54 protein-coding genes (1 of these 54 only partly in view) are annotated in these 57,033 nt (G+C 61.7%); 21 read left to right on the forward strand and 33 right to left on the reverse strand.

Annotated features, from left to right (window positions below; all coding sequences use genetic code 11):
- Positions 1–261: 261 nt before the first annotated feature.
- Entirely contained in the window at positions 262–801 is a 540-nt protein-coding gene (locus tag K419_RS0111110) for a hypothetical protein (RefSeq protein WP_026841650.1), read from the reverse strand.
- A gap of 44 nt (positions 802–845) precedes the next feature.
- Complete coding sequence (locus K419_RS0111115) at positions 846–1,193, reverse strand: hypothetical protein (RefSeq protein WP_026841651.1); 348 nt, start codon at positions 1,191–1,193, stop codon at positions 846–848.
- 371 nt (positions 1,194–1,564) lie between these two features.
- Between K419_RS0111115 and K419_RS0111120 the strand changes: the two genes are divergently transcribed.
- From K419_RS0111120 to K419_RS0111175, 11 genes are all read left to right on the forward strand, one after another.
- Complete coding sequence (locus K419_RS0111120; RefSeq protein ID WP_026841652.1) at positions 1,565–2,725, forward strand: class I SAM-dependent methyltransferase; 1,161 nt, start codon at positions 1,565–1,567, stop codon at positions 2,723–2,725.
- Positions 2,707–3,354 (forward strand): HAD family hydrolase, encoded by a 648-nt coding sequence (locus K419_RS0111125; RefSeq protein ID WP_051292991.1) that lies wholly within the window; start codon positions 2,707–2,709, stop codon positions 3,352–3,354. The genes K419_RS0111120 and K419_RS0111125 overlap by 19 nt, the downstream gene beginning before the upstream one ends.
- Positions 3,355–3,548: 194 nt before the next feature.
- Entirely contained in the window at positions 3,549–4,949 is a 1,401-nt protein-coding gene (locus K419_RS0111130) for an aspartate ammonia-lyase (protein ID WP_026841654.1), read from the forward strand.
- Positions 4,950–5,044: 95 nt separating this feature from the next.
- Positions 5,045–5,266, forward strand: a complete 222-nt coding sequence (locus K419_RS0111135; RefSeq protein WP_026841655.1) for a NifU family protein — start codon at positions 5,045–5,047, stop codon at positions 5,264–5,266.
- A 100-nt stretch (positions 5,267–5,366) separates the two neighbouring features.
- On the forward strand, positions 5,367–6,554 hold the full coding sequence (locus K419_RS0111140) for a phospholipase D-like domain-containing protein (RefSeq protein WP_026841656.1): 1,188 nt from the start codon (positions 5,367–5,369) through the stop codon (positions 6,552–6,554).
- Between the two features lie 30 nt (positions 6,555–6,584).
- A complete protein-coding gene (locus tag K419_RS0111145) occupies positions 6,585–8,936 on the forward strand; it encodes an endonuclease MutS2 (RefSeq protein ID WP_026841657.1) in 2,352 nt (783 codons plus the stop codon).
- Between the two features lie 47 nt (positions 8,937–8,983).
- On the forward strand, positions 8,984–9,904 hold the full coding sequence (locus K419_RS0111150) for a dihydrofolate reductase (protein WP_026841658.1): 921 nt from the start codon (positions 8,984–8,986) through the stop codon (positions 9,902–9,904).
- 61 nt (positions 9,905–9,965) lie between these two features.
- Positions 9,966–10,604: a DNA repair protein RecO gene (recO, locus tag K419_RS0111155; protein ID WP_026841659.1), complete on the forward strand. Its 639-nt coding sequence runs from the start codon at positions 9,966–9,968 to the stop codon at positions 10,602–10,604.
- 125 nt (positions 10,605–10,729) lie between these two features.
- Positions 10,730–12,079, forward strand: coding sequence for a replicative DNA helicase (gene dnaB, locus K419_RS0111160; RefSeq protein WP_026841660.1), 1,350 nt, complete (start codon positions 10,730–10,732; stop codon positions 12,077–12,079).
- Between the two features lie 153 nt (positions 12,080–12,232).
- Positions 12,233–13,516 (forward strand): enoyl ACP reductase FabMG family protein, encoded by a 1,284-nt coding sequence (locus K419_RS0111165; RefSeq protein WP_026841661.1) that lies wholly within the window; start codon positions 12,233–12,235, stop codon positions 13,514–13,516.
- 207 nt (positions 13,517–13,723) lie between these two features.
- Complete coding sequence (locus tag K419_RS0111175; RefSeq protein WP_026841662.1) at positions 13,724–14,437, forward strand: response regulator; 714 nt, start codon at positions 13,724–13,726, stop codon at positions 14,435–14,437.
- Here the strand turns inward: K419_RS0111175 and K419_RS0111180 are convergent.
- The 6 genes from K419_RS0111180 to ybaK all read right to left on the reverse strand — a co-directional run bounded on the left by K419_RS0111180 (position 14,421) and on the right by ybaK (position 20,128).
- Positions 14,421–14,984: a hydrolase gene (locus K419_RS0111180; RefSeq protein ID WP_026841663.1), complete on the reverse strand. Its 564-nt coding sequence runs from the start codon at positions 14,982–14,984 to the stop codon at positions 14,421–14,423. The genes K419_RS0111175 and K419_RS0111180 overlap by 17 nt on opposite strands.
- Before the next feature lie 33 nt (positions 14,985–15,017).
- The gene (locus K419_RS0111185; RefSeq protein WP_026841664.1) at positions 15,018–16,454 is read right to left on the reverse strand and encodes a sigma-54-dependent transcriptional regulator; all 1,437 of its coding nucleotides are present in this window, start codon (positions 16,452–16,454) and stop codon (positions 15,018–15,020) included.
- Between the two features lie 187 nt (positions 16,455–16,641).
- Positions 16,642–17,727, reverse strand: coding sequence for a two-component system sensor histidine kinase NtrB (locus K419_RS0111190; protein WP_026841665.1), 1,086 nt, complete (start codon positions 17,725–17,727; stop codon positions 16,642–16,644).
- Positions 17,720–18,685 carry a tRNA dihydrouridine synthase DusB gene (dusB, locus tag K419_RS0111195; protein ID WP_026841666.1) on the reverse strand — a complete coding sequence of 322 codons (966 nt, stop codon included), beginning with the start codon at positions 18,683–18,685 and terminating at the stop codon, positions 17,720–17,722. The genes K419_RS0111190 and dusB overlap by 8 nt, the downstream gene beginning before the upstream one ends.
- Positions 18,686–18,794: 109 nt before the next feature.
- Complete coding sequence (locus tag K419_RS0111200; RefSeq protein WP_026841667.1) at positions 18,795–19,637, reverse strand: SIR2 family NAD-dependent protein deacylase; 843 nt, start codon at positions 19,635–19,637, stop codon at positions 18,795–18,797.
- An 8-nt stretch (positions 19,638–19,645) separates the two neighbouring features.
- On the reverse strand, positions 19,646–20,128 hold the full coding sequence (gene ybaK / locus K419_RS0111205) for a Cys-tRNA(Pro) deacylase (protein WP_026841668.1): 483 nt from the start codon (positions 20,126–20,128) through the stop codon (positions 19,646–19,648).
- A gap of 169 nt (positions 20,129–20,297) precedes the next feature.
- Between ybaK and K419_RS0111210 the strand changes: the two genes are divergently transcribed.
- The 9 genes from K419_RS0111210 (at position 20,298) to K419_RS0111250 (ending at position 28,166) form a co-directional block, all read left to right on the forward strand.
- Positions 20,298–20,669 (forward strand): response regulator, encoded by a 372-nt coding sequence (locus tag K419_RS0111210; RefSeq protein WP_226377685.1) that lies wholly within the window; start codon positions 20,298–20,300, stop codon positions 20,667–20,669.
- Between the two features lies 1 nt (position 20,670).
- The gene (locus K419_RS0111215) at positions 20,671–21,180 is read left to right on the forward strand and encodes a YkgJ family cysteine cluster protein (RefSeq protein ID WP_026841670.1); all 510 of its coding nucleotides are present in this window, start codon (positions 20,671–20,673) and stop codon (positions 21,178–21,180) included.
- Positions 21,181–21,380: 200 nt separating this feature from the next.
- Positions 21,381–21,638 carry a TIGR03905 family TSCPD domain-containing protein gene (locus K419_RS0111220; protein ID WP_026841671.1) on the forward strand — a complete coding sequence of 86 codons (258 nt, stop codon included), beginning with the start codon at positions 21,381–21,383 and terminating at the stop codon, positions 21,636–21,638.
- An 11-nt stretch (positions 21,639–21,649) separates the two neighbouring features.
- Positions 21,650–21,892: a hypothetical protein gene (locus tag K419_RS0111225; RefSeq protein WP_026841672.1), complete on the forward strand. Its 243-nt coding sequence runs from the start codon at positions 21,650–21,652 to the stop codon at positions 21,890–21,892.
- Between the two features lie 123 nt (positions 21,893–22,015).
- Positions 22,016–22,786, forward strand: a complete 771-nt coding sequence (locus tag K419_RS0111230) for an enoyl-ACP reductase FabI (protein ID WP_026841673.1) — start codon at positions 22,016–22,018, stop codon at positions 22,784–22,786.
- Positions 22,787–22,831: 45 nt separating this feature from the next.
- On the forward strand, positions 22,832–24,505 hold the full coding sequence (hflX, locus tag K419_RS0111235) for a GTPase HflX (RefSeq protein ID WP_026841674.1): 1,674 nt from the start codon (positions 22,832–22,834) through the stop codon (positions 24,503–24,505).
- 125 nt (positions 24,506–24,630) lie between these two features.
- Complete coding sequence (locus K419_RS0111240; RefSeq protein WP_026841675.1) at positions 24,631–25,248, forward strand: trimeric intracellular cation channel family protein; 618 nt, start codon at positions 24,631–24,633, stop codon at positions 25,246–25,248.
- A 1-nt stretch (position 25,249) separates the two neighbouring features.
- Positions 25,250–25,708, forward strand: coding sequence for an NUDIX domain-containing protein (locus K419_RS0111245; RefSeq protein ID WP_026841676.1), 459 nt, complete (start codon positions 25,250–25,252; stop codon positions 25,706–25,708).
- A gap of 268 nt (positions 25,709–25,976) precedes the next feature.
- Positions 25,977–28,166 (forward strand): HAMP domain-containing methyl-accepting chemotaxis protein, encoded by a 2,190-nt coding sequence (locus K419_RS0111250; protein ID WP_026841677.1) that lies wholly within the window; start codon positions 25,977–25,979, stop codon positions 28,164–28,166.
- A 135-nt stretch (positions 28,167–28,301) separates the two neighbouring features.
- Here K419_RS0111250 and rtcA read toward each other — a convergent pair whose 3' ends face one another.
- The 25 genes from rtcA to K419_RS0111375 all read right to left on the reverse strand — a co-directional run bounded on the left by rtcA (position 28,302) and on the right by K419_RS0111375 (position 56,539).
- The gene (gene rtcA, locus K419_RS0111255) at positions 28,302–29,354 is read right to left on the reverse strand and encodes an RNA 3'-terminal phosphate cyclase (protein WP_026841678.1); all 1,053 of its coding nucleotides are present in this window, start codon (positions 29,352–29,354) and stop codon (positions 28,302–28,304) included.
- Between the two features lie 16 nt (positions 29,355–29,370).
- A complete protein-coding gene (locus K419_RS0111260; protein WP_026841679.1) occupies positions 29,371–30,543 on the reverse strand; it encodes a 6-phosphofructokinase in 1,173 nt (390 codons plus the stop codon).
- Between the two features lie 70 nt (positions 30,544–30,613).
- Positions 30,614–32,185, reverse strand: a complete 1,572-nt coding sequence (locus K419_RS0111265) for a putative bifunctional diguanylate cyclase/phosphodiesterase (protein WP_026841680.1) — start codon at positions 32,183–32,185, stop codon at positions 30,614–30,616.
- Positions 32,186–32,330: 145 nt separating this feature from the next.
- Positions 32,331–32,624 (reverse strand): hypothetical protein, encoded by a 294-nt coding sequence (locus K419_RS0111270; RefSeq protein WP_026841681.1) that lies wholly within the window; start codon positions 32,622–32,624, stop codon positions 32,331–32,333.
- 168 nt (positions 32,625–32,792) lie between these two features.
- Positions 32,793–33,248, reverse strand: coding sequence for a DUF2889 domain-containing protein (locus tag K419_RS0111275; protein WP_026841682.1), 456 nt, complete (start codon positions 33,246–33,248; stop codon positions 32,793–32,795).
- Between the two features lie 2 nt (positions 33,249–33,250).
- Positions 33,251–34,075 carry a CoA-transferase subunit beta gene (locus K419_RS0111280; RefSeq protein ID WP_026841683.1) on the reverse strand — a complete coding sequence of 275 codons (825 nt, stop codon included), beginning with the start codon at positions 34,073–34,075 and terminating at the stop codon, positions 33,251–33,253.
- A 1-nt stretch (position 34,076) separates the two neighbouring features.
- Positions 34,077–35,039 carry a CoA transferase subunit A gene (locus K419_RS0111285; RefSeq protein WP_035497175.1) on the reverse strand — a complete coding sequence of 321 codons (963 nt, stop codon included), beginning with the start codon at positions 35,037–35,039 and terminating at the stop codon, positions 34,077–34,079.
- A 56-nt stretch (positions 35,040–35,095) separates the two neighbouring features.
- On the reverse strand, positions 35,096–36,253 hold the full coding sequence (locus K419_RS0111290) for an acyl-CoA dehydrogenase family protein (RefSeq protein ID WP_026841685.1): 1,158 nt from the start codon (positions 36,251–36,253) through the stop codon (positions 35,096–35,098).
- 32 nt (positions 36,254–36,285) lie between these two features.
- Positions 36,286–37,107 (reverse strand): CoA transferase, encoded by an 822-nt coding sequence (locus tag K419_RS0111295; RefSeq protein WP_026841686.1) that lies wholly within the window; start codon positions 37,105–37,107, stop codon positions 36,286–36,288.
- 85 nt (positions 37,108–37,192) lie between these two features.
- Positions 37,193–37,723 carry a cob(I)yrinic acid a,c-diamide adenosyltransferase gene (cobO, locus tag K419_RS0111300; RefSeq protein WP_012531258.1) on the reverse strand — a complete coding sequence of 177 codons (531 nt, stop codon included), beginning with the start codon at positions 37,721–37,723 and terminating at the stop codon, positions 37,193–37,195.
- Positions 37,720–38,637, reverse strand: a complete 918-nt coding sequence (locus K419_RS0111305) for an electron transfer flavoprotein subunit alpha/FixB family protein (protein ID WP_026841687.1) — start codon at positions 38,635–38,637, stop codon at positions 37,720–37,722. The genes cobO and K419_RS0111305 overlap by 4 nt, the downstream gene beginning before the upstream one ends.
- Before the next feature lie 13 nt (positions 38,638–38,650).
- Positions 38,651–39,433, reverse strand: a complete 783-nt coding sequence (locus K419_RS0111310; protein WP_026841688.1) for an electron transfer flavoprotein subunit beta/FixA family protein — start codon at positions 39,431–39,433, stop codon at positions 38,651–38,653.
- A gap of 59 nt (positions 39,434–39,492) precedes the next feature.
- Positions 39,493–41,655 (reverse strand): (Fe-S)-binding protein, encoded by a 2,163-nt coding sequence (locus tag K419_RS0111315; RefSeq protein ID WP_026841689.1) that lies wholly within the window; start codon positions 41,653–41,655, stop codon positions 39,493–39,495.
- Positions 41,656–41,706: 51 nt separating this feature from the next.
- Positions 41,707–42,846, reverse strand: coding sequence for an acyl-CoA dehydrogenase (locus K419_RS0111320; protein ID WP_012531262.1), 1,140 nt, complete (start codon positions 42,844–42,846; stop codon positions 41,707–41,709).
- Between the two features lie 51 nt (positions 42,847–42,897).
- Positions 42,898–43,680 (reverse strand): enoyl-CoA hydratase/isomerase family protein, encoded by a 783-nt coding sequence (locus K419_RS0111325; protein WP_026841690.1) that lies wholly within the window; start codon positions 43,678–43,680, stop codon positions 42,898–42,900.
- A gap of 21 nt (positions 43,681–43,701) precedes the next feature.
- The gene (locus K419_RS0111330) at positions 43,702–44,547 is read right to left on the reverse strand and encodes a 3-hydroxybutyryl-CoA dehydrogenase (protein ID WP_026841691.1); all 846 of its coding nucleotides are present in this window, start codon (positions 44,545–44,547) and stop codon (positions 43,702–43,704) included.
- Between the two features lie 27 nt (positions 44,548–44,574).
- Complete coding sequence (locus K419_RS0111335; protein WP_026841692.1) at positions 44,575–45,750, reverse strand: thiolase family protein; 1,176 nt, start codon at positions 45,748–45,750, stop codon at positions 44,575–44,577.
- 299 nt (positions 45,751–46,049) lie between these two features.
- Positions 46,050–47,216 carry a M24 family metallopeptidase gene (locus K419_RS0111340; RefSeq protein ID WP_026841693.1) on the reverse strand — a complete coding sequence of 389 codons (1,167 nt, stop codon included), beginning with the start codon at positions 47,214–47,216 and terminating at the stop codon, positions 46,050–46,052.
- Entirely contained in the window at positions 47,161–47,745 is a 585-nt protein-coding gene (locus tag K419_RS0111345; protein ID WP_026841694.1) for a nitroreductase family protein, read from the reverse strand. The genes K419_RS0111340 and K419_RS0111345 overlap by 56 nt, the downstream gene beginning before the upstream one ends.
- Before the next feature lie 99 nt (positions 47,746–47,844).
- Positions 47,845–51,093, reverse strand: coding sequence for a fused isobutyryl-CoA mutase/GTPase IcmF (gene icmF / locus K419_RS0111350; RefSeq protein ID WP_026841695.1), 3,249 nt, complete (start codon positions 51,091–51,093; stop codon positions 47,845–47,847).
- 37 nt (positions 51,094–51,130) lie between these two features.
- Positions 51,131–51,703 (reverse strand): DUF6125 family protein, encoded by a 573-nt coding sequence (locus K419_RS0111355; protein ID WP_026841696.1) that lies wholly within the window; start codon positions 51,701–51,703, stop codon positions 51,131–51,133.
- Between the two features lie 144 nt (positions 51,704–51,847).
- On the reverse strand, positions 51,848–53,833 hold the full coding sequence (locus K419_RS0111360; RefSeq protein WP_026841697.1) for a solute symporter family protein: 1,986 nt from the start codon (positions 53,831–53,833) through the stop codon (positions 51,848–51,850).
- A gap of 13 nt (positions 53,834–53,846) precedes the next feature.
- Positions 53,847–54,155 carry a DUF485 domain-containing protein gene (locus K419_RS0111365; protein WP_012531271.1) on the reverse strand — a complete coding sequence of 103 codons (309 nt, stop codon included), beginning with the start codon at positions 54,153–54,155 and terminating at the stop codon, positions 53,847–53,849.
- A 40-nt stretch (positions 54,156–54,195) separates the two neighbouring features.
- Positions 54,196–54,960 (reverse strand): IclR family transcriptional regulator, encoded by a 765-nt coding sequence (locus K419_RS0111370; protein WP_026841698.1) that lies wholly within the window; start codon positions 54,958–54,960, stop codon positions 54,196–54,198.
- A 19-nt stretch (positions 54,961–54,979) separates the two neighbouring features.
- A complete protein-coding gene (locus tag K419_RS0111375) occupies positions 54,980–56,539 on the reverse strand; it encodes an acetyl-CoA hydrolase/transferase C-terminal domain-containing protein (RefSeq protein WP_026841699.1) in 1,560 nt (519 codons plus the stop codon).
- Between the two features lie 380 nt (positions 56,540–56,919).
- On the opposite strand from K419_RS0111375, the gene K419_RS0111385 reads away from it, so the two are divergent.
- A protein-coding gene (locus K419_RS0111385; protein WP_026841700.1) for a helix-turn-helix domain-containing protein crosses the window boundary here: on the forward strand, positions 56,920–57,033 show its start. The gene runs 291 nt beyond the window's last position; only the first 114 of its 405 coding nucleotides appear in the window; the start codon lies at positions 56,920–56,922; its stop codon lies beyond the right edge, outside the window.

The raw sequence follows: 57,033 nt of genomic DNA on the forward strand, positions 1-57,033 counted from the left end.
AATTATATGGTGCAGTGCACCAGATCCATCTATGCGAGACTGGCGAGGCATACCAATTCCTAGTTTTTTATTTATTAATGGGCGTCCCCTTATTCCTTAATGCGTCAAGGTCCGGCACACGATTTCGAAGTTTGCGAATGAGCGTTGCTCGGGTTGTCACCTTGAATCTCCTTGGACAAAGTGTTCCGCCGCCATCGCTCTATCCAACTGGGCGAGGGTGCAGCGGCTGAACAAATCGTAGACCGTCTGCCGCCACATTTGTTATACTTTTTCTATCGTTTTAACTATTTTCCTACCATTGATAACTACCTTCCACCCATCAGCATATGTTCTATACTGGAACTCATATAACCCACAACTCTCTGAATAGCTCCCCACTGGCTCAACTTCCTGATATTTTATAAACACAGCATCATCGTTTCCTAAAACACCGACCAGTGCTTCCGAAGCGGAGATAAAAAGGATTTCAATTGGGTATGAAACCAATGGTTCCTTGCTAGGTAGCCAATCCATTAATTTCTGGAAATTTCCTCCGATACGGTGCCATTCTTCTAAAGCTTCACGCACTCGCTTATGGGCCTCTGGGATCGCAAATAAACCAACGCCAGCTATTGTAGCGACGTTCACGGCAATGGTTGGCCAATCTGCGCCTATCCCAATATTCATTTCCTGCAATGAGTAATCGATTGATTGCCCAAATTCCTTCATGACCCCGGTGATTCTCGTCTCTATTTCTGGCGTTTGCTCATGCCAGTCCAGGCCTTGAGCAGGATCTTTGTATGGATTCAGAATTATCTTCATGTTTCCGTGCCCTCTAGCTCATTGATTGTTTTCGTCGCCGGCAGTTACCGAGGAGCGAATCCGATTGGGCGCTTCTCTGACGAGTTTGTCACCATTGCAAAAAATGACAAAAGAGCTTCGACTTTCATAAGCAGAAAAGTCGAGTCACAGAAGCGTTCAGTTGAGTATCTAGACGTTTCCGTGTCCATATCGTAACCTTGTATTATGGGCTTCATCTGGCTGTGTGGGACCCTGAAGTTATGCAGTTGTTTTCCCCCAATTTCTTCAAGGAGATCTACGATCTGATGATATTCTGCAATGTAACTCGTATCAACGAATGGCCCAATCTTAGGGCAGTTGTTGCGGAAGGCGGTTAATCTCGCATAACCCTCATACATGGCTCCAGTATTCATGGTTCTCTCCTTGTTCGCTTTACGCCCCAAGGCGCTCGCTTTTCATTTTCCTCTGGCTGGTATAACTCGCCATTGAGGGAAAACTGTCACCATCCGCCCTCTTTGCTGCCAACACTACAAATCTCATGCTGCGCCCTCATTGACTAAGTCTCTGATATGCCACAACACCAAAGACCGGAACCGTGCCAATCTGGTGGATGGTTAAAATCTGTCACATCAGGTGTCGGTGCCTTCATGTGACGTGCTATGGCAGTCTTAAAATTAGGTGACAATATATAGAAATCGCTTATCTTTGTCAAAGGCAATGGGGGCGCATTCGTTGACAACAATTAGCGTTACGTATATAAAAGTGTGCTTCAGGAGGGCTCTCAATGACCGATGGCGCTGCAACTACTAAACTTGCCGAAATCATCCTCAACCGCATCCGCACTGGCGGGGATATAACTTTCGCTTCCTTCATGGAATCAGCTCTCTACGAGCCGGACCTGGGGTACTACACCTCCGCGGGTCGCAAAGTAGGCGCGGAGGGGGACTTCTACACCAGCATGAACGTCCACAGCGCTTTCGGACGGCTTATCGCTCAGGAGATCTGCCGGTTCTGGGAACAACTCGACTCCCCTGCATCTTTCACCATCGCCGAGGCTGGCGCGGGGGGCGGCCAACTGGCCCAGGACATACTCGACGCCATCAGCGAAGACAACCCCGCTTTCTACAGTGGCCTTACTTATCGCCTCATAGAGAAGGAACCTTCCCTGCAGCAGGCCCAGGCCGCACGCCTTTCGCGCCACGCCGACCGGCTTGCCTGGAGCTCCCCTGACGAACTCGCCGCAGGCACGCTCTCCTTCACCGGCTGCATTATCTCCAACGAACTCTTCGACGCCATGCCGGTGCACATCGTGGAACTGACCGAGGCGGGGCTGCGTGAGGTGTACGTATCCGCGAACGAGGACGGCTTCGTCGAGAGGCTTCTCCCACCCTCCACCCCGGAGCTGGAGCAGTACCTGCGCAAATACGAAGTGAGACTCCTCCCTGGCCAGCGCGCCGAGATCAACCTGGCGGCGTCGGGCTGGATCGCCCAGGCGGCCGCCACGCTCACCCGCGGCTTCGTGCTCACCATCGATTACGGTTACCTCGCCGGCGAGCTGTACACGCCGCAAAGAAGAAACGGGACCCTCCTCTGCTACTACAAGCACTCCACCAACGAAAACCCTTACCAACTCGTGGGCGAGCAGGACATCACCACCCACATCAATTTCAGCCAACTCATCGTCGACGGCGAAGAGGCCGGCCTCAAGAAGGCGTGGTACGGCGAACAGTACCGCTTCCTCCTCTCCGCTGGGCTCATGGAGGAGCTGATCAGGCTGGAGGCTCAGGCGAAGGACGAGCAGGAAAGCCTCAAGCACCGGCTGGCGCTCAAGAAGCTGATGCTTCCCGAGGGGGGCATGGGCGACACATTCAAAGTGCTGATCCAGTCCAAGGGGGTCGACAACCCGCAGCTTCTCTGCATGAGGAAATGGGGAATGGGACTGTGACCTCGCCGCTCCCGCACAGTGAGGACTTGAAGGCGATCGTCTTTGACCTGGACGGGACGCTCTACCGGGAGGACCGGCTGGGCGATGAGGTGAACCAGAGCGCGATCCGCTACGTAGCAGCGCTGCGGCAGGTGGATATGATCGACGCCGAGGCGATGCTGCAGCGGGCTCGCGCCGAAAGCAGAGACGGCGGTACCTTGAGCCGCTCCGTGGAGGCGCTGGGGGGAAACCTCCCGGAAATGCACCGCAGGTTCGCCGCCGATATCCATCCAGAAGAATTCCTGAAAAGGGACGAGCGGGTGCCCAAGCTCCTGAAGCTCCTGGCCACCCGCTTCGGCCTCTACCTCTATACCAACAACAACCGTGACCTCTCCGGGCGCATCATGGCCCGGTTGGGCGTCACCGGCCTTTTCCGTGAAATCTTCACCATTGAGGATTACTGGCTTCCCAAGCCGGACTCCAAGCTCATCACTGACATCCTGACCAAAATCGCTGTCAAACCTGCCGAGGCTCTTTTCGTCGGCGACCGCTATGAGGTCGACCTGATGGTCCCCGAGTCAATGGGTTGTCCTATCTTCGAATCCCAAACAGTCGAGGAATTGCTGACGCTTGAACAATTAGTTCATTGACTGGCAAACGCCATCAGCTAGAATGCTTCACACCTAATGCGCAGCTACTGTCTCTGTCTCACGATTGAAGAGGCTCGACGCTCAAAGTAACAAGGACGCTATAAGGGAAGCTGCAAAGTCTATATCCGAATCACCTGAAACAGCCCGAGCTTTATTTGATTCTGGACACTGGCAGAAGCTGGGAAGGAGCAGACATGGCAACACGACTCGAAAAAGACACTATGGGTGTGGTTGAGGTACCGGAGGGGGCCTATTACGGGGCTCAGACCCAGAGGGCCGTCGCCAACTTCCCCATTTCAGGACTAAAGCCGCACCATGCGCTGGTCCGATCCACGGTGAGGATCAAGAAGTGCGCCGCGCAGGCGAACATGGCGACCGGCAGGCTGGACGCCGAGGTGGGAGGCGCCATTGTAAGAGCGACAGACGAGGTCCTTTCCGGGGCGCTCGCCGACCAGTTCGTGGTGGACCCGTTCCAGGCCGGCGCGGGGACCTCGCACAACATGAACGTCAACGAGGTGCTGGCCAACCGCGCGGCGGAAATGTTGGGCGGCAAGCAGGGCGACTATTCGCGAGTCAATCCCAACGACCATGTCAACATGGCCCAGTCCACCAACGACGTTTTCCCGACCGCGATGCGGCTCGCCGCGCTGGAATTGGCAGAGCAGACGATGACGGAGCTAGCCGCGCTTTCCGCAGCCTTCGAGCAAAAAGGGAAGGAGTTCGACGGGATACTGAAGTCCGGGCGGACCCACCTGCAGGACGCGGTCCCCATCCGCCTGGGGCAGGAGTTCGCCGCCTACGGCAAGGCCATCGGGAACAACCGCGCCGGCATCGAGCGGGCGCTTCCCGCCCTGAGGGAGCTGGGTATCGGCGGCACGGCCGTCGGCACCGGGTTGAACGCGGAAGAGGCCTTCATCGACCTGATAGTGCAGGGGCTCGCCCGCGAGACCGGGCAAGAGCTGAACCGGGGGGGGAACCTGGTCGAGCGGATGCAGAACATGGATCCCTTCGTGGCGCTCAGTTCCGCCCTCAAGGGGACCGCTCTCAACCTGATCCGGATCGCCAACGACTTGAGGCTTCTCTCCTCGGGGCCGAGGACCGGGTTGGGGGAGATCAACCTCCCCGCGATGCAGCCCGGCTCCTCCATCATGCCGGGGAAGGTGAATCCGGTCATGCCGGAGGTGACCACCATGGTCTGCTTCCAGGTGGTCGGCGTCGACCTGACCATCGCCATGGCGGCGCAGGCCGGGCAGTTGGAGCTGAACGTGATGATGCCGGTGATCGCCTTCAACACGCTCTTCTCCCTGGAGATACTGAAGAACGTGGTGCATCAGTTCGCCACCTTGTGCGTCGCCGGCATCAGCGCCAATGAGGAGCGCTGCCGCAACTACCTGGACCAGTCGGTGGGGCTTGCCACCGTGCTCGCGCCGAGCATAGGCTACGCCGCGGCGGCGGAGGTCGCCAAGGAGTCGGCCCGGACCGGGAAGAGCATCCGGCAGGTGATCCTGGAAAGCGGCATACTGACCGAGGCGGAACTGGACCAGGTGCTGGCGCCCTTCCCGCTTACCACTCCGGGGGTGCATGGCAAAGATTAAGATGCTCTCTGAAACTTTCACACCTTTCTTTGCATTTATCGCAAAAATCTTATAGACTCGTCCCTGTTGCTAACCCAGACCAATTGGAGGAGTAAATGACTGAAGAAGTAAAAGCAATATTGGAACAAATCCGTCCCGCACTGCAGGCAGACGGCGGCGACGTGGAACTTGTTGAAGTAACGGACGACGGCATTGTCAAAGTGCGCCTCGTCGGCGCTTGCGGCCACTGCCCCATGTCCACCATGACTCTCAAGATGGGGATCGAAAGAACCATCAAGGACAAGGTCCCCGGTATCAAGGAAGTCGTCGCGGTATAAGCGACTGACTCCTTCAGTCCGCAGTACCTGAAGCGCGGAAGTAATGCCATTGACGTTATTTCCGCGCTTCTTCGCTTAAAGAAAGGCAGGCTCGCTAAAGATGATCAGGATGCGGCGCAAAAGAAAGCAGTTGCTGTTCCAGACCAAGAAGTTCTTCGACTTCTTCAGGAGGAACACGGAGGCTGTTTCCTTTGCGGGCAACCGCGCCACGCTGTTTCGCTATGGCTCCGACTTTTTCCCCGCCCTCTTCGATGCGATCCCAAAAGCCACCACCAGCATCTGCCTTGAGTTCTACACCGTCGCAGACGACGAGACCGGGCGCCTGATGGCGAACGCGCTCCTGGCCGCTGCCGCCCGGGGCGTGCGGGTTTACCTCCTGTACGACTACATCGGCTGTTTCGACACACCGGCCGCCTTCTTCAAGAGGCTCTCCAAAGGAGGGGTGTGCTGCCGGGCCTTCAACCCTCCTCCGTTTCGCAACGGACTCGCCTGGTTCGACAAGAGGGACCACAGAAAGCTCGCGGTCATGGACGGCTGGCGCGTCTTCACCGGCGGCATGAACATCGCCAATGTCTACTCCGGTCTCGGGAAGAAGCGGACCAAGTGGCGCGACGTGGGCCTCAAGATAGAGGGCGAAGTCGGGCTGGAACTCTTGAGGCTGTTCCAGGAGACCTGGACCGGCGAATGCGGCACTCCCCCCATCGGTTGCGATCCCGGCCCCCCGCCGGATATCGTCGGGGACGCGAACGTCATGGTCATCAACGGCGGCCCCCACCACGAGCGGAGCTTCATCAGGAGCGCCTTCCGACTCGCCATTGCCGGCGCCTCGGAGAGCGTCACCATAGCGAGCCCCTACTTCGTCCCGGGTCCCCGTGTGATCCGCTCGCTTTTGCGGGCGGCGGGGCGCGGCGTAAGGGTGCGGCTCCTTTTGCCCCACAAAAGCGACGTCCCCCTGGTGCGCCTGGTCAGCAGAACCTATTACGCGCAGCTGTTGCGAAACGGGATCGAGATCTGCGAGATGAACAGCGCAGTGCTGCACGCTAAGGTGCTGCTCATCGACGGCAACTGGACCATGGTCGGCTCCGCCAACATGGATCTCAGAAGTTTCCACCGCAACTACGAGTTGAACGTGGTCGTGGATAGCCAGATCTTCGGCGCGCAGGTGGAGCAGATGCTGGAATTCGACCTGGCCGGCGCCCGCCGCATCGTCCTGCACGAGCACGAGAGGCGGGGGTGGTCGATCCGTTTCCTGGAGCGGCTCTTCAGCCCCGTCGCCTGGTTTTTGTAACACCCCCAACTACCCTCCGGAGTTAATTTAATGATCAGCACCGATACCCTTAAGCGGCTGGAGTTCGACAAGATCCTCGACACCGTCGCTTCTTATGCACATTGCGACGCCTCTCACTTAGGGGCGCTATCCATAACGCCCCTCTCGGCACGGGACGAGATCGAACTCCGCCTGGGGCTCGTCGATGAGCTGCGCAAGCTCACCCGGTTCGGCATCGCCCTCAAGCTCTCGGAGTTCGAGGACATCACCCCCCAGGTCAGAGCGGTCCGCCCGACCGGCGCGGTGATCTCGCCTTTGGAGCTGCAGCGCTTCATCCCGACGCTGCGGGTGATGAGCGCCATCTCCGCGCAGCTCGGTTTTCGCACCGACGTGCCGCTCCTCACCTCGCAAGCCGGCTCCATCACCGGATTCCCGGACCTCTTGAATCCGCTGGAACACACGGTGAACGAGGAAGGTGAGATCCTCGACACCGCTTCCAGGCTCCTGGCCGACATCCGCGGCCGCAAGAAGGGGTTCACCGCCCGCATCAAGAAAAGGCTGGAGGAGATCGTCCGGGAGCGGCACACCGCCATCTTCCTGCAGGACGACTTCATCACCCAGAGGTCCGGGCGCTGGGTCATCCCGGTGCGCATGGACTCGAAGGGGATGGTCCCGGGGGTCGTGCACGACGTCTCCAACTCGGGCGAGACCGCCTTCATGGAACCGCTGGAGATCATCGGGCTGGCCAACGAGTTGGAGAACCTGGTCGCCGACGAGAGGGCCGAGGAAATCAGGATCGTCAGGCAGATCTGCAACTGGATCCGAGAGGACGCGGAGCAGATCCTGGAGCAGTTCGAGGCGCTGGTGCGCCTGGACATCCTCAACTGCATCGCCACCCTGAGCGACAAGCTCAGGAGCGAGACGCCGGTCATCTCGCCTACCCCCGCCATACTGCTCAAGTCGGCGCGCCACCCGATCCTCACCCTGATGGGTAAGGAGGTGGTCCCCCTCGACCTGGAGCTCGCCGCCAACAACAGGGTCATGGTGGTCACCGGCCCCAACACCGGCGGCAAGACCATCGCCATCAAGAGCGCGGGTCTACTTTGCGTCATGGCCCTTTGCGGTATGCCGGTCCCGGCGCTTCCCGGCACCGTGCTCCCCTTGGTGGAAAGCATCCTGGTGGACATCGGGGACGAACAGTCCATAGAGGAGAGCCTCTCGACCTTCTCCGCTCACATTTTCAAGATCTCCAGCATCATCGAGGAAGCCGGCCAGGGCGCGCTGGTGCTTCTGGACGAACTGGGGACCGGCACCGAGCCGGGCCAGGGCGCGGCCATCGCCTGCGCGGTTCTCAAGGAGCTGCAGTATAAGGGGGCCCTGGTGGTCGCCACCACGCACCTCACCGAGATCATCGGCTTCGTGCAGCGCGAGGAGGGGATGGTGAACGCCGCCATGGCCTTCGACCGCGACAAGCTGGCGCCGCTCTACCGGCTCGTGGTCGGCGAACCGGGGGAATCGCACGCTCTCGAAATCGCCAGCCGCTACGGCCTGCCGGATCGCGTGGTGCGCTTCGCCCGCGGGATGATCGGGACCATGGAGGCCGACTTCCATTCCCTTTTACGCGACCTGAAGGGAAAGCGGGCCCAACTGGAGCAAGCCCTGGCGGATATGGCGGAGAGGGAGGAAAAGGTAGCCTTCGCCGAGCGGAACCTCGTGGACCGCAGGGATGAGGCGGCCCAACTGGTAAAGGACGCCAAGGAAAAGGGGTTATTGGAAGCGCAGCAGATCATCTGGAAAGCCAAGCGCGAGGTGGCTGCCCTTCTGGACGAGGCCAAGCGCGAGAAGACCAAGACGCGGGAGGCGAAGGAAAAGCTCGACCAGGCGGCGAACGAATTGGAGCAGGCGCTGGAAGAGTTGCACCCCGAGGAGAACGTGGACCCGGAAAAGGTGTCGGTGGGGGACGTACTTTTCGTCAAGCTGCTCAACTGCGACGCCACCGTCCTCGCCATCGATACGCGCTCAGGCAAGGCGCGGGTCCGTGCCGGGAGCATGGAAATGGAGGTGCAGGTCAATTCGTTGCTAAAGCCTAAAGGGAAAGAACCGAAGAAGGTACAGAAGCGGCGCGAGAAGCAGCAGGCCCAAGAGCAGGAGCGCGCCGAGCCGGCCTCCACCATCAACCTCCTCGGGATGCGCGTGGAGGAGGCGATCGGCGTTTTGGAACCGTTCCTGAACCACGCCGCGCTTGACCGGATCCCGGAAGTGCACATCGTGCACGGCAAGGGAACAGGCGCCCTGATGAAGGGGGTGCGGAGCTACTTGGCCGACCACCCGCTGGTCGCCTCCTTCCGCACCGGCGAGCGCTACGAAGGGGGCGATGGGGTGACGGTGGTGACACTGCGCTGACGATGGACGGTTGGACCCTTTATGCAATACCGACCCCGGAGGTCATGATGATCATCTCCACGATAGCGGCCTTGTCTGACAACAGGGTGATAGGCGCAGACGGAGGGCTCCCTTGGGATATCCCCTCGGACCTCACTCGCTTTCGGTCCATCACCATGGGGCATACCGTCATCATGGGGAGAAAGACCTACGAGTCGATTGGGCACCCGCTTTTGGGGCGCCGCAACATCGTGCTCACCAGGACGGGGTCGCAGATAGAGGGGTGCGAGATAGCCCGCAACCTCCCGGCTGCGATCGCCGCGGCTGAAGGCGAGGAGGAGGTCTTCATCTGCGGCGGCGCTGAAGTCTTTCAGGAAGCGCTGCCATTTTGCCAGCGGCTCTACCTCACCGTCGTCCACGGCAACTACCAGGGGGATGCAATATTCCCGGAGTTGCCCGATGGATTCATGGAGCTGCACCGGGAGGAATTCCCCGAAACCACCCCGCCTTCGAGCTTCGTGGTGCTGGAGAAGGTGGAGCGGGTCGAGACGGGGGCGGACGCCCAACAGTTGCGCCGCAAGGGACGGGAGGCGCTGAACCGCCAGCTCTACTTCCTGGCCCGGCGCTGTTTCGAACAGGCGCAGGCACTGGAGGAAAACCCGGAGACTGCATCCGACCTCGCCTACAGCATGATCAAAAGCGGCGCTACAGGGCGCGCGGCGCGGGACATGGCGGAAAGGGCGCTGCTGCAGCAGCCGAAAAATATCCGCATCCTCCTCAATGCAGGGAGGGTGCTCATCCTCTCCGGCGAGAAGAGCAAAGGACTCGACACGCTGCGCAGGGGTGTGCAGGCCGGAGGCGGCCCGGAGTTTGTTGCCGAGCTCGCGCGCTGCGGCACCAGAAAGCTGCAGCCCATCAAAAGCCTCCCGAGGAGCCACCCGCTGAACCGGTACCTGGGCCTGTTGCTGCACCGGATGAACCTCAAGTAGGGGCTCTCCCCCGCCCTCCTCACCGCTTGACTTGATCCGGCGGCCGATGTACCTTCGACCGATGCGAAAAACCGAGGCAGAGGCCATAGTGCTCCGCCTCACCGACTTCGGTGAGGCCGACCGGATCGTCACCTTCTTCACCCTGGAACAGGGGAAGCTGCAGGGGGTGGCGCGCGGGGCCAAGCGCAGCAAGAAGCGCTTCGCCGGAGCCTTGGAGCAGTTCGCGCACCTGAAGCTCCAGCTGCAGCAGGGAAACAGCCTCGCCACCCTCTCCTCAGCCGACATCGTCAGCATCTTCCCCGGTATCCGCGGGGACCTCGTCAAGATAGGATGCGCAGCCTACGCCTGCGAACTGGTGGAGCGGCTCACCCCCGACGAGGAACCGGCCCCCCGCCTGTTCCGCCTCTTGTACTGCTACCTGGAAAGGCTGAACGAGGCCCCCCCCTCCCCTTCGGACCGCCGTTTCTTCGCCGTCAATCTCCTCAAGATCCTGGGCTACCAGCCCGACCTGCAGGTGAGGGGAATCTCCGAACAGACCGCGCGCCTTCTGGCGCTCGCCATGCAGACCGGGCGCTTCGGCGCCATATCCTTCCCCGAGCCCGAGCTTCGGGAAGCGGACCTGCTTTTGAACCCCGCCATCGACCTGCACCTGGACCGGGAGCTCAGGTCCCTCGCCTTCCTCAAGGAGGTCGGCGGGTAGTCACCCCCCTCCAAATTTGTTGACCGGCGCGCCGGATGCGGGTACTATCCGACGGCTGTACTGTGCCTCCCGACTGCCGTCGGCGCTGCGGTACAGGGAAGGGTTACTGTCAATTAGAGGTCTGCATGAACGCAATGGACATGAGAAAGCTGCCACCGCAGAGCATAGAGGCGGAGATGTCCATCCTGGGCGGGATCCTGGTGGATAACGAGGCGATCAACCGCGTCCTCGAAATCCTGGTGCCGGACGATATGTACCGGGAAAGCCACAGGAAGATCCTGCGCGCCATGATCGATTTGAACGAGCGCGGGGAGCCTTGCGACCTAATCACCATGACCACCATCCTCAAGAAGAAAGGTGAGCTGGAAGAGGTCGGCGGCGGGGCCTACCTGGCGACGCTGGTCGACTTCGTCCCCATGGCCGCGAACATCTCCTACTACTGCAAGATCGTGAAGGAGAAGTGGCTCACCAGGAAGCTCATCTCGGCGGCGACCGACATCGTGAGCAAGGGGTTCGAGGACAAGATCGATACCGAGGAACTCCTCGACGCAGCCCAGAAGGTGATCTTCGAGATCTCGGAGAACAAGATCCGCCCCGCCTACTACCAGGTGAGCGACATCCTCAAGGACACCATCAAGAACATCGAGCTCCTCTACGAGAAAAAGGAGCTGGTGACCGGCGTCCCCACGGGCTACACGGACCTGGACAAGCTGACGGCCGGTTTTCACGCAGGCGACCTGGTCATCATCGCCGGACGCCCGGCAATGGGAAAGACCACTTTTGCCTTGAATGTGGCCCAGTACGCGGCCATCGACGCCGACCAAGCCTACCCCGCCGCCGTCTTCTCCCTGGAGATGCCCAAGGAGCAGCTGGTGGAGAGGCTACTTTGCTCCGTGGCGAAGGTCGACCTGAGCCGCCTGCGAAGCGGTCACCTGGTTGAGAACGACTGGCCCAAGCTGATCAAGGCCGGCGGCAAACTGCACGACGCGAAGATCTTCATCGACGACACCCCGTCGATCACCATCATGGAGCTCCGCTCCAAGGCGAGGCGCCTGAAGGCGGAGCACAACATCGGGCTCATCGTCATCGACTACCTGCAGCTCATGCGCGGCGGCGCGAACCCCGAAAGCCGCCAGCAGGAGATCTCCGAGATCTCCCGGTCGCTCAAGGGTCTGGCCAAGGAGTTGAGCATACCGGTCATCGCCCTCTCGCAGCTCAACCGCGGATTGGAGCAGCGCTCCGACAAGCGCCCGATGATGAGCGACTTGAGGGAATCGGGAGCCATCGAGCAGGACGCCGACATCATCATGTTCGTCTACCGCGAAGAGGTATATGAGAAGGATAAAGAGGACCTCAAGGGTAAGGCGGAGGTCATCATCGGCAAGCACAGAAGCGGCCCGACCGGAACGGTTCATCTTGCCTTCCGCGGCGAGTTCACCCGCTTCGAGAACCTGAGCGGCCGGGACGAGTACTAAAGACAGCGCAGCCTCTGCGACCGTTACCCGGCGGATCGCGCGATAGTTTCATGGCGCTCCCCCCCCTTCCAGTGGAAGTGGGATGGAAGGCGCCATGCAAGTGCGGAGGGCGACTAAGCCTCCCGCGTATTTTCAACCAAGAAAGGAAACTAAATGAGCAGGTACAATGCGATGCGGGAAATTCCCGCTACTGCCGGATTCAAGGAAGGGGACGTATTTTTTCTCTGCGGCGAGCTCTTCGGCCGCGGCTATGCCAACGGCATCGTCGACGAGGCAAGGGCCAAGGGGATGACCATCATCGGGGCCACCGTAGGCCGCCGCGACAACGACGGGACCCTGCGCCCGCTCAACGCCGAGGAACTGGCAGCGGCGGAAGAGAACCTGGGCGGCAAGATCATCAACATCCCGCTGGAAGCCGGCTTCGACATGGAGCCGGGTAGCGACGGGATCGCACCGGTGGACAGGTTCAAAGGCGCTAAACCTGACGAGTGGGCCTCGGTGAAACTGGACCAGGCCGAAGTCGAATTCTCCAAAAAGCGCGGCACCGAGCGTTTCTGCAAGAACCTCGCGGCTGTGGTGGCAGAAGTTGAGAAGATGCTCCCGGCCAAGGGAAGACTCCTCGTGGTGCACACCATGGCGGGGGGCATCCCCAGGGCGCGCGTCTTCATGCCGATCCTCAACAAGCTCTTCAAGGGGCAGGGAGACCGCTTCCTCTCCTCCGAAGCCTTCTGGAACTCCGACATGGGGCGCCTTTGCGACGCGAGCTTCAACGAAGTGACCGCCGACACCTTCCGCTACCTGATCGACGCCACCGCGGGCCTCAGGGAGAAGCTCGAAGTAACCTACGCGGCCTACGGCTACCACGGCACCGGCGTACTCATCGACGGCGTCGTCACCTGGCAGTCCTACACCCCCTACCTGCAGGGGTGGGCGAAGATCCGCCTGGAAGACATCGCCATCGAGGCATGGGAAAAAGGGATCAAGGCAACCGTCTACAACTGCCCGGAGATCCTCACCAACTCCAGCGCCCTCTTCCTCGGGGTCGAGAATTCCCTCTATCCGCTGATGGACGCGCTCAGGGCCGAAGGGGAGCAGAAGATCGTCAAGGAGTGCGCGGCGCTCTTGAAGGAAGGGGCCACCGTCGACACGCTGCTCGGCATCGCCAACACCTACCTCACCTCGGAACTCGTCACCAGCACCCGGGACTTCGACAGCTGGCCGCAGCACAACAAGCCGCAACAGCAGGAGTACATGCTGAACGTATCGGCGGAGCTGATCAGCCTGAACGCGGACCCCAAGGAGATCGTCTGCGCCGTCCTCTCCAAGGGCGTGTTCCAGGGGGTAGGAAAACTGATGTTCGACAGCTCCTGGGAGCCGAAGGCCCCGGTATTCTGGCTGAACCACGACGTGATCGCCAAGACGCTGGTGAAGATGTAATAGGAAAGAGGTCCGGAACCGGACCAAGTTGGCTTAGGCAGGAGTTCCCCCTCCCCGCGCGGGAGGGGGTAGCTGTTCTCCCCTCGCCCTATGGGAGAGGGGATGGACGGAGCGGTCGGTTACACGATTGTCAACTCGCCTTCTGGAGAGGGAGTGCTGAAGGTGGGGCAAATGAAGTTATGCAATGAAGTGACAGGGGGAGCGTAAGTGGCAAGCAAGGTTCTGCTCGTTGACGACGTAAGCATGTTTATCGAACTCGAGAGGGACTACCTGCAGCTCTCCGCGGTGACCGTCTTGACCGCGCGCGACGGCGAGGAGGCACTCAGGGTCTGCAGACTGCAGCGGCCGGACCTGGTTTTCATGGACCTGCACATGCCGATCATGAACGGAGCCGACTGCTGCCGTGAGATCAAGCGCGATAACCGGCTGTCGACCGCAGTGATACTGATCACCACCGAAGGGAAAGAGGAGGACCGGCAACTCTGCCTGCAGGCCGGGTGCGACGGCTTCCTCACCAAGCCCCTGGACCGCCACGCCTTTCTCGAGGCAGCCCGCAAGCTCCTCCCCGCCATCGACCGGCGCGACCGCAGGGTGAACAGCCGCTTGAACGTAAAGTTCCGAGCCTTCGGCCTCACCCTCTCAGGGTCCGCCTCCAACCTGAGCCAAAACGGCATGTACGTGGCCGCAGACGTGGAGCTGGAGGAAGATGCGACGGTAGAGGTCATCTTCGCTCTCCCCGAGCCCTTCGGCGCCATCATCCAGACCAGGGCGCGCGTAGCCTGGCTGAACAGCTCCAAGGGCAGGAAGAAGCCGGCGCTCCCCCCGGGGTTCGGCCTGGAATTCCTGTCCATCGCCGAAGGGGAAAGGGAGCAGATCGGCCGCTTCGTGGACAGCCTGGAGCGGACTAGCGCACGAGTTTAGAAAGCTTCTTGAACTCTTCGGTGCCGGCCAGGCGCAGCAGTTGGAAGAGCACCGACTCGGTCGAGGTCATGACCACCCCTGCCGCCGTCATGGTCTTGATGGCGATCTCCCAGTTCTGCTTGCGACGGCTCATTGCCGCATCGCACACCAGATGCACCACGTAACCGCGTGACAGAAGCTCCAGCGCGGTCTGCAGCACGCATACGTGGGTCTCCATACCTACCAGGATCACCTGCCGCCTTCCGTTTTTCTCCAGCGCCTCCATGAAACCTTCGCCGCCGCAGCAACTGAAGGTCATCTTCTCAAGGCTAGGCGCCTGAAGTTTCTCCTTCAGGACCGGAAGCGTCTCTCCGAGCCCCTTCACGTACTGCTCGGTCGCCAGAGCCGGGATGCCGAGCTCCGCCGCCGCATCCAGAAGTATGGAGATGTTGCTAGTCAGCTTGGCCAGCACCTTCTCGTCCATGGCCCGGCAGAGCTTCTCCTGCACGTCGACCACCACGAGCTGCGCGTTCTCTCTTTCCAGAAAAAATCTCTCCAACAGGGTCATGGGTAACTCCTTCGTCATGGGGTTGGGGTAGGTCTATTCCTTGCGCAGCTCTATGCCGAGCTCGGTGATCTTCTTTCTCAGGGTGTTGCGGTTGATGCCGAGGATGTCGGCGGCGCGGACCTGGTTGCCCCGGGTCTTCTCCAGGACGAAGCGGATCAGCGGCCGCTCCACCTGTTCGAGCACCATGGCGTGCACGTCGCCGCTCTCCATCTTCTCCATGTTGCTGAAACAGCCGCGCAGCTTCAGGTCTACGATCCCCTCCAGGGAAAGCTCCTCCCCTTTGCCCTCGCTCTGGCGGCTGCGCAGCCCCGGGAAGTCGGAGGCGACCAAGAGCGGGTCCGGCGAGAGGATGACGCCCCTCTTGATGGTGTTTTCCAACTCGCGGATGTTGCCGGGCCAGCTGTAGTTGGTCAGAAGCTTGATGGCGTCGGCGGAGCAGCGCTTTTGCGGCACTTCGAGCTCGGCGCAGATCTTGGTGAGGAAGTACTGCACCAGAAGCGGCACGTCCTCCTTCCTGTCTCTGAGCGGCACCAGATGGATCGGTATCACGTTCAACCGGTAGTAGAGGTCCTCGCGGAACTGCTTGTTGCGCACGCTCTCTTCGAGGTCCTGGTTGGTCGCGGCGACCACCCTGACGTCGACCGGGATGCTCTGGTTCCCGCCGGTCCTGGTGATCTCGCGCTCCTGCAGCACCCTCAGGATCTTGGCCTGCAGGTCAAGCGGCATGTCCCCGATCTCGTCCAGGAAGATGGTGCCGCCGTTTGCCTGCTCGAACTTGCCGAGCTTCCTCTCGGTGGCGCCGGTGAAGGCCCCTTTCTCGAAGCCGAAGAGCTCGCTCTCCAGAAGCTCCTTCGGGATGGCCGCGCAGTTGAGCGGTATGAAGGGCTTACCTAGACGCTTTGAGTTGTAGTGGATGGCGCGGGCGATGAGTTCCTTTCCCGTCCCCGATTCGCCCTGCACCAGCACCGTCACGTCGCTGGGGGCCACCTTGCCGATGGTCTTGTAGACCTCCCTCATGGCCGGGGAGTTGCCGATGATGGTCTTCTCCAGCTGGTAGCGGTCCTTGAGCTCCTCCTTGAGGAGCGAGACCTGGCTGGTCATCTCGCGGGCCCGGCTCACCTTCTCGACCACCGCGTCGATCACCCCTAGGTCGAAGGGCTTGGTGAGGTAATCGTAGGCGCCGCGCTTCATCGCCTCGACCGCGTTTTTCATGCTCGCCTCGGCGGTCATGATCACGACGAAAAGGTCGCTGCGCTCCTCCTTCACCCGGTCGAGCAGTTCGAGCCCCGTCATCCCCGGCATCTTGATGTCCAAAAGCGCCAGGTCGTAGACGTTCTCCTTGATCAGCCTGAGAGCCTCGTTGCCGTCGCGGGCGAGTTCCACGTTGAAGCCTTTTTTCCTGAGCGCCTTGGAAAGGACCCAGCGCATGCTCTCTTCGTCGTCGGCAACCAGTATGTTGTTGATGGACATAAAATCTCCTAAAACCTGTTAAAACCCCGTTCAAGGTTCAACGTTCAACGTTCGAGTTACCACACTCCATGGTGGCGTCGTCACCTTGACTTTGACCTGCAGCGAACGGCCAAGCCAAGACGCAGAAGCCAATGGCCAATGCCCTCAACGAACGTTGAACGTAGAACGTTGAACGGCCTTTCAGTTTTTATTGCACCAGCGGCAGCATTACGGTGAAGACGGTGCCGCGCTTGGCGTCGGAATCGACCTTGATCATGCCCCGATGCTCTGAGACGATCTTCTGGCAGATGGCCAGGCCCAACCCGGTCCCCTGGGACTTGGTGGTGAAAAACGGGGTGAACATGTTCTCCAGCACCTCGGCCTCGATACCCGGGCCGTTGTCGGCGATGTCGATGGCCACCATGCGCGCCCGCCGCTCCCCCTTCTGGGTCATGGCGTAGTCCGACAGCACCCGGCTGGTGACCTTTACCACGCCGCCGGCCTCCACCGCCTCCAGCGCGTTCTTGATCAGGTTCAGGAAGAGCTGGGTTAAAAGCGCCTCGTCCCCCAGGATGGGAGGGATGCTCGGGTCGAAGTACTGCTGGAGGTAGACCTCTTTCCCCTCGCTGGCGTTTTTCTGCAATAAGACGATATCGGAAAGGACCCGGTGCAGGTTCACCTTGGAGAGCTTCAGGCGCCCAGGCGAAGCGAGCGCCAGGAGTTCCTCCACGATGACGTTGACCCGCTGTACCTCCTTCAGCATCACCCTGATGTACTCGCGCAGGTCCTCGTTGTCGGGAAATTCCAGTTCCAGTAGCTGCGCCGCCCCCTTGATCCCGCCCAGAGGGTTCTTGATCTCGTGCGCAAGCCCCGCTGCTAGCCCCCCCAGGGCCGAAAGGCGGTCCGCCTGGCGCACGGCCGACTCCAGCTCGCGTACGTTGGTCAGGTCCCGCAGGAGCAAAATGGTGCCGATGCGCTCCCCGCCTGCACTTAGAAGCGGCGAAGTGCTGGCGCCGACAGGGATCAGCTTCCCCCCCCGCTTGACCACGATGTTCTCATGGTCGGAGACCGACATCCCGGTCTCCACGGTCTTGGCGACCATCTCGTTCAGAGGACCTTCCCCTTTGAAGATCTCGCTGAAGAGAACGCCCATGGCCTGGCGGCGCGAAACGCCGGCCAGCTCCTCGGCGGCGGGATTGACCAGCGTCACGGCCCCGGCGTTATCCAGGACGATCACGCCGTCACCCACGCTGTCGATCACGTTGGCGTAGTAACTCTCCAGTTTCTCAGGCATCGAAGAATTCCTCCATCGCCCGGATCAGCTCCGGAGCGCTTTCGATCCGGTTCACCGCCGCGCGAAACTGCGCCGCCCCCGGCAGCCCCTTGGAATACCAGGAGAGGTGCTTGCGCATCTCCATGAGCGCCACCCGCCCCCCCGCGAACTCGGCGAAAAGCTCTAGGTGTCTGCGGGAGACCGCCAGCCGCTCCTGCACCGTCGGGGGAGCCGGCTCCTCACCGGCCAAAAGGGAAAGCGCCTCGCGGAAGATCCAGGGGTTTCCCATGGCGCCGCGGGCGACCATGACGGCGTCGCATCCGGTTTCGGCCAGCATCCCCGCTACGTCGGCCGCGCTGAAGAGGTCGCCGCTGCCGATCACCGGGATGCTGAGCGCGCTCTTCAGCTCGGCGATCCGTGACCAGTCGGCCTTCCCCTCGAACATCTGGGCGCGGCTTCGGGGATGCAGCGTTACCGCGTCGCACCCCTCCTCCTGGGCTATTTTTCCCACTTCCAGGAAGGTGTCGTCGCCGCAGACCCAGCCGGTGCGTATCTTGATGGTGAGCGGAAGCCTGGTCGCGCCCCTGACACTCCTGACGATGCGCCCCACCTTTTGTGGGTCCTTCATCAGCGCGCTCCCGGCGCCGGTTCCCACCACCTTGCGCACCGGACATCCCATGTTGATGTCGATCAGCTCACCGTACTCTTCCACCAGGCGGGCCGCCTCGGCCAGCATCTCCGGATCGTCGCCGAAAAGCTGCATCCCGATGGGGCGGTCCTCCGCGCTACTCTTTAAAAGATCGAAACTTTTGCGCCCTTCCCGGGTCAGGCCGTTCACGCTTACCATCTCGGTGAAGGCGAACGAGGCACCTCCCTCGCGGGAGATGATCCGCATCGGCAGATTGGTAATCCCCGCCATCGGGGCCAGAAATAGCTGATTCTTCAACACAAGTGGGCCGAGGGCCACCGTTTTTTGCATAAAGCGATCGTTCCTTATCTGCCTAAAAAATGAGCAATACTAGCAGTAAGGAATTGGTATGGCAAGGTTTTTTTATCGGCGGGGTTCAACCAAGGAAGGGGCCCTCATTTCAGGGCCTTGAGCTAAGGCGGAGCATCTCCTCTATCCCGTTAAGCCCCTCCAGGGCTCCGCAGGGAAGGGAGAGGTGAGGTTTGGAAATCTGCGGCTCGCGCGGGTTGATCCTGATGACGCGGCCATGGGCCAGGGAGCCGATCCGCTCGCTGACGGCGCGCACGGTGGGGATGGCGGTCCCGGCTCCCATCTCGACCACCACGATCCTCCCCTCCCCCTGCCGGGAGAGGAACTGCCGGAAGCGCTCCTGCTGGCGCATGGTGCGGTCGTCGATCCAGCCGTAATCGCCGAACATGAGGATGTTGGGGCGTGCGGAGGAACCGCAGCGGGGACAAAGAGGGACATGGTCGGCCCGCATGGTCTCCGTGTCGATCCGGAACTCTTCCCTGTTCTCCCAGATGGCGCTGCTGCAGGGCCTGGTGCACTGGAGGTGATGGATGGAGCCGTGGAACTCCAGCACGGCGTCTGCTGCGAAGCCTGCCTTTTGGAACTGGCCGTCGACGTTGGAGGTGGCGACGAAGCAGTCGAGCCGGTAGCGCTTGGCCCAATCGAGCAGCAGTTGAAAGCCCCGGTGCGGGACAGTTTCCCGGTACAGGTTGGTGCGGTGGCCGTAGAACCCCCAGCCGAAGCGCGGATCCCGCTCGAAATGTTCCGGGTTCGCCGCATCGACGAAGCTGATGCCGAGCCTCTGGTACAAGGGATACGCGGTCCAGAACCCCTGGTCGCCGCGGAAATCCGGCAGGCCGGAATCCACCCCCATGCCGGCTCCAGCGGTCACCACCAGCGCCTTGGCCTGCGCCACCAGTTCCGCCGCCTGTTCGAAACTCCTGGAGAGATCCATCGCTCCTCCTAGATACCTACTTGCACCAGCACCGGCTGCAGCACCCGCACCAGCTCGGTGGGGGGCATGGAAACCAGGAAACCGCGGCTGCCGCCGTTAATGTAGATGAGCGGCAGTTCCAGGATGCTCTCTTCCAGGTAGACCGGCATCTGTTTCCTGGTGCCGAAGGGTGAGGTCCCCCCCACCATGTAGCCGGAGTGGCGGTTTGCCGTATCCGGGGTGCAGGGGGCGACGGACTTGACGCCGATCACGCGCGCCAGTTCCTTGGTGGAGACCTGGAGGTCTCCGTGCATGAGGACCACGAGGGGGCTTTTCGCCTCGTCCTCCATGATCAGGGTCTTGATGACGCATCTCTCGTCTACGCCTAGCTCCCGCGCCGAGACTGCGGTCCCCCCCTTCTCCTCGTACTGGTAGGGGTGTTCGCCGTAGGATACCCCTGCCTGCCGCAGCACGCGTACCGCAGCGGTCACGGGGGATTTAAACTTGGCCATTTCCAGCTCTCCTTAAGATGAATCGAGTCTCACATGAAAAAGTAACTTGCCAGCTGCAAACATACCGGCTATAGATTAGTATCACGTCAGCCGCAGCTTAACAACCGTGTAACTAGGGAAGCTTCCAATGCAAAACGACAATGATCGGGTAGTTGCAAAGGTACTTGTCATGGATGACGACGAAATGGTCCGTTTCGTCGCGGGCGAGACCTTGAAGAGGTACGGCTTTGAGGTCGAGTTCGCTATTGACGGTTCCGAAGCTGTCGAGCTGTACCGAGAGCGGCACCAGGCGGGGCTGACCTTCGCTGCTGTGATACTGGATCTGAACATCCCCGGGGGGATGGGGGGGCAGGAGGCGATGAAGCGCCTGCTGGAAATCGACCCGGGCGCCAAGGGGTACGTCTCCAGCGGCCGCACCGACGATCCGGTCATGGTAAATTTCAAGAGCTTCGGCTTTGCCGGCACCATCGAAAAACCCTACTTTTACCTCAACAAGCAGCTGATGGAAGATTTCAGCAAAAGCCTGCGCGAGAACGGTTAGCATGGCGGGACTGGAAAATTATCACGCACTTGTGGAGCGTATCGACGATCTCTGCGCCCGGACCGTAGACCAATTCCCCGAAAATATCGCCTGCCGCGCCGGATGCGACGCCTGCTGCCGGCACCTCTCCATCTTCGCCATAGAAGCAGCCGCCGTGAGGGAGGCGCTGAAAAGCCGCTCCGCGGACGAAGTCGACCTCATCCGCGGCCTAGCCGCAAGCGCGGAGCCGGTGCGCTGCCCTTTGCTCCACGACGGGCTCTGCCTGCTCTACGAGGCGCGCCCGGTCATCTGCCGCACCCACGGACTGCCGCTGATGCTTGAGTGCGACGGCGAAAAAAGCATCGACTTCTGTCCCGAGAACTTCAAGGGACTTCCGAGCATCCCCGGCAGCGCCGTAATCGACCTCGAGCGCCTCAACACCATGCTGGCCGCCATCAACGCTCTCTACCTGCAGGAGTCTCCGGGCCCGGAGCGGCTCACCATGGCCCAGGCACTCGCCCTCGCCGATTGACTTTTTCCCAGCTTCGCGATATACCGCCCACTTCAGCAGCGCCCCCTCACCCCGACCCTCTCCCAAAGGGAAAGGGAGGATGGACGGCAGCCGAAAGAGTCCCCCCTCCACTGGCGGGAGGGGGTTAGTGGGTGGGGGTAGGTGCCACTACCAATACGGCGCGCCAGCACATTCACAATCAAAAGGAGATCGAACCACAGATGAAAATTAGCTACCAGACTTCCGGGAGCTGCGCCTCCCGCATCGAGATAGAAGTCGACAACGGCGTCATCGTAGAAACCACTTTCGTGGACGGCTGTGCCGGCAACACTCAGGCGGTATCCGCGCTGGTGCGCGGCATGGAGGTAAGCGAGGCAATCAGAAGGCTCAAGGGAATCGCCTGCCAGGGAGACACCTCCTGTCCGGACCAGTTGGCCCAAGCGCTGGAAAAGGCGCAGTCCGGCGCTATCCCATCATAGACGGGGGAGTTATGGAAATCTTCGGCGGCTTCATGATGATGATGTCCATCCTGGGATTTTTCCTGGTGGTGATCTGGTTCCTGGTCCCCTTCCTGATCCTCAGCATCAAGGGAAAGGTGGACCGTACCCTGGTCGTTCTGGAGGAGATGGAGAAGAGGGTCGCTGCCATCGAGCGGGCCCTGGAAATCCCCCGGGGCGCCGCACCGGCAGACCCGCAAAACCACCCGCAACAACCAGTCGCCCCCGAACCTTAAGGGGGCGCAATACCCGCCATAGTCCTTGCCAACTCATTTTTTATTCATTATTATGTGCCGCTGTGTGTCGTCTCACCGAGTAACGCATCCTAATGCGACGACACAGGCAGGGAGATAAGACGCATGGGTTTACTTGAAGGTAAAAAGGCACTGATTTTCGGTGTCGCCAACGACAAAAGCATCGCCTGGGCCGTAGCCGAGGCATTCAGGCGCGAGGGCGCCGAGATCGCCCTGGCCTACGCCGGCGAGAGCGTGGCCAAAAGGGTAGTCCCCCTGGGCGAGAGCATCGGGGCGAGCATGATCCTTCCCTGCGACGTGAGAAGCGACGAGGACATCGCCAGGCTCTTCTCCGACGTCGCGAAACAGTGGGGGGGGCTGGACCTCCTGGTGCACTCGGTAGCGTTCGCCAACAAGGACGAGCTCAAAGGATCGTTTTTGAACACCACGCGGGAAGGGTTCGCCACAGCGCTCGACATCAGCGCCTATTCCCTCATCGCGCTGGCCAAGGAGGCCGCGCCGCTCATGCAGGGGCGCGAGGGAAGCATCATCGCCATGACCTACTACGGCGCGCAGAAGGTATTCCCCAACTACAACGTGATGGGGGTCGCCAAGGCCGCGCTTGAGGCAAGCGTGCGCTACCTCGCCGAGGCCATGGGCCCCGAAGGGACCCGCGTCAACGCCATCTCCGCAGGCCCCCTGCGCACCCTCGCCTCGGCAGGCATCGGCGGCTTCGGCCAGATTGCAGGCCACGTCGCCGGCAAGGCGCCGCTTAGGCGCAACATCACCCAGGAGGACGTCGCCAATTCGGCGCTCTATCTCGCCAGCCCGCTCGCCGGCGGGGTGACCGGGGAGATCCACTTCGTCGACAGCGGCTACAACATCATCGGCCTGTAAAACGGGAGGTGCTCCATCAAAGGACTGCACGGTAATCTGACAGGGTTGAAGCCTAGCCAGGTAAAACGGCTCGAAAGGCTGTACCGCCGCCGACTGAAACCCGGCGAAGTGGTCTCGCTGGAACTGGCCCGGGAAATGGCCGACATCTCCCTGGAGATCAGGCGCCAGCTGGGCGTACTGGTAAGCCGCATCGGCGAGATCGCCTACGTCGTCGTAGGCGACGAGCGCGCCCTGATGATCCCGGCCCTGGAGGATTACCCCCTGGGGCGCAGACTTTTGCGCGGCATCCGCCTGGTGCACACCCACCTTAAGGGGGAGCCGCTCTCCGACGACGACTTGACCGACCTCTCGCTTTTGCGCCTCGACATGATAGCTGCCCTGCAGCTCACCCAAAACCCTGACCGCTTCTCGATCCAGACGGCGGCGCTCGTCCCACCGGAGGGGCACCACCTCCCCTACCAGGTGGAGCCCTCCGTCCCCTTCGCCAAGTTCGACCTCGACTTCCGCTCCTTCGTCGAGACCCTGGAGCAGACCCTTGAGCGCGGCCTCAAGGAGGGGACCCTGGTCGCAACCGGCCAGGAGCGCGGCATCCTCATCTCGGTGACCCAACGCCCGATGGAAGAGGCGGTCGACTCCATGGAAGAACTGAAGGAGCTGGCGAGAACCGCCGGGGTCGGCGTATTGGACACCGTGATCCAGCGCCCGAAGGAATTCAACCCCCGGTACCTTTTGGGCGAAGGGAAGATCCGCGAGGTGCTGATCAAGGCGCTGCAGTTCGGCGCTACCATGCTGGTCTTCGACCAGGAGCTCTCCCCCGCCCAGGTGCGCTCCATCTCGGAGCTGACCGAACTGAAGGTCATCGACCGCAGCCAGCTGATCCTTGACATCTTCGCCCGGCGCGCCACCTCGCAGGACGGCAAGGTGCAGGTGGAGCTCGCCCAGTTGAAGTACCTCCTCCCCAGGCTGATCGGCCGCGGCGTGCAGATGTCGCGGCTCATGGGGGGGATCGGCGGGCGCGGGCCCGGCGAGACCAAGCTCGAGGTCGACCGCAGGCGCATCAGGGACCGCATCGCCCACCTGGAACGGGAGCTGAAAGAGCTTTCCAACGGCCGCTACCAGCGCCGCCAGAAAAGGGTGAAGGCGGGAATCCCCATCATCTCCATCGTCGGCTACACCAACGCCGGCAAATCAACGCTCCTGAACACGCTCACCCGCAGCGAGGTTTTCACCGAGGACCTCCTCTTCGCCACTCTCGACACCTCGTCGCGCCGGCTGCGCTTTCCCATGGACCGCGAGGTGATCATAACCGACACCGTGGGCTTCATCCGCAGCCTCCCCAAGTCGCTTCTGGGTGCCTTCAAGGCGACGCTGGAGGAGCTGAAAGACGCGGATCTCCTGATCCACCTGGTCGACTGCAGCAACCCGCGCTTTGAGGAGCAGATCATCCAGGTGGACGCCATCCTGGGCGAACTGGAGCTCTCCCAAAAACCCAAGCTTCTGGTCTTCAACAAGGCGGACCTCCTTCCCGAGCTGAAGAAGGGGGACCCGCTCGCGTTCATGAAAGTACGCCAGCTAACCCGCAGGTACGGGGCCGTCACCATCAGCGCCGCCGACCGCAAAACCCTGGAGCCGCTCCTGAAGGAGCTGCAGCACCGTTTCTGGCACGACGTCGAGGACTACCGCGCGCCCGGACAAAACCACGACGAGTTCGAGGAGTAGCTAGCTTAGAAAAAGGCGCCGCATCCCTTCCTGCTTCCCTGGCGCGATCCCCCTGCTCTTGCAGCAGTGGACCTTCAACGGCATCCCTCCCGAGACCGATCCCCAAGGACAGGAACCTAAACGAAATGAACAACCAAGCCATCATCTACGCGTTCGACCTGCTCGGTACGGTCGCATTTGCCGCCTCGGGAGCGCTGGCGGGAGTCCGCCGCGGCATGGACCTCCTCGGCGTCATCGTCCTGGGGATAGTTACCGCGACCGGCGGAGGCGTCATGCGCGACGTCCTCCTGAACGACACCCCCCCCTTTTGCTTTAAGAACGAGCTGTACCTCTACCTCGCCGTGGCGGCATCCGTAGTGGTCTTTCTCACTCCCAGGAGCTTCGAGAGGATGAACCGCGCCATGCTGCTCTTGGACGCCCTGGGCCTTGGGACCTTTCTGGTCATCGGCACCTCCAAAGCGCTCCAGTTCAACCTGGGGCTCATGGGTGCGATCATCATGGGGGTGATGACCGCCACCTGCGGCGGATTGGTGCGCGACCTTTTGAGCAACCAGATCCCGCTCATCCTGCAGCGCGAGATCTACGCCTCGGCCTGCGTTGTCGGCGGCGCCCTCTTCTACTTCCTGCATTTCACTGAGGTCCCCAACACTGTGAACCTCACCGTCTCCGCCGTCACCGTAATCGCCATTAGGTGCGCCGCCCTGGTCAAAGGATGGCAGCTGCCGCGCGGCCAGGCCCATTGACATGAAGAAAAGCGCCGGGCTCCTCATGTACCGCTTCAAGGAAGAGAGGCTGGAACTTTTCCTGGTGCACCCCGGGGGGCCTTTGTGGGCCGGGAAAGACGAGGGAGCCTGGTCCATCCCCAAGGGGGAGTACCTCCCCGGAGAGGAGCCGCTCGTCGTGGCCCGGCGCGAGTTCCTGGAGGAGACCGGACTTGTTGCTGAGGGGGAGTTCCTGGAGCTCTCCGAGATCCGGCAGCCCGGCGGCAAAAGGGTAAAGGCCTGGGCCTTTGCGGGGGACTGCGACCCGTCCGCCATCACCAGCAACACCTTCCCCCTCGAATGGCCGCCTCGCTCAGGCCGATTCTCCGAGTTCCCGGAGGTGGACCGGGCGGGCTGGTTCGAGCTCGGGGCCGCCAAGGCGAAGATACTCAAAGGGCAGCTGCCGCTGATAGAGGAACTCTGCCTGCTCATCCATTCCTAGGACCAGACCCGCCGCACGCTGTCATAGCAGCCCTGCCTTTTCCTGCCGAACTGTCACAAATCCCGCTTTTGTTGCCACTATCTGCCGTGTGCTCCCTCTCTGACATAAGATCGATAGGAAAATCCGAAAAAATAATTTCAAGTTTTCCCATAGCGGTTCGATAAAGAATAAAAACGCCATCTGTACCTATAACAGGGCGTCGAGCCTCTGTGGACTCTTCGACGGTCCGAGCGCCACTTAGCACCATAAAATGCATCGGGGGATTGTGATGAAAGTTCAGGACATGAAGATCGGGCAACGTCTGGGCGCAGGTTTCGGGGTCATTCTGCTGTTTCTGCTGGCGATCAGCGCCATCGGCGTCATCGGGATGATGAAAATGGACAACGGACTGGGCACCATCGTCGAGAAGGATTACAGCAAGATCCAGAAGGCAAACGAGGCCTCGAAGCAGATCAATGCCGCCATGTCGGCCATTCAGAACCTGATCCTCCAATCCACCAGGGAGGCCAGGCAGGAGGAAGGGAAGAAGATCGATGCATCTCGCCTGAAGTACAAGACGGCCATGGACAAACTGGAGAAACTGGAAACCTCGGACAAGGGGAAAGAGCTCATCGCCGCCGCCAAGCAGTCGATCGAGAATGCACGCAAGACGAATAACCAAGTAATCGAGCTGGCCATGGCCAACAACACGGCCCGCGCAGCGGAGATTTTCGAGAAGGACGCGGCTCCACTTTGCGCCGCTATCTTCACAGCCTTCGATGAACTGGTGAAATACCAGGAAGCTGGAATCGAGGAGCAGTATAAGGACGCGGTGGCCGTCTCCGACAGATCGATGACCATGATGCTGGTGATGGCCGTGGTTGCCCTGATCATCGGCGCAGTCACCGCGCTCTTCACCACCCGCGGCATAACCAGGCCGATCGATGCGCTGGCCGGCTGCGCCGACAAGCTCGCACTGGGCGACGTCGACGTTCAGATCGCGACCGATGGGCAGGACGAGATCGCGATGCTGGGGAGATCGTTCAAGAATATGGCCGACAACATCAAGGAGGCGTCCCTGGCTGCGGAAAAGGTGGCGCAGGGAGACCTTTCGGTCCAGATCACTCCCAAGTCCGACCGCGACCTGATGGGCAAAAACCTCACCGCGATGATCGCCACCATCGGGAAGATGACGGAAGAGATGAACCTTTTGATCAAGGGGATTCAGGAAGGGAAGCTGGGGGTACGGAGCAATGCCGCCGCCTACCAAGGGGCCTGGGGCGACCTCTTAACCGGGCTGAACCGGCTGATAGACGCGTTCGTTCGACCGATCAACGTGACGGCCGAGTACGTGGACCGCATCTCCAAGGGGGACATCCCCGAGAAGATCGCCGACGTCTACCAGGGTGACTTCAACGACATCAAAAACAACATCAACCTCCTGATCGAGGCCAACAACAGCGCCACTCATCTCGCCAAAGAGATCGCCGAGGGGAATCTCATGCTGGAGGTCAAGCAACGCTCGGCGAACGACGGGCTGATGCAGGCCCTCTCCACCATGGTGCAGAACCTGACCAAGGTCGTGGCCGACGTCAAGGCGGCAGCGGACAACGTTACCGGCGGCAGCCAGGAGTTAAGCTCCACGTCGGAGCAGATGTCGCAAGGGGCGAGCGAGCAGGCTGCCGCGGCCGAAGAAGCCAGCTCCTCGATGGAGCAGATGACGGCGAACATCCGGCAGAACGCCGACAATTCCGTCCAGACCGAGAAGATTGCGACCAAATCGGCCCAGGACGCCGGCGAAAGCGGCGGCGCCGTCGCCAAGACCGTCAACGCCATGAAGGAGATCGCCTCGAAGATCTCCATCATAGAGGAGATCGCGCGACAGACGAACCTTTTGGCCTTGAACGCCGCGATCGAAGCGGCGCGGGCCGGAGAACACGGCAAGGGATTCGCCGTGGTCGCCTCCGAGGTGCGCAAGCTCGCGGAGAGGAGCCAGAAGGCGGCGGGAGAGATCGGCGACCTGTCGCTCACCTCGGTGGATGTGGCGGAGCATGCGGGGAATCTGCTGATGAAGCTGGTCCCGGACATCCAGAAGACCGCCGAGCTGGTGCAGGAGATTTCGGCGGCCTGCAAGGAGCAGGACACCGGCGCGGAGCAGATCAACAGGGCGATCCAGCAGCTGGACCAGGTGATCCAGCAAAACGCCTCCGCCTCGGAGGAGATGGCGTCGACCGCGGAGGAGCTCGCCTCGCAGGCAGAGCAGTTGCAGGGGACGGTCGCGTTCTTCAAGATCAACGTGAACACCGCGGAGCTGAGGCTGCAGGGGAAGAAGGCGGCCCACAAGCAGCAGGCTGCGGCAAGGAAGACGACCAAGGCGGGGGCGGCTCCCGCTCACTATGCTGCCGCCGCTGCCGGCGCGGGGCTCCACATCAACATGTGCGACCCGGAGCTGATGGAGGTCGGGTTCGAGCGGTACTAGCCTCATCCCGCCCAAGCGGCAGAGCCCGCTCTCCCCTTTACTAAACGGGAAGTTCGGCAGCAACCGAAACGACGAAGGCGGCCCCCACACGGGCCGCCTTCTTTACTTCCATCCAGCGCTTTTCCTCATGCCTCCCTATCGGGCGCGGTTTCCTGCCGGCACGATCCTCACCTCTCCCGGCGCGCCCTCCGCGCCTCCAAGTTCCGTTTTCAGCTCCAGGAAATACCCCGCCACCAGGAGGTTGGTTTCGAGATGCGAGGTGATGCGCGAGGTCGCGAACCGCGACCCCTCCTGTGCACGGGCAAGGTAGAGCACCAGTTGGTCGGCAAGATGTGGGTCCACCGGCATCCGGGTCGCATGATGCTCCAGGAGCTCGCGCACCGCCTCCTCCCCCACCAGCTCCGCCGGTTTGCCGCGGGCGCCCAAGGAGGTGAACCCCGCCTCGGCGCGCTCGTAGTGGGCCTTGATGAAAATGAAGGTCCCCTGCCCGTAGACCCGCACCTCCCGCGCTTCCAGGTCGATGAGGACCTCCTCTCCCAGTTCATGCCGCAAAAGGTGGAGCGCCGAGCTGCGCTCCCTTTGCGCTATGGAGAGGGGGAGGTTACCGACTGCAGAAAAGCCGGTGATCCGCAAAAGGCGCCCGCGCTCGGTGAGGGTGAGGGAGGACAGGGTTCCCTGCGGCTGAAGGCGGCAGCGGATCCTCCCTCCCCCCTTCGGGTAGAAGCCGTACGCCTCCAGGTCGAGGTTGCCTCTGACTCCCAGGCGGGAGACGGCAGGCCAGAAGATTTCGGATAGGTAGTTCCAGCAGGGACTGAACGGGACGTGGGTGCCGCCGGTTACGGTGACGCTACTTTTCCTGTCTGCGGACAAGAGCGCTGGGATGACGGTCTGCAGCACCAGGGAAGCAGAGCCCGCGGTGCCGATGTCGAAACTGTAGTCGCCCCCACGGACTGCCCGGGGGAAGAAGCTGATCTCCGCAGAGCCGACCCTGTCGCCGGCGATCTCCGCGGAAGAGATGCGGGCCGCGGCCTGCACCGCCATCAGGTGCTGGCGCATCAAGCCGGGCTTGGACCTGTTCTTGCGGATGTTGTGGATCCTGAAGCCTTGGCCGGTGAGGCAGGAGAGGCTGAGCGCGCTGCGCAGCACTTGCCCTCCCCCCTCACCGACGCTGCCGTCGATCTCAATCATGGTGTCTGCCGTGGATTTAATACAGGAACATCGGTTTGCCTAATACGTGGCGCACCTTGGGGCGGTACTCCTCGAGGTCGTAGAGCTCGGCCACGTCCACCCGCTTCTCGCCTTGCATGATGGTGCTGATCGGGATGTGCCGGTAGGTCCCTCCCTGCAGGGATACCATCCTTCCCGACATCCCTTCGCTGATCAGGTCCATGGTCATATTGGCGTAGTTGTAGGCGACCATCAAGTCGAGGGAGTCAGGGGCGCCGCTGCGCATGAGGTAAGAGAGCTGCTGGTAGATGATGTGTGAGCCGGTGAGCCCCTTCACCGCCTCGCTCACCACGACACCGATGCCCCCCAGCTTCTTGTGGCCGTAGGCGTCCTCCTGGCCGTACTCGACAGTCTGCCCCCCGATCATAGAGGCCCCTTCGGATACAGTCACCATGGCGTAGTTGCTGCGGTTGGATCTCTTGTCTTCCTGGAGCAGAAGGGCGAGCCTTTCGACGTCGAAGGGAACCTCGGAGATGAGGGCGCGATCGACGCCGGCAAGGTACGCTGAGATGAGCGAGGTCTCGCCCGAGTTGCGCCCGAAGAGCTCGACCACGGCAATCCTCTCATGGGAGCCGGCGCTGGTCCTCAGGCTGTGGATGAAGTTGACGCTGCGGGTCACGGCCGTGGAGAAGCCGATGCAGTAGTCGGTGCCGAAAACGTCGTTGTCCATGGTCTTGGGAATGGCGACCACCGGGACCCCTTCACGGAAGAGGCGTTCGGCGTAGCTTAAGGTATCGTCCCCGCCGATGGCGATCAAGGAATCGACCCCCAGGTGCTCCAGATTGGCGAGAACGTGCTGGGTGAAATCGTGATGCCCGGTGTTACGCGGATCAAAGTCCGCGCCGCGCAGGAACTCAGGCACGTCGGCGGTCGCCACTTTGCCCGGGTTGGTGCGGCTTGTGTGCAGGAAGGTGCCGCCGGAGCGGTCTACGGTGCGGACCGAGTGTCGGTCCAAAGGCATCAGGGTGCTCTCGCCGGAGTGCGGGTCGTCGCGGTTGTAGGCCAGGAGCCCGCCCCAGCCGCGCCGGATGCCGAGCACCCGGTAGCCGTTCTCCGCGGCGCGGGTCACCAAGGTTTTCAGGGCAGGGTTCAGCCCAGGCACGTCGCCCCCGCCAGTCAACACCCCCACCGTCTTTTGCCTGTCACCCATGAGCAGACTCCTTTCTAATGATTAATGGAATTAGAGGACGCTCACTATTATATAGGTGGAGTTGGGCATTTCAAGCTTTCTTGTCGTCGGCGAGATGCCTGATGAAATCGGCCATTTCAGAGGCGGCCAGGGGGCGGGAGAAATAGAAGCCCTGCATATAGCGGCAGTCGATGGAGGCGAGGAATTCCTTTTGCGCCTCGGATTCCACCCCTTCTGCGATGGCCTCCATGTCGAGGCATTTGGACATGAACATGATGGTGGTGGCAATGGCGGCGTCGTCCGAGGAGGTGACGACGTCGCTGACGAAGGACTTGTCTATCTTGAGCGCCTGGAAGTGGTAGTGCTTGAGAGAAGAGAGGGACGAGTAGCCGGTGCCGAAGTCGTCGATCTGGATGTTGGTCCCCATCCGCTGCAGGCGCTCCAGCACCCCGAGCGCCTCCGTCTCGTAGATCATCAGCGACTGCTCCGTGATCTCGAGCGTGAGCCGGTCCGGGGGGAGGTTGCTGTCGTTCAGCGCTTTCTCGATCACCTCTTCCAGGTCCTGATGCGAGAAAACGGAAGGGGAGAGGTTGACGGCTACGTTCAGGTCCAGCCCCTCGTTACGGTACCAGCGCGCCGCCTGGGAACAGGCACTCTTCAGCACCCACTCGGTCAGCGGCCAGATGAGACCGGCTTTCTCGGCGACGGGGACGAAGCTCGCCGGCCCGAGCACTCCCAGGTGCGGGTGCTTCCAGCGCACCAGTGCCTCCACTCCGATGACGCGCATGTTGGAGGTATCCAGCTTGGGCTGGTAAACCAGGAACAACTCGTCGTAGTTGATGGCACGCAAGAGCCCCTGTTCCAGCTGCAGGGTATGGTCGCGCTCTTCCCGCCATTCGCCGCCGTAGAAGCAGAAGGTGGCGCGCCCCTGCTGCTTCGCCTGGTTCAGGGCGAAATCGGCCATCTTGAAGAGCTGCATGGGATCGTCGGCATCGGAAGGAAACATGGCGATGCCAATACTGACACTGGTCTTCAGCGTCTCGCCATCCACCTGCACCGGCGCCGACAACGACTCCAGCACACGCCTGGCGACAACCCCCGGCCCGTCCGGCATATCGGGGTGGCGCAGCAGCATGGCGAACTCGTCCCCCCCCACCCGGGCCACCAGGTCCTCTCCGCGTTTGGCGCAGTCGGTGAGCCGTCGCGCTGTCTCGATGAGGACCGCGTCTCCCACGAAGTGCCCACGCCTGTCGTTGACGAATTTGAACCGGTCCAGGTCGAGAAAGAGCAGGGCGACCGATTCCCTGCGGCGTTTGGCATATTCGATGGACTGCGCCAGGAAATCGTCGAAAGCCTGCCGGTTGTAGAGCCCGGTGAGCCCGTCGCGTATGGTCTGTTCGCGGATGCTCAGTTCGATGGCCCGATGCCTTGCTTCGCTCTTTTCTGTGAGCAGATAGACTATGACGGTCATGGTGGCGACCCCGAAAAGCTCGAGGATGCTAAGGGCGAGGTAGGTGAGTTCGCGGTCTACAAATATGCTACGGAAGAGAAGGTGGGCGAGAAGAAGCCAGGAGAGGCTGCTGAAGGCGAAGATGGAGCTGATGGCGGCGGGGGAGAGCCCCCCTATCCAGCTGAAAAGTCTGCGTATTCCGACGCGACCCATAGCTTTCTCCTCGCTCCAGGGGAAAAAAACACCGTCCTAGTATAGCGCAGGGATGGGAAAAGACGTTGCGGCGCAGAAGTTGGAACAAAGCAGAGCAGGAAGGCAGGTGAGCCGCCGTCACGTTGCGGAACGGCTTGAGGAGGGGTCAGGTGGTGAGGTAATAGGTGATTTCGTTGTGCCCCACCAGGAGATCCAAGCCGATGAGCGCCGGTCCCGGGCAGGGAACCGCGCCGATCTCGGAAAGCAGGTCCGATGCGAAGCTGGCGCAATCAGGGGTGAAAAAGAGGTCGGCGCCTCCGCCCTCGTTTCCCTTTTGGAAAAGGGCCATGGCGCGGGGGCCGCCCGCGGCGCGAAATGCGGAGGTGAAGGCATCCTTTATCGGGCTAATTTCCCCGGCGGCAACTTCCTCCGGAGTCAGGGTCAAACGGTACCAGTCCATATTCATTTCCTGTTAGAACTCCCCTTTGGGTACATCTCTGGTTCCCAAGCTCCAGCTTGGGAACCCAAGGCGGCCAAAGCTCCAGCTTTGCATCAGGCGGAAGCTGGAGCTTGTACAAGGGGGTTAGGGGGTGGGGGAAGGTGCCACCTGTGCGCTGCGGAAAATTGGTCAGCTTTTGTCGCGGGGGGAACGGTAACCGGCGCAGGTGCCGATCAACTTGTCGTGGATGGCGTCCATCATCTCCTGCTCGGTGGCTATTCCCGCAGCGGCGTTCAGGTTGAGGGCAAGCGGGAGCAGTCCGAGCAAGAGGTTGCGCATGTTGCCGCACCCTCCTCCTCCCCCCAGCACCTCGGCGAGCTTGCGCTGCAGCCCCTTGCCGATGGTGAAGCCCACTAGCCCTTGCATGCGGGCCGATACGTTGCCGCAATCGGGGGTGGGGGAGCGGTGGAAATCGGCTTTCGCCGAAACTATCTTCAACGTGGCCACGTCGACAACGACCTCGGCCACCACGTCATGGAACTTGTCCTTCAAAAGCGCCGTCAGCTTCGCGGTGCCGTCATCCTGCTTCAACAGACGATAGGAGATGTCCCTCTGGAAATCCTCCATCGGGTTCAATTCAGCCATTGCTACCCTTTGTGCTTCACCTTGGGAATGAAAATCTGCTCCGGGTCGAGCACACTGTGGATGAAGTGCAGCTCCTCCCTGGTCGGAGGCAGAGTTTCGCCGCTAACCCGCGAGATGTCAAGATCAAATTGACACATCTCGCGGATTTGCTCGGGGGAGTTCCCCCGGTGGCAGGTGTCGAGGTAGATGCGCCCGGTCTCGTCGTCGAAGCGGAATACGCCGGCCGTGCTGATGACGGCGGAGGGGCCTCCGCGGTAGGCCGAGCCGTAGAGTTCCTTGCGGTGGACGAAGCTTCCTTCTGGCCATTTCTTCACCCGCCACCCAGGGCTGGTGATGTAGCTCACCTGATCGGTGAAGCGGCGCTTCTCGTGCACCATGATGAAGACGGTGCGTCGGGCGAAGGAGTTGATGTCGGGGTTGCCGCCGGAACCGGTGAGGCGGAGTTCGGGGTCGAGGTAGTTCCCGATGCAGGTGGTGTTGACGTTGCCGTACTCATCCACCTCCGCCCCGCCGAGGAAACCTAAGTCGACGTACCCTCTTTGGGCCACGCTGAAGGCATCGTTCAGTCCCGAGGAGCGGGAGGCTCCCATCTCGCAGCGCGCGTCGCCTACCGAGGTGGGGATCTGCGGAGGGCGCCCGTCCAGCGTCCCCGCCTCGAAGATCAACTTCAGGTTGGGGGCGTGGGTTTTCTGGGCCAGCATGATCGCCACCATGGGAAGGCCGGTACCGGCGAAGACGATTTCGTTGTCCTTTACCTCGCGCGAGGCAGCGCAGCAGAGAAGGTCGGGGAGGCCGTATTCTTCGGGAGTTGCGTAATTACTTTCCATGTCATTGCCCCCTTTTTACGCCGGTGCTGTAGTTGAGCGCGGTATTGGCCTTGAGGTTCAGCATGCGCGGCCAGCCCAGTTTCTCCAGGTAGCTATGGTGGTCCTGACCGTGGATCCACTCCTTGGCAAAGTCATCGAACCCTTCCTGGGTCCTGGTCCTGCCGTAGAAGTCCTTGAGGAAGGCTCCGTCCACGTCGTAGCGCCCGAACATCCCCGTGGGGTGTGCGCCGAAGGGGCATTCGAGGATGTAATCGACCTCGAAGCTCGCTATGGTGTTGCGGTCGCTCTCCCGGCGCAGGTACTCCTCGGGGACAATCTCCTCCGCCATGACAATGGTGATGTCGGCGGCCCGGGCCACTTCCGGATCGGAGTAGAACTGGCCGTTCACCCGCACCGTCCCCTCCTCCCCCACCTGTTGTACGCACATGACCGCCACGTCGACCTTCGCCGCGGGGACCAGCACCTGCTCTCCGGCGCCGTAGAAGGGGTCCTCGGTGAAGATGTACTTGTGTTTGGGAATCCTTTTGCCGTCCCTGAGGCCCGCGCGTCCCAGCATGTCGTACTCGGGGTTGTGCAGGTCGGTCCCGAGCGAGGTCTGGGTCGCCGCGTAGGGGGCGCCGGAGGCCGCGGCGGCGAAGCGGAACAGCATCTCCGCGTGGCTGTAGTCCTCGACGATGATCTCCTTGTTGCCGACCTTCCTGGAGAGGTTGGCGCCGTACTTGCCGTAAAGCTCGTGGCCTACCCAGCAAGACTCCCAGATGTCGACGCAGCCGGCACCGACGAGGAACTCGGTCTGCGGGCCGCCGTTGACCTCGATCAGGTGCAGCCCCTTGCGCCCCTGGCGGATCAATTCGAACACCAGCGCGAAGGGGCGGCGCCAGATGGTGAAGCCGGAAAAGGTGAGGCTGGAGCCGTCCTTGATGATCTCCGCAGCCTGCTGTAAGGTGATGCGCTTGCCAGTCATAGACACCCTCCTGTTTTCTCGGACTGCAATGCCGACCTGTCGGACCTGCCGGCGCTTCAATTGAAGTTGCGCAATATCTCCCTGGCGATGATCACCCGCTGGATCTCGTTGGTACCCTCGTAAATAGCGGTGATGCGGGCGTCGCGGGCATAGCGTTCGACCGGGAAGTCGCGGGTGTAGCCGTACCCCCCCAGCATCTGGACCGCGCTGTAGCAGGCCCGGTTCGCCGCCTCGGTGGCGTACATCTTGGCCATGGAGGCTTCCTTGGCAAAGGACTTGCCGGCATCCTTGCGGTAGGCGGCCTGCATCAGCAGCAAGCGCGCGGCCTCAAGCTCTGTGTACGCCTCGGCAACCATCCACTGGATCGCCTGAAAATTGGTGATCTTCTGGCCGAATTGCACCCTTTCGCTGGCGTACTTGGTGGCGAAGTCCATCGCCGCAAGTCCCACTCCCAGCCCCAGGGAACCGATGCCGATCCTCCCGCCGGCCAACTCGCCGACCGCAATGCGGAAACCGTCGTTCAATTTCCCCATCAGGGCGTCCTTGGGAATCCTGCAGTTGTCAAAGATCACCTCGCAGGTGGCGGAGGCGTGCTGCCCGGTCTTCTCTTCCTGCTTCCCTATCACGAGCCCCGGCGCGCCCTGCTCCACCAGGAAACAGCTGATTCCTTTCCCTTTGGGAGCGTCCTTATCGGTGACGGCCCAGACCACGAAGACACCGGCGTACGGGGCGCTGGTGATGAAGATCTTGGAGCCGTTCAGCACCCACTGGTCTCCCTCCGCTACCGCGGAGGTAGTCATGCCGGCGGGATCGGAACCAGCACCGGTCTCGGTCAGGGCGAAGGCACCGGCTGGGTACTCGCCCGAACAGATGCGGGGGATGTACTTCTTTTTTTGCTCGGCCGAGCCGATCGCCTGGATCACCTCGCAGACCATGTTGTTGACGGACACGGTGACCGCCGTGGAGGCGCAGGCCCGGGCGATCTCGGTCATGGCGACGCTGAAGGCGACGACTCCCGCTTCCGATCCGCCGTACTCGGCGGAGACGTTCAGCCCCATGAAGCCTAATTCCGCCAGCTTCTTCAAGTTGGCGAGGAAAGCGGGGCGGTCGTCCTCCCGGTCAAGCCTCGCCGCCAGCGGCTCCAACTGCGCCTTGGCGAATTCGCGCGCAGTCTCCTGAATCAGCTTCTGCTCTTCGTTTAGTTCCAGAAACATTGATTCCTCCCCTCAGGTGCAACCCCAGGTCATCACGCCAAAGCGACTATCGGCACATCGTTTTCCTGCCCCCACTGTTGCCAATTTGCCGCGCTTTTCGCGGCGAAAGCGGCGCGGTACCCTTCGTCACCGCCGATTCCCAGCGTCTCCTCGATCCTTTTCTTGAAGTGCGGCTCGAGCGCCGCAACGGCAACCCAGCCGTCGCTCGCTGCGTAGAGGTTGTACTCAGGCAATCCCCCGCCAAGAGTGGCGCCTGGGACGGTGCAGCCGTAGCGAAGCGGCTCGGCCATGGCCTCCGCGGCGGAAGATAGGGCCACCTCCAGGTACCCGCTCCCCAACCCGCGCTCGCGTCCCAGGAAAAGCGCCAATGCGCCGCTCACGGTTTGCTCGGCGCCGGCCATGTCCGCCAAAAGTGTGCGCGGCATGTGGGGCGGGGTCAAAAGGCCCAGGGACGCCTGGTAGGTCAGGTCGTGCCCCGCCTCGTTCTCCCGCGGGGCGGGGTAGCCAACGATGGCCACCTGACAAAGGACGGGGTGCTTCTCGTGCAAACTCTTCCAGCCAAGCCCCAGCCGCTCCAGGGCTGCCGGACGGGTAGCGGTAATGAGGAGATCCGCTTCGGAGAGAAGAGCGTCAAGGCGTGCCAGGTCCGCGGGCGCCTTCAGGTCGATCCGCACGACGCTCTGCCCGTCCGCCATGTCCTGGTACCACGCTGCCTGGTAGCTCTGCATCGGGTCGCCAGTTGGGGGCTCTACCTTGGTCACGCTCGCTCCCATCGCCGTGAGCCGCCTCGCCGCCGCCGGCCCCGGCAGGTTCACCGCCAGGTTCACCACCTTCACTCCCGCGAGTATCTTCATCGCTCTCCCCTATCAGTGGTTCATCGTGAAAATTGCGTGGAAAGCCGCTATTTGTTCCCCCTCCCCTTGCGGGAGGGGGGGGCTGTCACTTCTCGATCCCGGTCCGGGCCGGCACGCCTGCCTGGTAGTAGTGCTTCACCTCGACCATCTCCGTGACCAGATCGGCTGCCTCGATGACCCGGGGGTCGGCGCTTCTTCCCGTCAGCACCAGCTCCACCTGCTCGGGCCTTAGCTTGATGAGGTCAAGAATGTCCTCGACGGTGATGAGGCCGAACCAGGCCGCACCGTTGATTTCGTCCAGGATGACCAGGTCGTATTCGCCGCCGGTCAGGGTCTCGCGGGCGAGGTTCAGCGTTCCCCGGGCTATGGCTACGTCCTGCGGGTCCAGCCGGTCCTTATAGATCCAGCAGTCCCGCCCGGTCTGATGGATGGTGAGCAGCGGCGCCAGCCGCTCTGCGGCTATATGCTCGCCGTACTCCCCTCCCCCTTTGATGAACTGGACCATGCAGACCTTGAGCCCCCGCCCGACCGCCCGGAGCGCCAGCCCCAAGGCGGCGGTGGTCTTTCCCTTGCCGTTGCCGGTGTAGACCTGTACCTTCCCTTCCGTCAGGCTCATCTGGCGCACCTTGCCGTCATCGCCGGCACGAACTGCAACACGTCTGCCACGATCAGGACGTCGGCTATCTCGCCTATGGGCGCATCCTTGTCCTTGTTGATGGCGACTATGAAGTCCGCCTTTTTCATCCCCGCCAGGTGCTGAATCGCGCCGCTGATGCCGCAGGCGACGTAGAGCTTGGGGCTGACGGTCTGGCCGGTGGTCCCGACTTGGTGGCTATGGGGCGCCCATCCTGCGTCGACCACGGGACGGCTCGCGCCCAGTTCCCCGCCGAGCGCCTTGGCAAGCTGCGCGATCACCTGGACGTTCTCTTTCTTCCCCACGCCGCGCCCGGCACTGACGATCACCTCGGCCCTGGTGAGATCGACGTCCTTTTGCTCCGCCGCCTCGTATCCTACGAACTCGGTCTTTCCGGCGGGGTCCGCAACGTCGATTCCCTCAACCTGGGGCGCACCCTGCGGCTCGCCCTGGGTGGAGAAGGCGCCGGCCTGGATGGTGACCACGGTCCGCGCGCTCTTGGGGGCGACGGTCCGGCGCAGCTTGGCGTTGCAGCAGGTTACCTCGAACTTTCCGTCCGGGAGCCCCACCACCTCGGACACCTGGCCGATGCGGAGAGCGGCGGCCACGCGGGGCGCCAGGTCCCAGCCGTAGGAGGAGTGCACGAAGACGATGTAGTCGGGGTTTTCCTTGGCGACCGCCTCCAGCACCAGCTTCTTGTGCAAGTCGGGGTTGTATTCGCCGTACCTGGCGACGTCGGCCAGGTAGAGCTTGCCGGCGAACTTGGGGAGATCGGCTGGGCTTCCCACCAGCACCATGGCGCTCTCGGCGCCTAAGAGCCCGGCAAAGGCCTGCAGTTCATAGGTGGTCTCCAGCAGTTTCCCCTGCCTGTATTCCGCGATAAGCAACGCTTTCATAGCTATTCTCCTTTCAGGCCGCACGCAGCACGGTGGTCTTTTCCTTGAGAATCCTCATCAGTTTGTCGAGCTGGTCGTTCACCTCGCCCTCGATGACGATGCCGCCTCCCCTCTTAGCGGGAGGATACATGCCGCCGGTCCCGGTGACCTCGGCTTCCTTCAGGAGCTCCGAGACAGCTTGGACGACGATTTCCTTTTTCTTCGCCTTCATGATGTTGGGAAGCGTCGGGTACCGGGGGGTGTTGAGCCCCAGCTGGCAGGTGACTACAGCGGGGAGCTTCAGCTTAATTACACCTTTGCTGCCGCCTTCCAGTTCGCGTTTCGCCATGATGACGCCCGCGTCGTAGGTAAAGCCAACCAGGGTGGTGGCGCAGCCAAAGCCCAGCAACTCGGCCACGGTGACCCCGACCTGCGCGGAGCCGCGGTCCTGGGACTGCATCCCGGTAAATACCAGGTCATACCCCTGGCCCGCAGCATGCCCCGCTATGACCGAGGCGACCTGCCAGGGGTCCTTCTGGTAGTACTTGTCATCCTTCACGTGAACCGCCCGGTCGGCCCCCATCGCCAGCGCCTTCTTCAGCGCCTCGACCACGCGGTCCGGCCCTATGGAGAGGACCGTTATCTCAGGCTCGCCCCCCAACTGTTCTTTCAACTGAACGGCCTGCTCCACCGCATATTCGTCGTACTCGTTCATCCGGAAAGCGAGGTCCGACTCGTCGTACCAGGTCCCTTCGCTGTTGAGCTTGAACCGCGATTCCATGTCAGGAACCTGCTTGATGCATACCAGTATCTTCATGGCCTCCTCCTTGTTGACTCTTTTGTAGCTGCGGCTTTGCCGCCGCTTGTCGATGCGGTTCAGGCAGCGTCCTTGCCGTTTACACCCGAAATCCCCGTGGTTTCTCGCGCTTTTTCTGTCTCTGCCGAAACCGGTTCCGCCCCTGCCTCCGGTTCGGCGTCTGCCGCCGGAGCTTCCTCTACCTGCGGGATCCCTGTGGGCAAGAAGGTGTCGAGCACGGCGGAGAGGTCGGCTGCCGGCTGCAGCCTCTCGACGACGATCTCGGCCAGATCCCGCGCCTTCAGCTTCCCTTCACACTCGCCGGTCTTGATGCCGTCTTCGAACATGGTGAGGCAGAAGGGGCAGTTGGATACCAGGACGGGTGCCCCGGTCGCTTCCGCCATGTGGACCCTTTTCACGTTGATCCTGTTCCCCAGTTTCTCCTCGGCGAGGATCCTGCCCCCCCCTGCGCCGCAGCAAAAACTTTCCTTCTCCGATTTCTGCATCTCGTTGATGCGCCCACCGGCGACATGCAGAATGTCGCGCGGCTGCTGGATGATGTCCTGGTAGCGCCCGAGATAGCAGGAATCGTGGTAGGTGTAGTCGAACTGCCGCTCGTCGAGGACAAGGGTCCCCTCCTTGAGCAGGCGGTCGATGAAGACCGTGTAGTGCTCCACCTGCGCATCCAGCCCCAGGTCCAGGTAATCCCGCCCGAGCGTGTTCATGCAGTGCGGGCAGGTGGTGACGATCCGCTTGATGCCGTACCCGTTGATCAGCTCGATGTTCTCCTGGGCCGCCATCTGGTACAGGTACTCGTTGCCGAGCTTTCTGACCGGCTCCCCGCAGCACTTCTCCTCCTTGCCGAGGATCCCCACCTTGATCCCTGCCGCGTTGCAGATCTTCACGAAGCTCTTGGCGACCTCCTGGTTTCGCTTGTCGAAGGAGGCGTAGCAGCCGACGAAGTAGAGCACATCCACGTCAGCCCCACCCTCGGAGAGGATCTGCACATCCAGCCCCTCGGTCCAATCCCCGCGGCCGGCGTAGGCGAGGCCGAAGGGGTTGCCGTTCACCTCGACGTTGTTGACGGCGACCATGACCTCCTCGCCGGGGAACTCCCCCTGCATCAGGACCAGGTTGCGGCGCATCTCGATGATCTTGTTCACATGCTCCACATCCGCCGGGCAGATCTCCTGGCAGGCGCGGCAGGTGGTGCAAGACCAGAGCGCGTCGTTGCCGACCGTCTCGATCAGGCTCTTGTCCGGGTTGCCGAAGGCCAACTCGCCTACCTGCTGCACCACCTTCATCGGGGAAAGCGGCTTCTCGGTGTTGTGGGCCGGGCAGCGGTCCTGGCATCTCTTGCAGGAGGTGCAGGCGTCGGCGTCGAAGATGTCCTTCCAGGAGAATTCCGAAACCTTCTCCACGCCGAACTGCTCCACCCCCTCCTCTTCCAGGTTGATGGTGGCGATGGACCCCTTGGGGCGGAGGTCGGTGAAGAGGTAGTTGGCCGGGGTGGTGATCAAGTGGCGGAATTTACTCCAGGGGATGGAGACGATGAACCCGAGGACCAGCAGGAGATGACCCCACCACCAGAGCGTGTGCAGCTGCCGCAGGGAAACCTCGTCCTGGGCCGAGAACTGGTTGGCCACGAACATCCCGATGGGGGACCAGCGCGCCAGCTCAGGATTCATCCGCAGTTCGGTCACGGCGATGCGCACACCTTCCGCCAGGAATCCGGTGAAGATGATCGCGGTCAGGAGGCCATGCATCAGGTAATCGTCGCGGGTGATCTTGAGCCCCTCCGGCCGGTAGACAAAGCGGCGCAGCATCAGGCCCAAAAGCATGAGGAAGGCGGCAGCGCCTGCCAGGTCGAGCGCCAGGGAATAGAACCTATAGAAGGAGCCCTTGAGGATCACCACATTGAAGAGCGGCTGGGTCAGGTCGGCCTGGAGCATCACCAGCAGCGTCCCGATGAAGAGGGTGACGAAGCCCCAGAAGAAGAGGCCGTGGGGGAAACCGGGGCCGCTTACGCGCAGCACCTTCGCCTGGCCGAACAGGTTCTTGAGCAGGAAGGGGATACGTTCCCCCAGGGCGTCGAGCCGGTTCAGTTCCTTCCCCTGGCGGTACACCTCGACCCGCTGGTAGATGCCGTAACAGCAGGCGGCGACGGCGACCAGCGTCAGCAGGTACATGGGGAGCACGACCCCGTGTCCGACGTTCCAATAGATTTCCCTGGTAGCTTCCATGGTCGACTCCTGCGCGTTTATTGATCTCTCCTGAGGCGGCCGCCCCCCCGCTTACGACAAGAGCAGCTTCGAGACCACCACGCGCTGAACCTCGTTGGTCCCCTCGTAGATCTCGGTGATCTTCGCGTCGCGGTACATGCGCTCCACTTCATAGTCGACGATGAAGCCGTACCCGCCGTGGATCTGGATCGCCTCCTTGGTGACGAAGGTTGCCGCCTCCGAGGCGAGCATCTTACACATGGCGGACTCCATGGTGTAGTTCTTCTTGCTGTCCTTCAGGCAGGCGGCCTTGTAGGTCATGAGCTTGCTGGTCTCGATCTTCGCGTACATGTCGGCCAGCTTGAACTGGATCGCCTGCAGCTCGCAGATGGGGTGGCCGAACTGCTTTCTCTCCTTGGAGTAGGCAAGCGCCAGGTCGAAGGCGCCTTCGGCGATGCCGAGAGCCTGTGAGGCGATGCCGATGCGGCCGCCGTTCAGGGTGTCCATGGCGATCTTGAACCCCTGCCCTTCCTGCCCCAGGAGGTTCTCCACCGGAATGCGGACGCTGTCGAGAGCGAAGGCGGTGGTGTAGCTGCCGCGGATGCCGAGCTTCTTCTCGTTCTTGAGGATCTCGACCCCCGGGGACTGCAGGTCGATGATGAAGGCGGAGACCCCTTTGTGCTTGAGGTTTTTGTCGGAGGTGGCGAAGAGCACGCCGGTTCCCTTGTAGCCGCCGTTGGTGATGAAGATCTTGGAACCGTTGATCACGAAATGATCGCCGTCGCGCTTGTAGGTCGTGGCTATGGCCCCGGCATCGCTGCCGGCGTCCGGCTCGGTCAGGAGGAAGCAGCCGATGACCTTGCCGGTGTTCAGGTCCGGTAGCCATTTTTTCTTCTGCTCCTCGGTGCCGAAGGTGTAGATCGGGCCGCAGGCAAGGGAGGTGTGGGCCGAGATGAGGACGCCGCTGGAACCGCAGGCCTTGGAGACCTCCTCGACCACGATGGCGTAGGAGAGCATGTCGAGCCCCGCGCCACCGTACTCCTCGGGTAAGTAGGAGCCGAGGAAACCCATCTCCCCCATCTTGCGCACTAGGTCGTCGGGGATCATGTGCTCCTCGTCGATCTGCATGGCGAGCGGCTTGATCTCGTTCACCACGAAATCGCGAACGCTATCCTTCAACACCTTGTGGTCCTGGCTCAGTTCAAAGTTCATATCATCCCCCCTTGGTAAGAAAATCGTTGTCGGTTCCCGGCGCCGCTCCGGTTATTTCCCCTGGAACTTCGCCTTTCGCTTCTCCACGAACGCCCCCATCCCTTCTTTCTGGTCCTCGGTGGCGAAGAGGACGCCGAAGAGGGAGCTCTCGTAGCGGAAGCCGTCCTCCTTGGTCATGTTGAGCCCGTTGACGATGGCGTTCTTGGCGTAGCCGACGGCAACGGAGCCGTTTTTCGCCATCTCCCGGGCCAGGCCGAGGGCCTTCTCCTTCAGCTCGGGAAGCGGCGTAAGTTCGTTCACGATGCCCCATTCAAGCCCTTTGGCTGCCGTAATGATCCTGCCGCTGAATACCAGCTCCTTGGCCCGGTTCGGGCCGATGAGCCGGGCCAGGTTCTGCGTCCCGCCGAAGCCGGGGATGATCCCCAGCGTCACCTCGGGAAAGCCGAACTTGGCGTTCTCGGAGGCGTAGATGACGTCGCAGGCCAGCGCCAGCTCCAGTCCCCCACCCAGCGCGTAACCGTTCACCGCGGCGATGACCGGCTTAGTCATCTTCTCGATGAAGAGGACCAGACGCTGCCCCTGCTGGGCGAACCGGTGCCCCTCGAAGGAGGTCATGGGAGCCATCTCCTTGATGTCGGCGCCGGCCACGAATGCCTTCTCGCCGGCGCCGGTGAGGATCACCGCCTTGACCGTCTGGTCCTGCTCGATCCCGTACAGGACGCATTCCAGTTCCGCCAGTACCGCGCTGTTCAGGGCGTTGAGGCTTTCCGGCCGGTTCACCGTCACCACTGCCACCCCTTCATTTATTTCAGACAGGATATTCTTCGCGTCCATGAGATCTCCCCCAAAGAGATGCTAGTAGTTGTAAAAGCCCTTCCCGGATTTCTTGCCGAGGTAGCCTGCGTCCACCATCTTCACCAGGAGCGGGCAGGGGCGGTACTTCGGGTCCTTGAAGCCGTCGTGCAGCACGTTGCAGATGGCGAGCACCGTGTCGAGCCCGATGAAATCGGCCAACTGCAGGGGGCCCATCGGCTGGTTGGTGCCGAGCTTCATCCCCTTGTCGATGTCCTCGGCGGTTGCTATCCCTTCGTAGAGGGCGAAGACCGCCTCGTTGATCATCGGGATCAGCACCCGGTTCACGATGAAACCGGGGTAGTCCTGAGAGACGGCCATCTGCTTGTTCAGGAGGCCTACCAGGTACCCTATGGCCTCGAAGGTTTCGTCGCTGGTGGCGATGCCGCGGATTACCTCGACCAGCTGCATCACCGGCACCGGGTTCATGAAGTGCATCCCGATCACCTGATCCGGCCTTTTGGTCACTGCCGCGATGCGGGTGATGGAGATGGAGGAGGTATTGGAGGCGAGGATCGCTTCCTTTTTCACCACCTCGTCGAGCTTTCTGAAAAGATCGAATTTGAGCGCCTCGTTTTCGGTGGCGGCCTCGATGACGAGGTCGCAGCCGGCGAAGTCCTTGAGCTCCTTGGTGGCCGTGATGCGGGCCATGATCCCCTGGATGCTGGTGTCGAAGATGACCCCCTTCTTCGCCTGCCGCTCCAGGTTCTGCTCGATGGACTTGAGAGCCTTCGAGAGCTGCGCCTCGGAGATGTCGTAGACCAGGACCTGGTAAGCGTGCTGCGCGAATACATGGGCGATCCCGCTTCCCATCTGCCCCGCCCCTAAAACACCGACTGTCTTGAACATGTAAGCCCCCCCCTGAGAGAAAAGTGTCTAGACCCTTTCGAAAATGACCGCAACAGCCTCGCCGCCCCCGATGCAGAGCGTGGCGAGCCCGTAGCGCGCCTGCCGCTTGTGCAGCTCCCGGATCAGCGTCCCGGCAAGCCGTGCGCCGCTCGCGCCGATGGGGTGCCCCAGGGCGCAGGCTCCGCCGTTGACGTTGACTTTGGCGGGGTTCAAATCAAGTTCTTTCATGGCAATCATGGTCACCGCGGCGAAAGCTTCGTTGATCTCGAAGAGATCGATGTCCCCCACTTTCAGTCCGGCCCTGGCGCAGGCCGCCTGGATCGCCGTTACGGGGGCTTCGGTGTAGAGCTCCGGATGCAGGCTACCGGTGGCGCAGGCAACCAACCGCGCCTTCGGGGTGAGGTTGCAGCGCTTCAGCGCCGACTCCCCAGCCAGGAGCGTGAAGGCTGCGCCGTCGTTGATGCTGGAGGCGTTGGCGGCGGTGATGGTCCCGTCCTTGCTGAACACCGGCCTCAACTGCGTCAGCTTGTCGAAGTCCACCTTGAACGGCTCCTCGTCGTCCGAGATCATCTCGTCCCCCTTGCGCCCCTTTTTCACCACCGGCGCGATCTCGTCTTTGAAGACCCCGCCGCGCACCGCGTCCTGGGCCAGCTTGTAGGAGCGCAGAGTGAATTCGTCCTGCGCCTCGCGGGTGAGCCCATGCTTTTTCACCGAAGCCTCGGCGATCTCTCCCATGTGCCGCCCGGAGTACGGGTCCTGCAGGCCGTCGTAAATCATCAGGTCGATGAGCGAGCCGTGCCCCATGCGGTAGCCGTAGCGCGCCTTCTTGAGCAGAAAAGGCGCGAGGGACATGTTTTCCATGCCGCCGGCCACAACGATTTCCGAATCCTCCAGCTGGATGGAACCTGCCCCCAGCATGATCGCTTTTAATCCGCTGCCGCAGACCTTGTTGATGGTCATGGCGTGGGCGCTGTCCGGGATCCCGGCGCCGCGCATCGCCTGGCGCGCAGGAGCCTGCCCGCAGCCGCCGGAAAGAACCTGCCCGGCGATGACCTCGTCGACCTCGGCCGGATCCAGACCGGTCCGCTCCAGGAGAGCCTTGATGGCGCCCCCCCCAAGGACGGGGGCCTCAACATCCGAGAGAACGCCGCCAAAAGACCCGAACGGGGTTCTCTGCGACTCAACGACAAAGATGTCTTTCATGTCACCTCCAGCAGCAGTTATTTGTGATGCGAATATATATGTCGTTTACGTGCATGTCAAGCATTTCTAGAACATGTTTTTAGGAATTTAACGCGAGTTGGCAAAGGTGCAAGCTAAAGTACCCGTAAAGGTTGCATAAAACCGTTTGTCGAACAAGAGGATGGGGAAATTTTTTGCGGAAAAGGAGGGTGGAAATTTATGATCAGCCAAAATCACGGGGGGGAAGCTCTCCTGAACCTCCCCCCGCTTTATCTGCTACTGCTGATTTCTCCGCGGTGGATGCGAGTGAACGAGTCCCGTTACAGGTACACGACCTCGTCCGGCATGTCGGTCAGCTTCACGCCGCCGTTTTTGCCGACCGCAAAGGTGTTCTCTATTCCGGCCACACCCTGGCCCGGGAAGACGAACTTCGGTTCGATGGCAATGGTCTGCCCTTCCTGCAGCGGCACCTTGAACCCTTGCGCCAGTACCGGGAACTCGTCCAGTTCGAGACCGACGCCGTGACCTACAAACTTGGCGTTCTCTCCGGGGGCCCCCATGAAGTTCCGGCCGAGGCCCGCTTCCTCCGCCATTTCAGCCGCCTTCAGGAACAGCTCCTCGCAGATCACCCCCGGCTTCAGGTTGTCGACCAGGTATTTCTGGATGGCGAGCGCCGTGGCGAAGCCGTGCTCCAGTTCGGGCGCCAGCTTGCCGATGACGAAAAAGCGCGTTATGTCCACGATGTAACCGTTGAAGATGCCGATATAGTCGACGAGGATCGGGGTATTGGCCTTGATTACCGCGGCGGAAGCACCATGCGGGGAGGCACTGGACATCCCCTGCCCGGTCACGGCGCCGTCGAAGAAGCCGGGATCGCAGGCCGCCGAAGAAACGGCGAGCCCCTGGAACAGCTCCTGGTTGAAGGCGCGCATGCGCACGTAACCTTCGCTCCCCGCCTTCCTCAGCCGGCATTCGAACTCCGCCGCCAGGTCCACTTCCCGCATCCCCTCCTTGAGGAAACCCGGAACCTCCCTGAAGACCTGGCAGATCATGTCGCCGCTTTTCCGCATCTGCCCCAGTTCCCACTCAGACTTCACCGAGCGGATTTCGCGGTTGATGGCGGAGACGTCGACGAAGTCGCGCCCCGGCAAAAGCTTCGCGTAGTAGTTGTACTGCTGCACCGGCGCCACGTCGAAGGTGAAGCCGATCTTCTGCAGTTCGGGCGAAAACAGCGCCGGAAACTCCTTACTGGACGGAAAGGGGACAGTCTCCTCGATGCAGCTTTCCTTGATCGCCCTGGAAACGCTTTTCCGCACCATCAGCCGCGGTTTCCCCTCGGCCGGGACCCAGAGCGTCGAGTTCTGGCGGGTGCCGGTGAAATAGTAGACGTCGATGGGGTAGATGAAGAGCGCTCCGTCGATACCCTTTGCCTTAAGTTCCTGTTGCAGCCTGGCGATTCTCTGTTGCGATTCCTGCTTTTTCAGCATCCGTCACCCCCCAGTCGTTGTAGTAGGCAATTTCATTCAAATCCTTGCGCGGGCGCTGTTTGGGATCCTGGTCGGGATACCCGAGCGGGGTCACGCCGATGACCCTGATACCGGCCGGAATGGCCAGCCCCGCCTTGATGGCGGGCTCATCATACCATCCCATCCAGCAGGTGCCAAGACCTAGGCCGTGCGCCGCGAGACAGATATGCTCGAAGGCGATGGCTGCGTCGGCCACGTAATACTCGATGCCATTCTCAAAGCCCGATTGAGCCGGGTCGGCGCAGACGACGATCACCACCGGTGCCTGGGCCAGCGCCTTCTTCCCTGGATTATCGTCAGAAAAGCCATCCAGCAGCGCCTTTTTTCTCTCTGTCGAGTTCAGCACCAGGAAGCGCCAGCACTGCATGTTCTTCCACGAAGGGGCGAGCCTGGCGGCATCCAGCACCTGCCCCACCTTCTCCCATTCGACCGGAGTGTCCTTGTACTTCCGGATGCTCCTTCTGCCGTTGATTGCCTCAATTACGTCCATGCGTTCTCCTTGTCGGCATGTTGTTCACGAACGCCTCGGCGTTGGTTTGATCCGCCGTTATCCGCGTCATCCGCCAAATCCGCGTGCGATGCCGTTGGGCTACATGTTGCGCCGGTACTCCCCCCCCACCTGGTAGAGCGCGCGGGTGATCTGCCCCAAGGACGCGACCTTGACCGTCTCCATCAGCTCCCCGAAGATGTTGCCGCCGGAGACGGCGACCTCCTGGAGGCGCTTAAGTGCGAGCGGCGCCTTTTCCTTGTTCCGCTCCTGGAAGTCGCGCAGGTTCTTGATCTGCTGTTCCTTCTCCTCGTGGGTTGCGCGCGCCAGCTCTCCCGGTACCTGGTACCCCTCCTCCCCGGCGCGGGGATTGAGGAAGGTGTTGACCCCGACGATGGGGAGCTCGCCGGAGTGCTTTTTGTGCTCGTAAAGCATCGATTCGTCCTGGATCTTGCTCCGCTGGTACTGGGTCTCCATGGCACCCAGCACCCCTCCGCGCTGGTCGATCTTCTCGAACTCGGCGAGCACCGCCTCCTCCACCAGGTCGGTCAGCTCGTCGATGATGAACGCGCCCTGGAGCGGGTTCTCGTTCCTGGCAAGCCCCAGTTCCTTGGTGATGATCATCTGTACCGCCATGGCCCTGCGCACCGACTCCTCGGTGGGGGTCGTCACCGCCTCGTCGTAGGCGTTGGTGTGCAGCGAGTTGCAGTTGTCGTAGATGGCCATGAGCGCCTGCAGCGTGGTGCGGATGTCGTTGAAGTCCATCTCCTGCGCGTGCAGCGAACGGCCGCTGGTCTGGATGTGGTACTTGAGCTTCTGGCTCCGCTCGTTGGCGCCGTACTTCTCCCGCATCACCACCGCCCAGATCCTGCGCGCCACCCGCCCTATAACCGTGTATTCCGGATCGAGTCCGTTGGAGAAGAAGTAGGAGAGATTAGGCGCGAAGTCGTCGATGTGCATCCCGCGCGAGAGGTAATACTCGACGTAGGTGAAACCGTTGGAGAGGGTGAAGGCGAGCTGCGAGATGGGGTTCGCCCCCGCTTCGGCTATGTGGTAGCCGCTGATGGAAACGGAGTAGTAATTTCTCACCTGTTGCTCGATGAAGTACTGCTGGATGTCCCCCATCATCTTCAGGGCGAACTCGGTGGAGAAGATGCAGGTGTTCTGCCCCTGGTCCTCCTTGAGGATGTCCGCCTGCACCGTGCCGCGTACGGTCTGCAGGGTGCAGGACTTTATCTCCTGGTACTCCGGCGCCGACGGCTCGCGCCCCTTTTCCTTCCTGAACATCTCCACCTGCTGCTCGATGGCGGCGTTGAAGAACATGGCAAGCATCATCGGCGCGGGGCCGTTGATGGTGATGGAAACGCTGGTGTAAGGGGCGCAGAGGTCGAATCCGGCGTAGAGCTTCTGCACGTCCTCGACGGTGCAGACCGAGACACCGCTCTCCCCCACCTTGCCGTAGACGTCGGGCGGGTAGTCCGGGTCCTCGCCGTAGAGGGTCACGCTGTCGAAGGCGGTCGAAAGCCTCTTGGCGCCGTCGTCCTGGCAAAGGTAATGGAAACGGCGGTTGGTTCGCTCCGGGGTCCCCTCGCCGGCAAACTGGCGCTTCGGATCCTCCTCCGCCCTTTTAAAGGGGAACACCCCCGCGGTGTAGGGGAAGTACCCGGGTAAGTTCTCCTTCAGGCTCCACTTGACGATCTCCCCCCATTCCTCGTAATCCGGAACGCAGACCCTGGGGATGCGGGAGCCGGAGAGGGAGGTGGTGAAAAGCTCGGTCCTTATTTCCTTGTCGCGCACCCGGGTCACCAGCGCATCCAGCTTGTAGCTCGCCTTCAGCTCAGGCCACCCCTCGACGATGCGCCTGGGCTCCTCCTGCAGCTCCGCATCCGTGCTCTGAATCAGCCGGTCCAGCTCCGCTTGCGCCGCCTCACCCTGTACCTGCGCCCTTGCCCCCTTGAGCTGGAACAGGCTCCGCGCGACTTTCGACTGGCTCTCCACGTTCTTTCGGTAGCTGCGCGCCGTCTGTACGATCTCCCCCAGGTAATGGATCCGGTCCGGCGGGATGATGTACTGCTTCAGGCTGTCCCCTTCGGGTGCGCTCAATTGCGAGCGCCACTTGAGCTCCTTCTTCTCGTTGAAGCGGTTCAGGACGGCGAGATAGAGGACGTTGGTGCCGGGATCGTTGAACTGCGAGGCGATGGTGCCGAAGATCGGGAGCTCCTCGTCAGTCACCTCGAAGAGGTTTCGGTTGCGGCGGTACTGCTTGCGGACGTTTCTAAGCGCGTCCTCGGCCCCTTTCCTTTCGAACTTGTTGAGCGCGACCACGTCGGCGAAGTCGAGCATGTCGATCTTCTCCAGCTGCGTCGGCGCTCCGAACTCGCAGGTCATGACGTAGAGCGAGACGTCGCAGATCTCGACCACCCCCGCATCCCCCTGGCCGATCCCGGAGGTCTCCACGATGATCAGGTCGAACCCTGCCGCGCGCACCACGTCGATGGCGTCGCTTATGGCGGCGGAGAGCTCCGAGCGGGAGTCGCGCGTGGCGAGCGAGCGCATGTAGACCCGGTCCGTGTTGATGGAGTTCATCCTGATGCGGTCGCCCAGAAGTGCCCCGCCGGTCCGCTGGCGCGAAGGGTCGACGGCGAGGATGGCCACGCTTTTCTCCGGGAAGTCCCTGATGAAGCGGCGCACCAGCTCGTCGGTGAGCGAGCTCTTGCCGGCGCCGCCGGTCCCCGTGATGCCCAGCGTCGGAACCTCCCGCCCCATTCCGCGGATGGTATCGCGCACCAGCCCATACCCCTCGTTATGATCGTGGACCGCCTGCTCGGCAAGTGTGATCAGGGCGTTCACGGCGCGCACATCCCGCCCCTTGAGCCGCTCGATCTCCGCTTGCAGGTCGCGCTCCACGTGAAAGTCGCAAAGCTCCAGCATATGGTTGATCATCCCCTGCAGCCCCATGCGGCGGCCGTCCTCGGGGGAGAAGATCTTGCTGACCCCGTAGCTCTCGATCTCCTTTATCTCTTCCGGGACGATGACCCCGCCCCCTCCGCCGAAAACCTTTACCTGCTCCGCGCCCCGCTCCTTCAGCAGATCTCGGATGTACTTGAAGAAGGGGACGTGTCCCCCCTGGTAACAGCTGACCGCGATCCCTTGGGCGTCCTCCTGGATGGCGGCGCTGACGATCGCCTCCACGGAGCGGTTGTGCCCCAGGTGGATCACCTCGGCCCCCGAGGCCTGGAGCATCCGTCGGATGATGTTGGTGGAAGCGTCATGGCCGTCGAAGAGGCTCGTGGCCGTGACGAAACGGATCTTGTTCTTGGATTTGTAGGGTGCCGCGGCTGCGGTGTGCATGGTGTCTCTCCTTTTCGTTTGAATCTTTCCGAGCGCCTCAGGGCTTCAGGGTGAACTCCCAGGCGCACCAGAACTCCTCAGGATGCTCGTCCGGCGGGCAGGCGATGCATCTCGTATGAATCCGCGGGTCGATGGTGCTGGCGAAGCCGGAGTATTCGACGATACCGACGGATTTGCAGGGATGGTCCGGGAGCCCCTTGCGCTTTCTGGCCGACTGGACCCGGCAGTCGATCATGCGGAAGACGGCCTGGGTCTCCGTCACCTCCAGGCATTGCTGCAGGTTGAGCCGGGCGTAAAAACGGTGCTTCAGGCACTCCACCAGTGCGGGAATCCCCCCGCCCGGTTTCAGCCCCAGCCGCTCCATGATCCGCTTGGCCTCGATGACGGTGAAGAGCCTCCAGGCGTCGGTGTCGATATCGACCGCCACGTCCATGCCGAATTTCTTTTCCAGCGACTGGAACCAGACCCCGTCATGGGCCAGCCAGTTTTTGGCGTCGTCGGTGATTATCCGGACCAGTTCCTCCTTGCTGAGCGAGTAAAGGAGCTGGATCCCCTCGTCGCCGGCAGCGTTTTCCGGTTCCGTTTTCTGCAAAGCGGTTTGCGTCGTCATGATCACCTCCTGGTGTTTTTTCTCCTTCCACCGGAGGGGGGAGGCCGGGAGGGGGGAAGAGGGGACTGGCTCCGCCAGGTGCCTGTCCCCCTTGAGCGCATGATACCCCCTCCCTGGCCCTCCCCCTCCGGGGGCGGGAAGTTGCTAGTGATCTGTCGCCTTGGCTATCCCAAGCCCGGTGTTCTGCCGCACGTCGATCTCGGCGAACATGTCTTCGGCGCGGCGGTCGCGGAACAGGAGGCAGCCGAATACGGCGGCCAGGAATCCGAGCGGCACCGAGACGATCCCCGGGTTTTTCAGCGGGAATATCGGCTTATCGAGCCCGACCATGGAGCTGCCATCCTTGTTCTTCTCATATTCCACCCGGGACTTCTCCAGGGTCTTCAGCTCCTTGTCCGCCAGCGCCACGCCCGTTGCCTGCTTCTTTTCCAGGGTGTCGACGATCTTCTTAGCGTCGGCCGCAACTTTCTTGGGATAGGTCATTACCGGCGACACCATCACCAGCGCGAGGGCGGTAACGGTCCCGACCACGAGGCCGGAAACGATCCCCGCGGTGTTGAACTTCTTCCAGAACAGCGAGAGCATGACCACCGGGAAGTTCCCGGAGGCGGCGACCGCGAAGGCGAGCGCCACCAGGGCGACCACGTTCTCCTTCTCGGCGGCAAGGCCCATCAGGATCGCGGAGGTGCCGACGAACAGGGAGGTGATGCGCGCCACCTTCACCTGCAGATGCTGGTCCGCCTTGCCGTCCTTGATGATGTTCACGTAGACGTCGTGCGCGATTGCCGCGGAGGCTGCGAGCACGAGACCGGAGACGACGGCGAGGATGGTGGCGAAGGCCACGGCGCAGATGAAGGCAAGAAAGACGTCTCCGCCGAGGCTCCCGGCGCCACCACCCATGTGCTGCGCCAATAAGAGCGTCGCCATGTTCCCACCTTTGTCCACCGCCAGGATGCCCTGGGGGGTCAGGTAGAGTGCTGCGCCGAAGCCGATGATGCTGATCATGAAGAAGAAGCTGGAGTTAAGGAAAAGGGCGATGATGATCGACTTGCGCGCCTCTTTGGCGCTGGGTACGGTGAAAAAGCGCATCAGGATGTGCGGCAGGCCGGCGGCGCCAAGCGCCCAGGCGATACCGAGCGAGATCTGGTCCAGCGGGCTTTTCAGGAAGAGCCCCGGCTCCAGGAAGCGCTGGCCGTAATCCATCCCCGCCTTGGGAATGGCGTCCTTCAGCACGTTCAGCCTGACGTGATCCTGGATGGCCGGGTTGTTCACGATGTCGGTGAAGAAGGAGACCGGGTTGAAGCCCGCCTTCGCAGCGACCAGGATGCACAAAAGCGTGGTCGCCCCCATCAGGAGGGAGGCCTTGATGATCTGCACCCAGGTGGTGGCCTTCATGCCGCCGAAGACGACGTAGGCGACCATGAGCGCGCCCACCCCGATGACCGAGACGCGGTAAGGGATCCCGATCAGCATCTGCATCAGCTTTCCGGCGCCGACCATCTGCGCGATCAGGTAGAAGATCGAGACGGTGACGGTGGAGAGCGCCGCTACGCCGCGCACCACCTTGGGAGACGACCTGAAGGAGAGGATGTCGCCCAGCGTGTACTTGCCGGCGTTGCGGCAGGGCTCGGCGATGACCAGCAGGATGGCGATGAAGGAGAACATCGGCCCCACCGCGTACATGAAGCCGTCGATGCCGTAGAGCGAGATGAGCCCCGACATGCCGAGGAAAGAGGCGGCCGACATGTAGTCGCCGGCTATGGCCCAGCCGTTTTGGAGGCCGGTGATCCCTCCGCCTGCGGTGTAGAAGTCGGCGGCGGTCTGCGTCTTCTTCGCGGCCCAGACCACCACCCCCATGGTGATGGCGATGATGAGCGCGAACATGCCGATGGTGATGCCGCGGTTGGGGGTCACCTTGGCCGGCTGGGTGTCCGCGCCCTTGGCCGGAGCGGCCTTGGCTGCGGTGGGCGCTGCCGCGGTGGCGGCTGCAGGCGCAACTGTTGCCGCAGGCGCTGCTATTGCCGGTGTCTGCGGTGCGGCGGTGCCGACCGAGGCTGCGACTGCGAGGGGAGCGGCGGCGCAAACGGAGAACGTAAGAGCGAGCGTTATGGCGGCGATTCTTTTTTTCATGCTGTCCCCTCCTTTAATTAAGCACGTCAAGCAGCTGCTTGGTCAGCCGGTCGAAATCCTTGTTGGCGACGTGGGCGTAATAGGCCGCGACGCCGATGGCAACCACGAACTGGGAGAGGATGAAGAGGTAGCCGAAATTGATGGGTCCGATCACCTTGATCCGGAACGCTTCCGGAAAATATCCTGAGATGACCGGGAGGAGCAGGTAGTAAATGGTCGAGATGATCCACCAGCTGAAGAGGAAACTCCTCTTCTTGTTCTTCAGTTCCAGAAACTTGCTGTTGTTCGCTATCTTTTCCCAGTCGTAACTCGTTTCCGCCATGGCTCTCCTCCTTGGTTAAGGTTTGACACATCCCCCTACATCACGGCCTTGCATAGCCGAATTTCATGGAAAGCAGCTCGCCGCTTAAAAGCAGCGAGGGTATGATCTCTTCTTCCAGCCGGGAACCCAAAAGCCGTACCGACGGCCCCAAAAGGGTGAGCGCGCCGACCACCTTGCCGGCATAGTCCCTTACCGCGACGGCCACGGTAATGACCCCCTCACCCATGCCACCGCAGTCGACGGCGACTCCCTTTTCCCTGATCGACTCCAGTTCGCGCCGCAAATCGGCCAGGTCCGGAAAGGCCGACCGGCCGCGGCGCCAGCTCTTGCCGATCTTTTCCAATAGGTCCCAGGAATCTATGGCGCGCATCACCTTGCCGGCGGCGTTGTTGAAGAAGGGAAACCTCCTCCCCACCAGCGGCTCGCCCTTCCCCCCGGCCTCGACGCAGGCCACGTCGACGAAAAGCACCTCCTCTCCTTTCAGGATGGCCATGTACACCGCCTCTTTGTGCCTTCGCGCCAGGCTTTCCATGACCGGGCGCACTTCCCGCACGATGCTGCCGTAAAGCGCCTCCACCTTTCCCCGGGAGTGCCCTTTGTCCGCCTTCGGCAAGAGCCTCTTCCCCGCCTCCTGCTGCTCCAGGCTTTCCAAAAGGCGCCTGGTCCGATACCTGCTGATACCGACTCTCCGCGCGAGCGCGGAGAGGGAGCACTCTTTTCCCTCGATGGCGAGCGCCTCCAGAAGCTCCACGGCCTTTTCCATCCGCTGCGGCGGGTTTCCCCCTTTGGACCGCTTTTTTTTCATGGTTTCCCCCCGCGAGCACCTAGTCCCAGTTGGGGATCTTCATGGTCCCCTTTTCCGCCAGGCTCTGCTGCATCTTGAAGACCTTGAAGAGCATGTGGGGCTCGTGCCCGACGTTTTGCTCGAAGCACTCCCGCTGCGCCCGCTCGTAGTATTCCTGCATGATCGGCTTGTACTCGGGGTGCACGCATTTGGAGATGATCTGCTGCGCCCGCTCTCTCGGGCAGAGCCCGCGCAGGTCGGCGAGCCCCTGCTCGGTCACCAGCACATCGAGGTCATGCTCGGTATGGTCGACGTGGGGGACCATGGGGACCACGCAGGTAATGCCGTTCGCGTCGCTCTTCGAGGGCCGGGTGGAGGGGGTGTGCATGATGGAGAGGTAGGCGTTTCTCAGGAAGTCCCCGGAGCCGCCGATGCCGTTGATCATCCTGGTGCCGCCCACCAGTGTCGAGTTGGCGTGGCCGTAGATGTCGAACTCCACCGGGGTGTTCATGGCGATCACCCCCAGGCGGCGGATCGGCTCGGGGTTGTTGCTGATCTGCATGGGGCGCAGCACCACCTTGCCGGTGTAGAAATCCCAGTTGTCGTAGAGGCGCTGGAAGCCACCCTCGGACAGCGAGAGCGAGGTGGAGGAGGCGAAGTCGAGCTTGCCGGAGTCGAAGAAGTCCAGCATGGTGTCCTGGATCACCTCGGTCCAGACCTGTACCTTGCTGAACGGTCCCTGCACCAGCCCCCCCACCACAGCGTTGGCGATGTTGCCGACCCCCGACTGCAGCGGGAGCAGGTTTTTAGGCAGGCGCCCCGCCTTCACCTCGAACTGGAAGAAGTCGATGATATGCGCCGCGATCTGCTCCGACACGGCGTCGGGAGCGCTGAGGGCGCGCCCGCGGTCGGGCTTTTTGGATTCCACGATGGCGATGATCTTGTCCGGATCGCACGGGACGTACGGGGAGCCGATCCGGTCGTCGACGCGGCTGATCAGGTACGGTTTCTTGTAGGGAGGGCGCTCGGTCATAACGATGTCGTGGAGCCCCTCGAAGGATGGGATCGCCGTGTTGATCTCGATGATGAGCCGGTCCGAGTGCTGGATCACCTCGGTGGCGCAGCCGATGGAGCCGCCGAGGATGATGGAGCCGTCTTCGGTGATGCCGCTTGCTTCGATGAGCCCGAGATCGAACCCCCCTCCCCTTTCCTTGGTGTAGAAGCCGTAGGCGAGATCCTGGGCGTAGAGCGAGAGGTGCTTGTCTCCCATGCGCACGCCGCCGTTGTTCACCTGCTTTTGCACCACCTTCCCGGTCTGGTAGGGCCAGCGCTTGTCGGTCATGGAGAGCGATGCCCAGCGGTCCTCGATCTCGGCGCCGATGGAAGCGCCGATGAAGAGGTTGAAGCGCATCTTCCCCTGCAGGTTGTTTTTCTCTACGTAGTCCGCCAGCGCCTCGGGCACCACCTTGGGATAGCCGACCGGCGTGAACCCGGACCACCCAAGGTCCATGCCGTTTTTGAAGAACGGGATGGTATCCTCGGCGCTCATGATCCTTTGGTGCAGACTCTTCTTCCTGATCCTCTGCTGCAGCTCGCTCATTTAAACCTCCGTTTTGATATCCCTGCCATAAGTCATGCCCCGGGCGGTTCATGTTCCAAGGGGCAGCTCCAATCGGGCAACAGTGGCGGCGGCTAAGGAAAAACGCCCTGTCTTTGCGGCAGGGGGCCCTCGACGCCATTCAGCTGATAAATCATGAGGAAAGGAGGTACGGGAAGTCGGGACAGGATCGGATGTGGGAATAAAATATCTATCCTTTACGTTCATGTCAAGCACAAATAAAACAACTTTATAATATGTGGTCAAATTCGAAGCAATCGGGGAGCAACCTCCCGTTTTAGGGAACCGTTCTGCATACTCTGTTGACAAAACTGAAGGGATGGTCTAAAAGTGGGCCTCAGAACTTTACGTAAAGGTAAACCATGAACCAATTGAGGCAGGGCGAGACGGCGGTTGGGATAGGAGACCTGGCGAAAGAGTACGGGCTGACCACCAGGACTCTGCGCTACTGGGAAGAAGTGGGAATCATAGAATCG

It is taken from the genome of Citrifermentans bremense R1, assembly GCF_000426865.1.
In the GTDB taxonomy this organism is placed as follows: Bacteria; Desulfobacterota; Desulfuromonadia; order Geobacterales; family Geobacteraceae; genus Geomonas; species Geomonas bremensis.

Coding starts and splice junctions, on each gene's coding strand:
- K419_RS0111110 (WP_026841650.1), bottom strand. CDS start 801: ATGAAGATAATTCTGAATCCATACAAAGATCCTGCTCAAGGCCTGGAC.
- K419_RS0111115 (WP_026841651.1), bottom strand. CDS start 1,193: ATGAATACTGGAGCCATGTATGAGGGTTATGCGAGATTAACCGCCTTC.
- K419_RS0111120 (WP_026841652.1), top strand. CDS start 1,565: ATGACCGATGGCGCTGCAACTACTAAACTTGCCGAAATCATCCTCAAC.
- K419_RS0111125 (WP_051292991.1), top strand. CDS start 2,707: ATGGGGAATGGGACTGTGACCTCGCCGCTCCCGCACAGTGAGGACTTG.
- K419_RS0111130 (WP_026841654.1), top strand. CDS start 3,549: ATGGCAACACGACTCGAAAAAGACACTATGGGTGTGGTTGAGGTACCG.
- K419_RS0111135 (WP_026841655.1), top strand. CDS start 5,045: ATGACTGAAGAAGTAAAAGCAATATTGGAACAAATCCGTCCCGCACTG.
- K419_RS0111140 (WP_026841656.1), top strand. CDS start 5,367: ATGATCAGGATGCGGCGCAAAAGAAAGCAGTTGCTGTTCCAGACCAAG.
- K419_RS0111145 (WP_026841657.1), top strand. CDS start 6,585: ATGATCAGCACCGATACCCTTAAGCGGCTGGAGTTCGACAAGATCCTC.
- K419_RS0111150 (WP_026841658.1), top strand. CDS start 8,984: ATGATCATCTCCACGATAGCGGCCTTGTCTGACAACAGGGTGATAGGC.
- recO (WP_026841659.1), top strand. CDS start 9,966: ATGCGAAAAACCGAGGCAGAGGCCATAGTGCTCCGCCTCACCGACTTC.
- dnaB (WP_026841660.1), top strand. CDS start 10,730: ATGAACGCAATGGACATGAGAAAGCTGCCACCGCAGAGCATAGAGGCG.
- K419_RS0111165 (WP_026841661.1), top strand. CDS start 12,233: ATGAGCAGGTACAATGCGATGCGGGAAATTCCCGCTACTGCCGGATTC.
- K419_RS0111180 (WP_026841663.1), bottom strand. CDS start 14,984: ATGACCCTGTTGGAGAGATTTTTTCTGGAAAGAGAGAACGCGCAGCTC.
- K419_RS0111185 (WP_026841664.1), bottom strand. CDS start 16,454: ATGTCCATCAACAACATACTGGTTGCCGACGACGAAGAGAGCATGCGC.
- K419_RS0111190 (WP_026841665.1), bottom strand. CDS start 17,727: ATGCCTGAGAAACTGGAGAGTTACTACGCCAACGTGATCGACAGCGTG.
- dusB (WP_026841666.1), bottom strand. CDS start 18,685: ATGCAAAAAACGGTGGCCCTCGGCCCACTTGTGTTGAAGAATCAGCTA.
- K419_RS0111200 (WP_026841667.1), bottom strand. CDS start 19,637: ATGGATCTCTCCAGGAGTTTCGAACAGGCGGCGGAACTGGTGGCGCAG.
- ybaK (WP_026841668.1), bottom strand. CDS start 20,128: ATGGCCAAGTTTAAATCCCCCGTGACCGCTGCGGTACGCGTGCTGCGG.
- K419_RS0111210 (WP_226377685.1), top strand. CDS start 20,298: ATGGATGACGACGAAATGGTCCGTTTCGTCGCGGGCGAGACCTTGAAG.
- K419_RS0111215 (WP_026841670.1), top strand. CDS start 20,671: ATGGCGGGACTGGAAAATTATCACGCACTTGTGGAGCGTATCGACGAT.
- K419_RS0111220 (WP_026841671.1), top strand. CDS start 21,381: ATGAAAATTAGCTACCAGACTTCCGGGAGCTGCGCCTCCCGCATCGAG.
- K419_RS0111225 (WP_026841672.1), top strand. CDS start 21,650: ATGGAAATCTTCGGCGGCTTCATGATGATGATGTCCATCCTGGGATTT.
- K419_RS0111230 (WP_026841673.1), top strand. CDS start 22,016: ATGGGTTTACTTGAAGGTAAAAAGGCACTGATTTTCGGTGTCGCCAAC.
- K419_RS0111240 (WP_026841675.1), top strand. CDS start 24,631: ATGAACAACCAAGCCATCATCTACGCGTTCGACCTGCTCGGTACGGTC.
- K419_RS0111245 (WP_026841676.1), top strand. CDS start 25,250: ATGAAGAAAAGCGCCGGGCTCCTCATGTACCGCTTCAAGGAAGAGAGG.
- K419_RS0111250 (WP_026841677.1), top strand. CDS start 25,977: ATGAAAGTTCAGGACATGAAGATCGGGCAACGTCTGGGCGCAGGTTTC.
- rtcA (WP_026841678.1), bottom strand. CDS start 29,354: ATGATTGAGATCGACGGCAGCGTCGGTGAGGGGGGAGGGCAAGTGCTG.
- K419_RS0111260 (WP_026841679.1), bottom strand. CDS start 30,543: ATGGGTGACAGGCAAAAGACGGTGGGGGTGTTGACTGGCGGGGGCGAC.
- K419_RS0111265 (WP_026841680.1), bottom strand. CDS start 32,185: ATGGGTCGCGTCGGAATACGCAGACTTTTCAGCTGGATAGGGGGGCTC.
- K419_RS0111270 (WP_026841681.1), bottom strand. CDS start 32,624: ATGGACTGGTACCGTTTGACCCTGACTCCGGAGGAAGTTGCCGCCGGG.
- K419_RS0111275 (WP_026841682.1), bottom strand. CDS start 33,248: ATGGCTGAATTGAACCCGATGGAGGATTTCCAGAGGGACATCTCCTAT.
- K419_RS0111280 (WP_026841683.1), bottom strand. CDS start 34,075: ATGGAAAGTAATTACGCAACTCCCGAAGAATACGGCCTCCCCGACCTT.
- K419_RS0111285 (WP_035497175.1), bottom strand. CDS start 35,039: ATGACTGGCAAGCGCATCACCTTACAGCAGGCTGCGGAGATCATCAAG.
- K419_RS0111290 (WP_026841685.1), bottom strand. CDS start 36,253: ATGTTTCTGGAACTAAACGAAGAGCAGAAGCTGATTCAGGAGACTGCG.
- K419_RS0111295 (WP_026841686.1), bottom strand. CDS start 37,107: ATGAAGATACTCGCGGGAGTGAAGGTGGTGAACCTGGCGGTGAACCTG.
- cobO (WP_012531258.1), bottom strand. CDS start 37,723: ATGAGCCTGACGGAAGGGAAGGTACAGGTCTACACCGGCAACGGCAAG.
- K419_RS0111305 (WP_026841687.1), bottom strand. CDS start 38,637: ATGAAAGCGTTGCTTATCGCGGAATACAGGCAGGGGAAACTGCTGGAG.
- K419_RS0111310 (WP_026841688.1), bottom strand. CDS start 39,433: ATGAAGATACTGGTATGCATCAAGCAGGTTCCTGACATGGAATCGCGG.
- K419_RS0111315 (WP_026841689.1), bottom strand. CDS start 41,655: ATGGAAGCTACCAGGGAAATCTATTGGAACGTCGGACACGGGGTCGTG.
- K419_RS0111320 (WP_012531262.1), bottom strand. CDS start 42,846: ATGAACTTTGAACTGAGCCAGGACCACAAGGTGTTGAAGGATAGCGTT.
- K419_RS0111325 (WP_026841690.1), bottom strand. CDS start 43,680: ATGGACGCGAAGAATATCCTGTCTGAAATAAATGAAGGGGTGGCAGTG.
- K419_RS0111330 (WP_026841691.1), bottom strand. CDS start 44,547: ATGTTCAAGACAGTCGGTGTTTTAGGGGCGGGGCAGATGGGAAGCGGG.
- K419_RS0111335 (WP_026841692.1), bottom strand. CDS start 45,750: ATGAAAGACATCTTTGTCGTTGAGTCGCAGAGAACCCCGTTCGGGTCT.
- K419_RS0111340 (WP_026841693.1), bottom strand. CDS start 47,216: ATGCTGAAAAAGCAGGAATCGCAACAGAGAATCGCCAGGCTGCAACAG.
- K419_RS0111345 (WP_026841694.1), bottom strand. CDS start 47,745: ATGGACGTAATTGAGGCAATCAACGGCAGAAGGAGCATCCGGAAGTAC.
- icmF (WP_026841695.1), bottom strand. CDS start 51,093: ATGCACACCGCAGCCGCGGCACCCTACAAATCCAAGAACAAGATCCGT.
- K419_RS0111355 (WP_026841696.1), bottom strand. CDS start 51,703: ATGACGACGCAAACCGCTTTGCAGAAAACGGAACCGGAAAACGCTGCC.
- K419_RS0111360 (WP_026841697.1), bottom strand. CDS start 53,833: ATGAAAAAAAGAATCGCCGCCATAACGCTCGCTCTTACGTTCTCCGTT.
- K419_RS0111365 (WP_012531271.1), bottom strand. CDS start 54,155: ATGGCGGAAACGAGTTACGACTGGGAAAAGATAGCGAACAACAGCAAG.
- K419_RS0111370 (WP_026841698.1), bottom strand. CDS start 54,960: ATGAAAAAAAAGCGGTCCAAAGGGGGAAACCCGCCGCAGCGGATGGAA.
- K419_RS0111375 (WP_026841699.1), bottom strand. CDS start 56,539: ATGAGCGAGCTGCAGCAGAGGATCAGGAAGAAGAGTCTGCACCAAAGG.